The organism is Paludibaculum fermentans, from assembly GCF_051172195.1.
Lineage (GTDB): Bacteria > Acidobacteriota > Terriglobia > Bryobacterales > Bryobacteraceae > Paludibaculum > Paludibaculum fermentans_A.
In genome coordinates, this window is sequence record NZ_JBPJAQ010000001.1 from 4,426,453 (window position 1) to 4,484,123 (window position 57,671).

Consider the following 57,671-nt stretch of genomic DNA (forward strand, 5'->3'; position numbering starts at 1 on the left):
GTCGCCGCGTGAGCGGACAGGCTGAGCGCCAGCCCGAGGAAGGTCAGAATGGAAGCAGTACGAAGCATCTCTCCGGTTCCCAGGACTAGCAGGCGCCCGAGCCCTTGATCACGACGGGCACGGTACGGGCCAACAGGTAGACATCGAGCCATGGTGACCAGTTACGCACATAGTAGGTATCCAGTTCCACACGGCGGCCATAGTCGGTGTCGCTGCGGCCGGAGACCTGCCACAGGCCGGTGAGGCCGGGCAGCACGCGGGTGTACATCGAGAAGTGGCGGCCATACTTGGCCACTTCGTTGTGGACGATGGGACGCGGGCCCACCAGGCTCATGTCGCCCATCAGGACGTTCACCAGTTGGGGCAGTTCGTCCAGGCTGGTCTTGCGCAGGATGCGGCCGACGCGGGTGATGCGCGGATCGTTCTTGAGCTTCTGGTTGGCTTCCCACTCTTCGCGAGCCGCCGGATCGGCGGCGAGGTGCTCGTCCAGCATGCGGCCAGCATCGCGGTGCATGCTGCGGAACTTCCAGATGCTGAACTCCCGGCCGCGCAGGCCCAGGCGCGTCTGGCGGTGGAAAACCGCGCCGCGCGAGTCCAGCCGGATGGCGGCCGCGACCAGCGCCAGTATCGGGCTGAGCGTGAGCAGGATGAACAGGCTGAGGCCCTGGTCCACCAGGCGCTTAGCCAACTGGTAACGGGAGAGCGCCAGGTCCTGGCGGACTTCCAGGCTGAGGCTGTCGCCCAGGTCGCGGGTCTCAACGCCGAAGCTGGACAGGCCGCCGATGCCGGGCACCAGGTACACACGGGAGAAGACTGAGTCTTCAGATTCCAGGAAGCGCAGGATGTCCTGGCGGCCGGCGCCCGGCATGGCCAGGACGGCGCGTTCCACGCCGTAGTGCTTGGCCGATTGCGCCAGCCAGCTTCCGCCATGCGAGTGGTCGAGCTCTTCCAGGGCTTCCGCTTCAAAGGCGGCTACCGGCCGCAGGCCTGCTTCCGGCTTGCGGCGCATGTCTTCCACTACTTTGTCAGTGAGGGCGGCCGGCCCGATGACGAACACCGGGTAGCCCCACCAGTCGCGGCGGCCGAAGACGGCGCGGGCCAGCGCGCGGGTGAGCGGTACGGCGAACAGCGCCAGCAGCCAGGCAATGAAGAACACGGCGCGGGAGTAGTAGACTCCCGTGCGGAACATGAACATCAGCGTGCCCAGCAGCACGAACACCACCGTGGTGGCCAGGGAGAGTTTGCGGATCTCGGTAACGGCGCTGCTGATGATGCCCGGGTACAGCCCGAACAAGGCATACACCAGGGCGAACAGTACCGAAAGCGGCATCAGCCGCAAGTAGTACGAGGGCGAATACTCAGCGCCCAACGCGAAGCGAACGGTCGCGGCAACGGCCAGCGACAGGGCAATGGCGAGCAGGTCGCCGCTGAAAAGGACTGTCGTGCAGAGTCCGGGACGAAAGGTACGTGAGGCAGGAAGGGAGAGAGGGTAAGTGGTAGCCATTTCTATTGACCTCCAAGGGGCACCAGGGCGCGTAGCGCGGAATTGGCCGGCAAAATCTCCTCGTATACGCGGAGAGTCCTGGCAAGCATGCGATCGAACGTGAACATGGACTCGTAGCGGCTTCTGCCGGCTGCGCCGCGTGTTTCGCGGCAGGCCGGGTCGGCCACATACTGCGCCAGCGCCGAGGACAGGGCCTCGACATTGGAGCGGGGAACCACCGTGCCGGTGATTCCATCGACGATCGCCTCCCTCACACCTCCAACATCCGACGCGACGACGGGCAGGCCGGCGCGCATTGCTTCGAGAATGCTGCGCGGAAAGCCCTCCGACATGGTCGGCAGGACGAACAACTGGCCGGCGGCGAGCCGTTCGGCCACTTTGGCGCTGACACCCGCGAAGCGAATCCGCTGCGACAGGCCGCGTGCCTCCACCAACTGGCGGGCCGCTTCTTCGAGCGGGCCTTCGCCGATGAACTCAGCCTCCCAGGGCATATGGCCGATGGTGGCCAGCGACTCGATGAGGGTCGCGTGATCCTTGGGGGCTTCAAAACGGGCTACACACACGATGCGGGCGGGCTGCCGTCCGGGCACCGCGCGCAGGTGCGCGGCGACGTCGGGCATGCCGTTATGAACGACAGCGAGTTGGGCGGCCGGGGCGATGCGTTTGCGCAGCGCCAGGGTGCGTTCCTCCTCGCAGACATTGATGATGCGTTTCGACAGCGGCGCCGCCAGCCGCTCAGCGAGCGTGAAGACCTTGCCCGCCGTGCGCGAGATGCGGTCGCCGACGGTCCAGCCGTGCGGCGTATAAACAGAGGGGACGCCGGCGAGCGAAGCCGCGACACGGCCCACCAGCCCGGCTTTGGACGTATGCAGCGAGACCAGATCGGGCCGCAGGCGGCGCAGGACGCGGGCGACCTCCGCCGTGGCGAGAACGTCGCGCACGGGGTGGATGGGGCGGCTGAGCCAGCGCAGGCTCTCATAGGCGATGCCGCAGCGCTCGAACTCTTCGGTGACAGGCCCTTCTCCGCCCACCAGCACCGTGGCGCGGCAGCCGTGCTGCGCCAGCGCCCGGGCGAGGTCGCGCACATGGATGGTGGCGCCCCCCACGGCATCGGCTCTGGTGATGAGAAAAGCGATGTGCATCGTCGGCTCCACTTACCCGCGCAGCCCGCGCAGGGTGCGCAGGGATTGGAAGAACAGCCGGTCGTGCCAGGTTTCGGGGCGGCGCGCGTTCAGGGACACGACTTCGGGCAGGGTAGAGATGCGGGTCCGGTACTTGAGAACATCGGCGCGGAAGGCGGCAATATCCTTCCGGGTCCAGCCGTTGAAGTGCATGCAGACGGTCCAGGTGCCGCAGGGCACGGGCAGGAACCGGCCGCCCTGCTGGGGTACCCACAATGTCTCGTGCTGGCCGAGGTGCGGCAGCAGCGAATAGCCGTCGCTGATGGTGTGCAGGCCGAACTCCGCCAGCAGCTTCACGGTCACGGTATCGAAGGAGTGGGCGGGGGCGACCCAGACATCGGCACCGACGCCCTGGGCGCGGAAGATACCGAAGGCGGCGGCCAGCTTGCGGCGCTGTTCGGTTTCGGGCAGGCCGGCGAATTCGCTGTAGGGATTGCGGCCGATGATGCCGGCCGCTTTGGTCTCGTACTTGTGCTGGTAGCCGTGCAGGCCGATGGTCCAGCCCCGGGCCTGCCACGCGCGGACATTCGACCAGAACGCCGCGTCGCATTCACCCTTCATCAGGTGTGGATCCTGGTTGTCGGGCACGACGGCGAGAATCGGGCGGATGCCGTTGTCGAGCAGGATGGGCTCGACTTCGCGCCACACCGCCCAGTTCATGGTGGGGCAGATATCGTCGAAGCGCAGCAGGTAACGGGTGGTCCAGCGGCTTTCCATGGTGGTTACTCCTGGCCCCGCAGGCGGTCCAGCGCCTGGCGCGCATAGACGGCCAGCACGCCCTTCATGGTGAGGCCGCGGTCGGAGTTGAAGACACGCACCACCTGGCCGCCGAAGCTCTCCTTGAACTTGTTGATGCGGAGCTTCTCTTCGTCGTCCTGGCCGGCATACCAGCCGCCGAAGTCGTAGATGGCGAAGCCGCTCTCGCGGAAGCGGACCATGTCGCGGTAGTGGAGGAAGCGGTTGGCGCGGGAGATGAGGCGGATCCTCTCCTTGTCTTCGGTGTGGCGGAACAGGGAGGCGGAATGCAGCAGGCGGATGCGGGCCTGGGCTCCATACTGGCAGTGCCAGACCAGCACATTGCCGTCGGCGTCCAACGCGCGGGAGAGGTCCAGGATGCCGGCGTCGCGCATGCCGGTGATGCGGTCGCGATTGGGGGACGGCAGGCCCTTGGCGGCGGCGAACTCCTCGAAGAAGGCGAAGAACTCATTCAGCCATGCATCGCCGGGCTGGGACTGCGCTTCGCAGGTCACGCCCTCGCGCTCAGCGCGCCGCGAGTCGTTCCGCGTGGTGGAGTTCATCTCGGCAAAGATCTCTTCCGGCGTGCGGCAGAGATCGATGTGGATGGTATGGAAGGCCTGGCTGTTGCCGCCGTGGATGGGCTGCGCATAGTTCAGGCAGCGGAGCACATCTGCGCCGGACTGGATGGCCGGTTCGTCGTAGTAGGCTTCGGCGACCCGCAGGCCCTTCTTGGAATAGGTGATCAACGCTTTGCTCCTTGGGGGGCGATGACTTCTTCGTAAACTCGTTCCCACTGCCGCACGATGCCGGAGAACTCGAAGTTCGTTTCGGCGTGGTTGCGGGCGGCCTGCTGCATCGTCTGCAGTTCGGCCTGGGGTTGCTGGCAGAGGCGCAGCATGGAAGCGGCGATCGATGCGGCATTGCCGACTTCGGCCAGGTAGCCGGTGCGGCCATCGACGAGTGCTTCGGGATTGCCGCCGGTGTTGGTGGCGACGGCCGGCAGTTTGCTGGCGGCGGCTTCGAGCAGCACCAGCGGCAGGCCTTCAAACAGCGACGTCAGCAGGAAGCCGTCGGCTGCATTCATCAGCGCGGGGACATCCTTGCGGCGGCCCAGGAAGCGGACTTTGCTGTCGATGCGCAGGTCAGCGGCGAGCTGCTGCAGTTCCTGTTTCATGACTCCGTCGCCGGCGATCAGCAGCAGGCTGTCGGGGCGGACGTCGCAGGCCAGGGCGAAGGCGCGCAGCATGGTGGGGAAGTCCTTCACCTGCTGCAGGCGGCCGGCGGCCAGCCACACGAACTGGCCGGTGAGGCCGAGTTCGCTGCGCATCATCATGCGCATGCCGGCGTCGAAGTTGTACCTCTCGCAGTCGATGCCGTTGTAGACGACGGACATGCGTTTATCCGAGACGGTGCTGGCGGCGGTGTAGTGGGCGGCAGCTTCGCGGCTGACGGCGGTGGTGAGGTCGGCCAGCGGATCTGTGAGGCGGTGAGCCAGTTCGCGCATGGCCCAGCCCTGGCCGCGCGTGTTGTACATGCGGGCGCCGTGCAGTGTGCAGATGAGGCGAGGGATGCGTGTGACGAGGCGCAGCGAGCGGGCCATCAGGCTGGCATGCGCCATATGCGCGTGCAGGATGTGGGGCTTGAACCCGGTGACGATGCGGCGCAGGCGCAGCATGGCGCGCGGGTCGGGCACCGAGGGTTTCATGTTCAGCCCTAAGACCGGGATACCGGCCGAACGCAGGCGGGCTTCGGCGGACTGGGGCCGGAGCATGGAGACCACCATGACCTTCCAGCCGCGGCTGTGCAGTCGGATGGCGAGTTGAACTACCTGCACTTCGGCTCCGCCCTCGTCGTCGAGGCTGGTGAGGAACATCAGGATGCGCCGGTCGCTGCTCATCCGGCGGGATCCTTTCGTTTCCAGTGCCACGCTGGTTGCCATTACGCGGCCCTCCTTGCGTTCGAGATCCGGCCTGCCAGCTCTTCGGCATAGAGGCGCTCGTAGGAGTTCACCATGGCCTGTTCGCCGAAGCGGGCTTCGGCCCGCGCCATGGCCTGTTCGCCGAAACCGCGGCGGAGGGCCGCGCTGCCGGCCAGCGTGCGCAGGGCGGAGGTGAGCGAGTTGGCGTCGCCGGGCTGGCAGAGCAGGCCGCTGCGGCCCTCTTCGACCAGTTCCGGAACGCCGCCCACGGCGGTGACCGCCACCGGGAGGCCGGCGGCCATGGCTTCCATGACTGAGAGCGGGTTGCCTTCCCAGAGGGAGGGCAGCACGAAGATATCGGAAGCGCCGAGGATGGCGGCGACGTCGTCGCGGCGGCCCAGCAGCGTGACGCGATGGCCGAGGCCGAGGTCGGCGATCTGTTGTTCGACCGCGCCGCGCAGGTGGCCGTCACCGGCCAGCAGGAGGCGTGCCTTGGGCAGTTCGTCCTTGAGCTGGGCGAAAGCATCGAGCAGGGTCCTGTGGTTCTTCTGCTCATAGAACCGGGCGACGCAGACGATCAGCAGTTCGCCTTCCTGGAACCCTTCGCGCTGCCGCCAGGCGCCGCGGCCCTGGCGTGCGGCGGCATAGGGCGTCAGGTCGATGCCGTTCGGGATCAGTGCCGGGTGATCCAGGTGATAGACACGCCGCATGGAGGCGGCGACTTCGTCGGCGATGGCCACGGGGCGCACCCAGCGGCGGAAGGCGAGCTGGTGCAGCCATTGCCCGAGACGTTCCACTTCGCGGTCGGCCACATTGTGGATGGTGTGTACGATGGGCGGCATGCCCGCGGCGGCGGCGGCCGGCAGGACATAGCGGAGCACGTAGTTGTGGGTGTGTAGCAGGTTGGGACGCCAGTCGCGCAGGACCGAGGTCATGGAGCCGAACGTGCGCGGATCGAAGCCGCGGCGTTTGCCGAGGTGGAAGACCTTCACACCGCGGCGCTCGAGCTCAGGGCCCATGCTGCCGGGTTCGGCATCGTACATGCTGACGACACCGGGTTCATATTCGCCGCGATCGGCGCGGGTAACAAGCGACCAGACTACCCGCTCCAGGCCATATGGCATGAGATCGGGCACGACATGGAGAATCCGCTTCTTCATCTCAACTCATCCTCCAGACAGGAGTCATTGGCAGGGCCTGCGGCTTGCGCGGAGTTGCCAGCGCCGGTGCGCGGGCCGCGGAATGGGCCAGCAGCAGGCCGAAGATCATCCAGGTGGGTTTGCGATTTTCCCAGGTCAGGGCGGAGACCCCGATGGTCCACGCCAACAGGCAGGCCAGCCACATCCAACGGGACTGTCCCTGCATCCGGGCGGCTGTCCAAAGAAGCATTGCGAAGAATGCCATGAACAGCGAAAAGCCAATAAAGCCTGTCTCCACCAGAAGGGACAGGAAAGTGTTGTGGGCGACAGGGGTCCAGGTTTGGGGCCGGCCGACCACGGAAGCGATGGCGTCGGGATAAGCTCCAGCGCCTACGCCCTGCAGGGGTACGTCGCCCAGGGCGCGTACACCGGCGCCCCACAGCACGGTGCGGCTGTTGAGCGTGCCTTCCTTGACTTCGGAACCGAGGGTAGCGATGCGCATCCAGCTGCTGGCGGGGACGGCGGCGATCATGATGCACGCCATGACGCCGGCGGCGATGGCCGAGAGCATCTTCTGCTTCCTGGGCGCGCCGTGCCAGAGGACGGCGGCGAAGGTGAAGGCGGCGGCCATGGCCACGGTGCCGGAGCGCGACGCGGTGAGAAAGATGGTGGCCACGACGGCGAGCAGTTGCAGGCGGCAGCACCAGGTGAGCAGCGGGCCGCTGCTGACGGCCAGATAGAGAGACATGGGGATGCTGAGGGCGAGGGTCAGCGCGAGATCGTTGGGATCGAAGCCGGCGGTGGCATAGCGCTGGTAGAACGTCTCCTGCGCGGTGAGGTAGCGGCGGAAGGTATCGAGGGCCGGCACGAGCGTACCCAGGACATAGGCGGCCATGAGCAGCCTGGCGTCGGTGAGTTCCAGGCAGAGCTGCCAGATAAGGACGACGATGAGCAGCAGTTGGGCGTAGGTGGCGATGCGTTCTTCGGTAGCAACCGGGGATACGGTCCAGCGGTAGGTGATGGACGACCAGAGCACGACGAGCATCAGGGCGATGTGGGCGGGCGAGGGAATGCGGAACCTGCGTTCCACGAGGACCGCGACGAGCCCGGCGCCCATGGCGAGGGCGCCTGTGAGGCGGCCGAGAGAGCCGAGGCCGGGCAGTTCGATGATCTTCTCGCAGGAGAGCGAGAAGACGAACATCCACATCGTGATGAAGGCGAAGCGTGCAAACAACGAGCGGTTCGGGTTCATAGTTTGCCTCGCAGGGCGATGGCGTTGCCGGCGACCTGGGCGGCGGAGCCGGCTCCGAGGGCGGCGGCGGCGCCGATGAGTCCGAAGGGCGGGATGAGGAAGGCGCAGGCGGCGGCGGTGATGGCCACCGAAGCGAGGAGGATGGGCACCTGCGGGCCGAGGCAGCGGGCGGATGTGAGGATGTAGCCGCTGATGGAAGCCAGCCAGCCGGCTCCGCCTGCCACGGCGGCGGCCACCATGGCGTCGCTGTGACCGGCGTAAACAGGGCCGAAGACCAGGGTGAGGACGAATTTGCCGAAGAGGAGGCAGCCCAGGGTGGAGAGGGCGCCCAGTCCGGCGATCATGGCGCCGAGGCGCAGGCTCAAGCGGAGGAAGCCGGCGCGGTCGCCTTCGGCGTGGAAGCGGGCGAGCTTGGGGGTGGCGGCCTGGCCCAGGGCGTTGACGACCATGTTGCCGGCGGCGGCGAAGGTGAAGACGGCGGCGAAAATGCCGAGGGACGCTTCGCTCATTTCGCGGGCGATGAAGTAGCGGGGCACGTTGGTGGAGAGCGAGCCGAGCATCATGACGGCGCCCAGCGGGGCGGCCATGCGGGTGAGGCTCCACAGGCGGCGGGTGAGCACGTCCTGGCTGTTCTCCGCTTTAATGGCGCAGGCCGCGGCGGCCGGCCGGTCGTAGAAGAAGAGGACGGCGAGGCGGCAGGCGCTGATGGCGAGGAGGGCGGCGGGCAGGCTGCCGGTGGCGATCATCACGGCGGCGAGGGCAGCCAGGGAGAGGAGGCCGCGCACGCTGAGCGAGAACGCCAGTTTGTTCATCTGCTCGGCCTGCTGCAACTGGCCCTGATAGATATCGCTCATGCCTTCGATGGCCTGGGCAACGGCGACCAGGACGATGGTCCAGACCGCTTCCGGAGCGTAGCCGCCGGACAGAGCGACGCCGGCGGAGAGGGCGACCGCGGCCAGGAGGGTGACGGCGCGCAGGAGGGTGTAGTCGGAGAAGCGGTGTTCGCCGCGGACGTCGGTGGCCAGCAGGGCCCGCAGGTTCATCTGGGCGAGCAGCAGGATGGGCGCGGAGACGGCCATGCCGAGCGCGTAGCGGCCGACGAGTTCAGGGGAAGAGGTGCGGGCGAGGACGGCCACCATGCCCCACTGGCAAGCCGAGTAGACGCCATTGCCCGCGGCCGTCCAGGCGAAGTTGAGCCGGAGGGACGGCGCCGGATTGGGCAGGACGTTGGTGTTGGCCGCGGCTTGCATGGGGAGGATCCTTAGGACGCCAGCGTGAGCCCTTCCGGCTCCCAGTCGTTGAGGACGGTGCCGAGGACCTTCACGCCGTCGCTGGAGAGCTGCTGCAGGGCCTTGGAGGCGACTTCGACCGGCACGCGGTTGGCGCGGATGACGAAGGCGACGCCATCGGCCTGACGGGCGAGGCCGCGGGCGTTGGCGGAGCGCAGCACCGGGGGTACGTCGACGATGACGGCGTCGTACTCCGAGCGGAGCAGCATCATGAGTTCGGCGACGCGGAGGTTGTCGACCAGCGTGGTGCCGTGTCCGGAGCGGCCGGCGGGCAGGAAGAGCAGGCCGGGCATCGCGGTGACGTAGATGGAGTCGATGATTTCGCGGGTCCGTTCCTGGGGCGCGGTGCCGACCAGGTCGTAGTAGCCGTAATCGTTGGGGACGCCGAAGATTTCGTGCAGGCGGGGGTTCTCGCTATCGGCATCGACGAGCAGGACATTGCGGCCGGCCTCGGCCAGGGAGAGGGCGAGGTTGCAGGCCAGGTTGGTGCGGCCTTCGCCGGCCTCGGCGCTGGTGATGGCGATGACCTGCGGACGGCGCTCGCATTGCGGCGAGTAGAGCAGGGAAGCGAGGACGCTGCGGTAGGCGTTGGCGACGGCCGGGTTGCGGCGCATCTTGAGCATGGCCTCGAGCTGTTCTCCATGACCCTGCACGGCGGCGGTTTGACCGGAGGTGGGCCGCATGGGCAGGGCGGGCCGGGCGTTGTCGGTGAGGGCCCAGGGCGCGGAAGGAATGGCGCCGAGCATGGGCGAGCGCAGGCTCTGCGCGGCATGGTCGGGGCTCTTGATGCGGCGGTCCTTGCCTTCCACCAGCAGCACGGTGAGCAGGCCCAGGAAGCCGCCGCCGAAGAGGCCGATGGCGCCGTACATGCGCTTGTTCGGTTTGATGGGCAGTTCGGGCTGGGCGGCGGAATCGAGCAACTGCACGGTGTTGGCCTGGGAGGCGGAAGAGATATTGGCTTCGCGGAACTTCTGGCGGGTGGACTCGTAGAGGACGCGGTTGGTGTCGACTTCGTGGCGCAGGGCGTTGTAGCGGACGTCCAGGACGGTCTGGCCGTTGACCAGGCGCGCCTGGCGTTCGAAGTCGGTCTTCAGGGCATCTTCGCGGAGCTGGGCGGATTCGTAGGCGCCGCGCAGCCGCTCGAGGGACAGGCCGCGTTCGCGGTCCATGGCGCTCTGCACTTCGGCGAGTTCGGCCTGGATCTGCTGCACCTTGTAATGACCGGGTTTGAAGACGCGGGCGGCTTCGGCCAGCTTCTGGCGCAGTTCGGTCTGGCGGCCGCGGTAGGCGCGCAGGGTGTCGCTGTCGAGCAGGCCGTTTTCCTGGGCGGCGGCGGTGACGCGGGCCAACTGGTAGCGGGACTGTTCGGCGATGCGGGCGTCCTGGGCGGTGCTGAGGGCGGCCTGCAACTGGCGCAGGCGGGCGTCGGCGACGTCTTCCTTTTCAGGGGTGCTGGTGCGCTGGTTGCGGCGCACAAACTCTTCGAGCTGGGCTTCGGACTTCTCGAGGGTGCTGCGCAGTTCATCGACCTGGCCGGCCAGGCTCTCGGCCGTGTGGCGGGTGCCGCTGACGCGGCGTTCCAGGGACTGTTCGGCGAACTCGGAGGCCAAGGTATTGACGAAGCGGGCGGCGAGGGCAGGGTCCTGCGCCTGGAAGAGAATCTCGAGGATGCGGGTCTGGCCGAAGAGGCGGACGGTGAGCCGGTCGTGGATCTTTTCGAGCAGCTTGTCGCGGGTGGGGACGGGCTTGGCGGCGCCGCCGCGGAACTCGGCGCGATCGGAGAGTTTGGCCTTGGCGGCAACGCGCAGCAGCAGGGAGTCGCTCTGGATGAGGCGGAGCTGCGTCTGGAGGTAGGGCTCGATGAGGATGTCGGCGTTGGAGGTGGGGTCGAGGGTGCGGCTATTCAGGTAGTCGCCATTGGGGCTGCTGATTTCGATGGCGGCCTTGGCTTCGTAGACCTTGGCCTGGGAGAACGCGAGGGCGACGGCGAGAACGGCGCCGGCCACGACGAAGGCGGTCATCAGGATCCAGCGCTGGCGGAGGGCGTTGAAGATGCCGCCCAGACTGGCGAACTCATGGGCTTCGGAGGACTGGGTGAGCTCGGCCAGGACGGGCCGGGCGGGCATGAGCTGCGCGGCGCTGGTGAGCTGGCCGTCGCCCGAGGCCCACGATGGTGAATTCAGTTGCTTCATGGCTATCTCCTCGGTGCTTCCCTACCGCCGCCAGATCACGACACCGGTGCCGATTTGCACGGCGGCTTCCACGGCCCGCAGCGTCGCTGACTTCGGAGCGCTGTTGGGGATGAACAGCACGTCGTCCGGCTGCAGCCCCATGTCATTGGTCTTGCCTGAAAGGATGGAAGCGATGTCCACCGGAATTTCCTTCTTGCCCGGGGCGGCGTCCAGCGAGGGACGCAGGATGCGGGCGTTTTTGCGGCCGGCGGTGGGCATCAGGCCTTCCGAGAGGGCCAGGGCCTGGAGCACGGAGAGGGTCTCCTGTTCGCGCAGCACGAAGCCGCCGGGCTTGCGGACTTCACCCATGACGTAGACCAGGCGGCCGCGCGGGATGCTGATGACGTCGTCGGGCCGGACCAGGAAGTTCTCCGAGGGATTCTTTGCGGACATCAGGTCGGACACGCGGACTTCGCCGACGTAGTATTCGCCGGTCCTGTCGAGCTTGGCGGCGGGCAGCGGCAGGGCGCCCTGGGCGCGGAGGCGAGTGACGCGCACCATACTGCCGGCGTCGTCGCGCAGGCCGCCCGCGCCGGAGATCATTTCGAGCAGCCGCTTCTGGCCGTGCAACTGGTAGACGCCGGGGGTGACCAGGGCGCCGATGACGGAGACGGGATGGCTCTTCATTTCGACCAGTTCGACGGCGACTTCCGGCTCGACCAGGAAGTTGGCCAGGCGCTTGCGCATCTGATCGGAGAGTTCGTTGACCGTGAGGCCGGCGGCTTTGATGCGGCCGATGAGCGGCAACTGGAGAGTGCCGTCGTCGCCGATGCGAATGGGTTTATCGGAAATCTCGGCCACGTGCATGGCGCGGATAATCACCTGATCACCGGCGCCGAGCTGATCGGAGTTGCGGGCCTGATCGATGCCGCTGACGGGCAGGATGGCCGACGCGAGGAAAGCGGCGCAGGCCGCCAGTCTCCGCCACGTTTTGCCTTGCAGTTTCCAGGTCTGGTTAGTCATGATCCCTCTGGTGCTCCGGCGCCCCGAATGACCGGGGAGGGCTGCCGGAATCGCCCCACAAACGAAGTCTGATGGTTTAGTGCGAGACCCGCTATGGATTGGTGGTACCAGCGCGTACCAGGACTAGGGAGTACCCGAGAGTTTGTCGAACCAAAGTTCCAGTACGGGAAGGGAGGGGTACTAGAGCCGTTCTCTCTCACGCCTTAGACTCCGGTTCAGGCCTGATAGAGAGGTGAGTGCCCGGCCTGCGGGCACTTGCGGGCGGCTAAGTTCACCAAGGAGGAACGGGATGTCACTAATGGTCACCGTGTGGCGGACGGAGGAAGCAGCGCGGGCGCAGTATGTCCCATTTCTACGAGAGCAGGCGCCGGGGCCGTTCCAGTGCGCGGGCTGGCTGCATCATTATTGGGACTCCATCCGGCGGCCGCAAGGTGCGCGCGCCTTCTTTATTGGTGTGTTCCGGGCGGGCGAAATGGTGGCCTTTGCGCCGTTCGCGCTGACGAAGCTCGGGGGTGGGGTGACACGGCTTGGATTTGCCACGGACGGGCGGGCAGACCGGCAGGGCATTGCCGGCGAGTGTTCGGCGGAAGTGCTTGCGGCTGTGCGGGATGCGTTGCGGGCAGCGCCGCAGCCGCTGGTGGCGGACTGGCGGGAACTGGCGGACGGCGATCCGCTGTTGACGCTGCTGCCGGGCGCGGAGACGATGACGGTACAGGGTTGTCCTTACCGGGTGCTGACGCCGGGGACGGCCGAAGCGTCGAAATCCAATAAGAAGTTCCAGCAGAGGATTCCCTCCTATGAGAGAAGGTTGAACGCGCTGGGGCCGTATGAGTTCCGGACCATCGATTGCGACACGCAGCGGGCGGAGGCGTTGGAGCTGCTGCCGCGGCTGTTCGAGATCCACGACCTGCGCCATGCGGCGAAGCGGAATGCCTGGAAGAAGGACTCAAACCGCGAGTTTCTACTGTCTCTGCTGAGGGATGAGCTGCCGTCGCACCTGATGGCGTTCGTCAGTTACGTGGACGGAGTGCCTGTGGCCTTCGATTTGGGATTCCGGCACGGTAGTACTTTTACGCTGTACATCCCCGCGTTTCACCCGGCATTTGAAAAGTACCGGCTGGGGCACGTGAACCGGGCGCGATCGTACGAGGCCTGTTTGCGGATGGGACTGGAACTTTATGACTTTTCCAGGGGCCGGTCGTTCGCGAAGCAGGTTTGGGCGCATGGCGAAGTGCTGAGTTACGACTGTATAGCTCCGGTGGGTGGGTCGTGGAGGGCGCGGCTGGCGGCGCGGCTGTTGTCCGGATCGCGGCGGTTGATCGCGTGGAGCCGGGCGCAGGGATATAACCAGAAGCTGGGGGCGTGGCGGGAAAAGCTGGTGAGGCCGGCGGCTCAGAAGCCAGCTCCGGCGGCGGCCCTGGCCTGGGCGGGGGCGCGCCCCTTGCGGTACCGGCTGATCCAGGATTTGCCTGTAGATGTGATGACGAGGCTGGCGGAGTATGTATTCGCGCTGGAGCGGAATGCGGGGCTGGAGCTGGAGTGGACGGATTCGTGTACGCTCCGCGTCTCCAACCAGGAGGCCGAGCCGCTGATGCTGCATCTGCCAGGGGCCACGGGTAATTTACAGGAGACTGCGCTGGCCAGGAGGTAGAATCAGGGATCTGGAGGTTCCTGATGTTTCGCCTCGCAGGGCTCTTTTTTCTTTCCACCGCCCTTGGGTATTCGATCTACGGGCAAGCGAATCCGCCTTTGCTGGCCCAGCAGCCGACGCTGAGCGCCGCGCAGATCGCGTTTGTCTTCGCGGGAGATTTGTGGACGGTGCCGCGCTCCGGCGGAGCGGCGACACGGCTGACCACGAATGTTGGGGTGGAAGCGGATCCTTACTTCTCACCCGATGGGAAGTCGATCGCCTTTACGGGGCAGTACGACGGGAATACGGATGTCTTCGTGGTGGCCGCGGCCGGAGGTGTGCCGCGGAGGCTGACGCATCATCCGGCGGCGGACATTGCCCGGGGGTGGACTCCGGACGGGTCGCGGGTGTTGTTCTCGTCGTCGCGCACGAACTTCAATTTCACGGAACAACTTTTCACTGTGGCGGCGAGCGGAGGGCCGGCGTCGAAGCTGCCTTTGCCGATTGCGTACGAGGCGAGCTATTCGGCGAACCAGGACAGCATTGCCTACGTTCCGCTGGCCCGTGCTTTCCAGGCCTGGAAGCGATACCGCGGCGGGCGGGCGACTCCGATCTGGATCGCGCACCTGGCCAGCAGCAAGGTGGAGAGGGTGCCGCGGGAAGGCTCCAACGACTACTGCCCGATGTGGGTGGGAGACAAAGTCTATTTCCTGAGTGACCGGAATGCGGGCGGCAAGGTGTCGTTGTGGGTGTACGACACGAAGTCGAAGAAGGTCGCGCAGGCGGTACCGAATACGGGGATGGACTTCAAGTCGGCGTCGGCAGGCCCGGGCGGGATCGTGATCGAGCAGTTCGGGCAGGTACAACTGTACGACTTGAAATCGGGGCAACTGAGCCCGGTGCAGATCCAGATTGAAGGGGACGTTTCCGAAGTACGGGCCAAGCTGGTGGATGTGGGGAAGCGGCTGACGAACGCGCACATCTCGCCGACGGGCGCACGGGCGCTTTTCGAGGCCCGGGGTGAGATTCTGACGGTACCGGCGGAGAAGGGCGACGCGCGGAATCTGACGGAGTCGCCGGCGGTGATGGATCGCGATCCCGCCTGGTCGCCGGACGGGCAGTGGATTGCGTACTTCTCGGACGAGTCTGGAGAGTATGAGCTGCAGGTGAAGGATTCGCTGGGCAAGCAGGCACCGAGAAAGTTCCGCCTGGAAGAGAAGCCCACGTTCTATAGTTCGCCGCGGTGGTCTCCGGACAGTAAGAAGATCGCCTACACCGATGCGCATCTGGGGATCTGGTATCTGGACCTGGAGAAGAAGCAGCCGGTGAAGGTGGCGAAGGACCGCTACCTCTTTACCAGCGGAGACCGGCCGCCGGTGTGGTCGCCGGATAGCAAGTGGCTGGCCTATACGCTGCGGCTGCCCAATTACCTGGGTGCGGTATTCCTGTACTCGCTGGACGATGCGAAGGCCACGCAGCTGACCGACGGGTTGAGCGACGCCCAGAACCCGGTCTTCGACAAAGGCGGGAAGTATCTGTACTTCTCGGCGAGTACGGATTCGGGTCCGGGGCTGGAGCCGGATATCCATAGCATTGGCACATCGCAGACGCGCAGTTTGTACCTGGCGGTGCTGTCGAAGACGGATCCGTCGCCGTTTGCTCCGGAGAGTGATGAAGAGAAGGCTCCGGAGAAGAAGGCAGAGGGCGATAAGGCGGCTGCGAAGCCGGACGAAGCCAAGCCGGCGGCCAAGCCTGAACCGCCGAAGCCGGTGGTGGTAAAGGTCGATTTCGAAAAGATCGGGCAGCGGATCCTGGCGATGCCGATGCCGCCGGCGCAGTATTTTCGGCTGCAGGCAGGGAAAGAGGGCAACCTGTTTGCGCAGGCTTCTCCGGCACGCGGAGCCGGCGGACCGCCCGGGTTCGCGGTGCACCGCTATGACCTGAAGCTGCGGAAGTCGGATGTCGTGGCGACCGGAGTGAGGTTCTTTGAGGTCTCGGCCAATGGCGAGAAGACGCTGACGGCGACCGGGGACCGCTGGACGATCCAGGCGCTGAAGCCGATGCCGCCGAGTGGTGCGCCCGCGCCGCCTCCGGCCGCCGGACCGCCGGCGGAGGCGATGAAGACAGAGGGCTTGCAGGTGAAGTCCGATCCGAAGGCGGAGTGGATGCAGATGTACCGGGATGCGTGGCGGATCCAACGGGAGTTCTTCTACGATCCGAACCTGCACGGTGTGAATGTGGCTGACTATTCGAAGAAGTATGAGAAGTATGCGGCGGCGGCGATGTCACGGCGCGATCTCAACTACGTGCTGGCGGACATGATGGGCGAACTGACGGTGGGCCACCTGTTTGTGGCCGGCGGCGAGCAACCGGAAGTGAAGACGGTGCCGACGGGGCTGCTGGGCTGCGATTACAAGGTGGAGAACGGGCGCTACCGGTTCGAACGGATCCTGGATGGTGAGAACTGGAATCCGGACGTGAAGGCTCCGCTGACGCAACCCGGGGTGAACGTGCAGGAGGGCGAATACCTGCTGGCGGTGAACGGTCGGGATGTGGTGGCGGCGGAGGATGTCTACAGCTATTTCGAAGCGACGGCGGGCAAGCAGACGGTGCTGCGCGTCGGGCCGAATCCGAACAATGAAGGCTCGCGGGAAGTAGTGGTGACCCCGGTGCCGAACGAGTCGCGGCTGCGGAACCTGGCGTGGGTGGAATCGAACCGGCGCAAGGTGGAGCAGATGACGAACGGCCGGGTGGCGTATGTCTACATGCCGGACACGGCCAATGGAGGGCTTGCGTACTTCACGCGCTACTTCTACGCGCAGGTGGGCAAGGACGCGGCGATTATCGATGAACGCTTCAACGGCGGCGGGTTGCTGGCGACGGACATTATCGAGGTGTTGAACCGCAAGCGCATGAGTGCGGTGGCGACGCGGGACGGTGAGGACGAGGTGCAGCCGCAGGGCGCGATCTTCGGGCCGAAGGTGATGATCATTAATGAGTATGCGGGGTCGGGCGGCGATGCGATGCCGAACTACTTCCGGCGGGCCAATGCAGGGAAGCTGGTGGGCAAGCGGACGTGGGGCGGACTGGTGGGGCGCGCGGGTGCTCCGCAGTTACTGGATGGAGGGTTTGTCTCTTCGCCCAGTTCGGGCGTGTGGGGCCCCAACTCGCAGTGGGATACGGAGAACATCGGCGTGCCGCCGGACCTGGAAGTAGAGCAGGACCCGGAGCAGGTGCGGCAGGGCAAGGATCCGCAACTGGAGAAGGCCGTGGAAGTGGTGCTGGCCGAGTTGGAGAAGGCTCCGGTGGCGAAGCCGAAGCGGCCGGCATATCCGAATTACCACAAGCCGTGAGCCGGGTGAGTGGGAATATTCCGGGCTCCAGGAAGCATAGACAAGTGGGCGAGGTGTGCCGCCCAGTGGTCTAACTTCTCAAGGAGCTCCCTATTGTCCTTCCCTTACATGAATGCGGGTGATGCCCGCCTGACGCGGGCGTTATCCCTATTGTTATTGATTGCTTGCCCGATGCTGGCCGAACCGCCAGCCGTGGGCCAGGCGGCTCCGGATTTCAGCCTGAAGTCGCTCTCCGGCGAGATGGTGCGGCTTTCGAGCGTGACACAGAAGAGTGGTGTGGTGCTGGTGGTGTTGCGCGGCTATCCCGGTTATCAATGCCCGCTGTGCAACCGGCAGGTTCAGGACTATGTCCATCACGCGCAGGGATTCTCCGATGCGGGCGTGCGGGTGTTGCTGGTGTATCCGGGTCCGGCGGCGGAGGTGGAGCCACGAGCGCGTGAGTTCGCGTCGGATAAGAAGCTGCCCGGGCATTTTGAATTGCTGCTCGATCCCGACTATCAATTCACGCTGGCGTATGATTTGCGATGGGCTGCGAAGGGGGAGACGGCGTACCCGTCGACCTTCATTATCGATAGAATGCGGCAGGTTTCTTTCGCAAAGGTCAGCACAACGCACGGTGGGCGGACGACGGCGGCGGAAATTCTGGAGTTTCTACGCACGCATAAGCACTGAGCGCCCGGTGTTCAGCCCGGCGGGATTGCTCTTCCCTCGTACTACTGGTACCTTTTGGGGGGGAGGCGCGAATCCGCCGAGGCTGATAACATTGGGACTAGCCGTGATTTCAGTGCGATGAAAATCTTAGTGGCCGATGACAGTCTGTTAATGCGCCGGCTCCTGGAATCGACTCTTCAGGGTTGGGGATATGAGGTCGTTACCGCATCAAGTGGAGACGAAGCGTGGGCTTGTCTGCAGCAGGAAGATGCGCCGCAACTGGCAATTCTCGACTGGATGATGCCGGTCCACACCGGGCCCGAGCTTTGCAAGCTGATGCGGACCCTGGCGCGGCCGGTCTACACCTATATCATTCTGCTAACGTCCCGTGCGCTGAGAGAAGACATTGTCGAAGGCCTGGGCGCCGGCGCCGATGATTACGTCATCAAGCCGTTCGACAAGCACGAACTGGAAGTGCGGTTGCGGGCCGGGCGCCGGATTATCGACCTGCAGGCCGAGCTGATGCGGGCGCAGGAAGCCCTGCGGATCCAGGCGACGCGCGATGGACTGACCCGCACGTGGAACCGGGCCGCGATTCTGGAGATTCTCGACCGGGAAGTGATTCGTGCCTCGCGCGAACGGCGGCCGCTGGGGGTGGTGATGCTGGATCTCGATCACTTCAAGCGGATCAACGACGAGTATGGACATCTGTCGGGCGACGCCGCGTTGAGCGAAGCGGCCCGGCGGGTGGGCGGCTGTATCCGAGCCTATGATGCCTTTGGCCGGTATGGGGGCGAAGAATTCCTGGTGGTGGTGCCGGGTGCGGAAGACAGTGGGCTGATCTCGCATGCGGAGCGGTTGAGGGTCGCGATCGAATCCACGCCATTTTCGCTGAATGGCCAGAATGTGAGTATCACGGCCAGCTTTGGCGCCTGCACGATGGTGCCGGCGCATCCTTCCGATGCCGAGTTGTTGATCCGGTCGGCCGACAATGCGTTGTACGAGGCCAAGCACCGCGGGCGCAACAGCGTGGTGTTCCACCCTGTAGTGTCGGCTTCGTCCTAGCGGCTGGCTTCGGTTCGGTTGGAGGGTTCGGCTGAAACGACTGCCTGCGTGCCCTGGCTCAGGCTCTCCGCGTACTGTTGGATTCCCTTGAAAAGTGCTTCTGCCAGTCTCTGGCGCTGATCGGCTTTGCGGAGCAGGGCTTCGTCGCGCGGATTGCTGATGAAACCGATTTCAGCGAGAACCGACGGCATCGAGGCACCGATCAGTACCACGAACGGCGCCTTCTTCACTCCCCGATTCTGGGCGGCTGAATCCATCTTGGACCAGGTGGAGGCGAGGGAGGACTGTACCCGTGTGGCGAACTCGCGTGATTCCTCGAGGCGGTCTTTCAGGGCAATTTTCTGGATGAGCTCGCGCAGTTCGAAGACCGACTTGCCTGCGCCGGCGTTCTCGCGGGCGGCGACTTCCGTGGCTTCCTTGGAGGTGGTGAAGTTGAGGTAGTAGACTTCGGCGCCGGAGATGTTGCGGTAGCTGGTGGCGTTGGCGTGGATGGAAATGAAGAGGTCGGCGCGGTTCTTGTTGGCGAGCACGGCGCGTTCTTCCAGGCCGACATATGTATCGTTGGAGCGGGTGAGGATCACCTGGCTGCCCATGCGCTGTTCGATCAGGGCGCCGAGGCGGAGGGAGACATCGAGGACGAGGTCCTTTTCCGTGAGGCCGGTGGGGCCGGTGGTGCCGTGATCGTGGCCGCCGTGGCCGGGATCGATGACGACGCGTTCCACTTTCAGGCCGAGAGCGCGGGTGAGCGAGCGGCCGCCGGTGGAGTTGGGCCGGGCCGCCTTGGGCGTCTCGTCGGGCGCATTGGAGGATGGCGGGATGACGGGTTCGGGCGGGGCGGGTTCCGGTTCGGCGGGTCTCGCGGGCGGGCCGACGGCCACGGTCACGGGTTTCGAGGGGGTGGTCACCGGCGAGGTGGCCACGGTTCTTACCGGAGCCGGGGGCGGTGTGGAAGATCGACTGGGTTCGGGCCGTTCGACAGCGGTCGGCCTGGCGGCGGCAGTGCGGACGGGTTCCGGTTTCGGCTCGTCCTTCACGGGGACATCGATCTTTTCGACGCCGGTGCGGCTTTGGGAGACGGTGGTCTCAGCGGCTTTCGAACCGGTGGGGCGGACTTCGATGATGATGCGGGTGGGATTGGCGAGGACCGAGATTTCCTGTTCGACGGGTCCTTCGAGGTCGAGGACGATGCGCATGACGCGCGGGTCCTTCTGGGCGACACGGATCTGTTTGACGAGCTTGTCGCCTACCTTGACGGTGTAGAACGCCTTGTCGTTCAACCGCATGCGTGTCTCGCTGAGGTCGACGAACAGGCGATCGGGATTGGTCAGTTTTTCGAACTTGTACTTAACCTCGGAGCTGACTTCTAGGGCGACGCGGGTGGCCTGGCTGAGGGACCAGAAACGGACGGAGGTGACGGCGGCGAGCGGCTTTGTTTCGGCGGTTTCGGCCGGAGCGGCGCTGGTGGAAAAGACGAATCCCAGGGCTCCGAAGAGAGCCAGGCGGGAGAGCGATGCTCGAGATTTCGTCCTGGCCAGAAAGCCTCCTAGCGGGTCTTCAGCACCATGCGGCCCTCGGAATCTGTCGACACCTCAAGGTGGCGGAAGGGTTCCGGCTGCGGCTGCTGGGGGATGGGGGCGACGGCCGCCGCGGTTTCCGGCTGCAGCCGTTTGCGGGCCTCGCCATACGATTTGCCGACGCGATCGACGTACTGTACGGTTTCCCTATAGGGCGGAACGTTGTTGCCGTACTTCTGGACGGCGCCTTCGCCGGCATTGTAGGCGGCGAGGGCCAGGCGGTCGTCCTTGAACATTTCCTGCAGATACTTCAGGTATTTGACCCCGGCCGTGATGTTTTCCTCGGCGTCGAAGCTGTTGAGGGCCCCGAAGCGGCGGGCGGTCGCCGGGATGAGCTGCATGAGGCCTTCGGCGCCTTTGGGTGAGACGGCGGTGGGGTTGTAGTTGCTTTCGGCGCGAATGACGGAGTGCACCAGCAGGGGATCGACGGCATGCGCTTTGGCGGCGCGTTCGACAATTTCGCCGACATTGATATCCGCGCTGGCGGCGGCGGTCCTAATGGTTTTCGGTGTAACTTCTTTGCTGGCCGTGGGATGAGAGACGACAGTGGTGCTGCGCACGAGGCGTCCGGTGCGGGCGTCGGGGCGCACGGTGGTGACCACGCGCGACGCGGGTTCAGCCGCTGCCGCCGTGGCCGCCAAGGCCAAGGTGAAACAGAACGCCATTAATTTGTTGTACTGATTATAGCGAGACATGCGCTGCAAACAAATGGAGTTTCGCCTGAGCCCGGACCCGGATTGGGCACGAGCCACTGCTAAGATTGTCTCATGAGCGTCGCCGGCTTCGTGCTGACGGGGGGCCACAGCAGCCGGATGGGCCGCGACAAGGCCCTGTTGCCGTATGGGAATGGGACCCTGGTGGAGTGGGTGGCGGGTATCGCCCGCGAGGCGGCCGGGGTGGTTTATCTTGTTGGCGCGCCAGAACGTTATGTCCATCTGGGTCTCTCCTGCCTGACCGAAAGATATGCCGGGTGCGGACCGATGAGCGGAGTGGAAGCTGCGCTGCGGCAAGGGTATGACTGGAACCTGATTGTGGGCTGCGACATGCCCCGTCTCCCCAGCGAGTGGCTGCGGCGGATGGTGGGTGCTGCGCTGGGCGGTGAGCAGGCAGCCGTCGCGGCGGCGCACGGTGACGGACGGGTGGAACCGCTGTGCGCGATCTACCACTCGCGGCTCCATCCGATGTTTGCGGCGGCGCTCGAAGAGGGGCGGTATTCGATCCGGAAGTTATTGGATACAATCGACTTTGCGCGATTTCCGGTGGATGATGAGGAATACGTGGCGAACCTGAATACGTCGGACGAATGGGCGCGGTGGGGCCAATGATCGACAAGTTTCCGCATTACATCGAGTTCCAGCACGTTCATAAGACGTTCGATCACCCCGTTTTAGTCGATTGCAGCTTCTATATTGATCCCGGCGAGACGCTGGCGATCATCGGACGCAGCGGCGTGGGCAAGAGCGTGAGCCTGTTCCACATCATGGGCTTCCTGAAACCGGATTCGGGGCGGGTGATTGTCGCGCACCAGGACATCACAAACCTGACCGAGGCGGAACTGCGGACGATCCGGCGCAAGGTGACGATGGTCTTCCAGAACGGCGCGCTGTTCGATTCGCTGACCGTCGGCGAGAACATCCTCTTCTCGCTGGAGTTGCGGGAAGACTACGACGCGTCGAACAAGCTGGACGTCGTGCGGGGCCTGCTGGAGATGGTGGACCTGGCGGACTTCGAGAATGCGTATCCGGCGGACCTGTCGACGGGTTACCGGCGGGCGGTGGCGATTGCGCGAGCCCTCGCGGCGCAGCCGGAGTGTGTCCTCTATGACGAGCCGACCACGATGGTGGACCCGATCATGTCCGACCAGATGGCCTCACTGATGCTGCGGCTGAAGCGGCAACTGGGGTTGACCTCGCTGGTGGTGACGCACGACCTGGACCTGATGCGGCGAGTGGCCGACCGGGTGGTGTTCCTGTATGAAGGCAAAGTGATCTACTTCGGAACGGTCTCTGAGATGGAAAAGTGCGATCACCCTCACGTCAGGGAGTTTCTGGCGATGGACCGGGTCGATTTCAGCGCTTGATGCGCTTTTTGACGTCTTCGTACAGGCCCTTGGCGGTATCCTTCCAGGACTTTTCGGGCGCTTTCACCGGCTTGGCGCCGGTGGCGGATTTCGTCACGGTATTCCACTGGGCGGGCAGTTCGGCCTCGTGGCGGGCCACGACTCGCGCGCGGAAGTTGTTGATGCTGTACTCGCGTTCCACGAGTTTGCCGTCCTTTTCCTCGACGATGACGCGGAAGCTGGAGGCCGGCGAACCGTTGAGGGCGATGGGCAGGTAGCCTTTCATTCCGCGTTCGATGAACGAGGTCTCATAGCGATGGCGGCGGATGTTCCAGATGAAGATACGGAGTGAGTCGAACTCGAAGGGCACGCCGCGCTGGGCGAGGGAAGCCCACATCCAGACGGGCTTGTCGACGCCGTGGTCGTTTACTTTGCCGATGTTGAAATAGGCGGTGATGCGGGCCCGTTCGGCATACTGTGCCACTTCGTCAGGGATCGCCATCAACAACATGCGGGCCAGCACCCAGCCGGCCTGACCTTCCTTGGAACGGATGAGAGTCCAGTCGTCCATGGGGATGGCGGGCGGTTGCGGCTTGGGTTCGTCCTTATCGATCTTCTCGCCCTGTTCCGGGACGAAGCCATCGGGGTTGCCGGAGAGGTCGAGCCAGTTGGCGGGTACGGCGGGCGGGCGGCCAGCGGGGGGTGGTGCGACGGCAGGCTGGACCTTCTTGCGGGATTTCTTCGTAACTGCCGGCAGGGCTTCGGTTTTGAGGAAGTCGGGTGCGACGAAGGGCACGCGGGGCGCCCGCTCATGGGCGACGACTTCCACCTGCTGGTCGTGGCGGATCTGAAAGAAACTGGGCGACTGGCGGTTGGGCAGGTTGTGAACGTTGAGAGCTTCAAAGACTGAGGCGCGGCCCTGGGATGGGGAACTGGCTGCGCGTTCCGCCAGGTTCTTGAGATCGGTCATGTTTTCGGGCGCGAGGAGCTGGCGGCCATCGACCCAACCTTCGGCGTCGCCAGAGGTGCGGACGCGGTAGAAGCCGCGGCGACGGCCGATGAGCGCCAGGCGGTCGCCGTGTTTAGCGGTGGCGACGAGCGCGGCGCGGGCGGTGAGTTCCTGGCGAATCTGTAGGGTGGCGGGCCCAACGAAGGCCTCCCCGAGAACGGGATCCCGCGGAGGACCGGAGGAGCAGCCCGCCAGGAGGGCGAGCGCGAAAGCAGGAAGTAGAAGTCGGCGACGCATGCCGCAGTGGCGGTGACGAACTATCAGGATAGCAGCGTCACCGCCAGCGGAACGAAGTTGTAACAGCAAACTAGGCAGAGTGCTTCTTGACGAAGCTTTCCAGGCGATCCAACCCCTTTTGAATGTTCTCCATGGAGGTGGCGTAGGAGATGCGGACGTGCCGCTCGGTACCGAAGGCTTCGCCGGGGACGGCGGCCACGTGGGCTTCGGCCAGCAGTTTCTCGGCGAATTCCATGGGGGTGCGCAGGCCGTTGGGACTGAGCGCTCCACTGATGTTGGGGTAAGCGTAGAAGGCGCCGCGGGGCTCGGCGCAGGTGATGCCGGGGATGGCGCGCAGGCGGCCGATGACGTAGTCGCGGCGTTTGCGGTACTCGGCGAGCATGACGTCGACGGAATCCTGGGGTCCGTTGAGGGCCTCGATGGCGCCCTTCTGGGCGATGGAGGTCGGATTGGACGTGGAGTGGGACTGCAGCTTGATGATGGCGGTGCAGACTTCGGCCGGAGCGAGAGTGAAGCCGATGCGCCAGCCGGTCATGGCATAGGTCTTGGAGAGTGAGCCGGCGACGATGACGGTGTCCTTCATGCCGGGCACGGAGGCGACGGAGTAAGGATCGCTGTCGTAGAGGAAGCGGCAGTAGCACTCGTCGGTCATCAGCCAGATGCCGCGCTTTTTGGCGAGGTGGGCGATCTTCTCGAACTCAGCCTGTTCAACCAGGGCGCCGGAAGGGTTGCAGGGCGAATTGACGATGATCAGGCGGGTCTTGGAGGTGATGGCCTTCTCGACCTGCGCCGCAGTGAGGGCAAAGCCTTCGGCTTCGCTGGTCTCGACGAGCACGGGCTTGCCGCCGGCATAGTTGACGACGTCGTAGTAGGTAACCCAGTAAGGAATGGGGATGATGACCTCGTCACCATCGCCGACGAGCGCCTGCGTCATGTTGAAGATCGCATGCTTCCCGCCGACGGAAACGACGCACTCGGGGACCGAGTAGCTGGTGCCGTAATCCGCCTTGTGGCGATCGACCACAGCCTGGCGCAGTTCCTGCACGCCGGGCATGGCGGTGTAGCGCGTGAAGTTCTGGTCCAGGGCGGCGATGGCGGCGCGTTTGATGTTATCCGGGGTGGGGAAGTCCGGCTCGCCAACGCCGAAGTCGACAACATCCACGCCGGCGCGGCGGAGTTTCTCGGCCTCGGCCGAAACACGGGCCGTGGACGAGACGCTGATAAGAGAGATTCGATCTGCGAGGTGGGATGACGCTTGTTGCATACTGGTAAGCTGCTCTGACTGGATGTAGATTATTCCCGCCCCAGGAAACGCTGCTTGAGCTTTTCTTCGACGGAAGGTGGCACGAGACCGCTGATATTGCCGCCCAGCCCAATGACCTCTTTCACCAGTTTGGAACTGATGAAGGAATAAGCCTCTCCTGCCATCATAAACATTGTTTCGATCTCAGGCGCGAGGCGGCGGTTCATCAGGGCCATCTGCAACTCGTATTCATAGTCGGAGATGGCGCGGATGCCGCGCAGAAGCAACTTGGCCTGCTTCTGGCGGGCATAATCGACCAACAACCCATCGAAGCAGTCCACTTCCACATTGGGAAAGGGACTGGCGACCGACCGCAGCATGGCTACACGCTCCTCCAGGGTAAAGAGGGGATGCTTGTGGGCGTTGCGGAGCACGGATACGACCAGTTTGTCGACTAGTGGAGCACAGCGCTGGATGAGGTCCAGGTGGCCGTTCGTAATCGGGTCAAAACTGCCGGGATAAACCGCGACGAGGGGGTTGTGACTGGGCAAGACAGGAGACTCCAGAACCGGGGCGGGTCCTTACGGTTGATTATAACGCCTTCTTCTGAAAGCGAAGCATACTATCAGTTTTGCTTGAAATAGCATCAGCCGGGCCGAACTACGAGAGTAGCCCTTTCAAGACGCGATCCCAGGGTTTGCGATAGGGACGTTCCAGCATGGCAGAGGCTTCGGGGTCGTTGAGGATCTCCTCTTTCTCCGGATCCCAGCGGATTTTGCGGCCGGTGCGCAGGCTGATATTGGCAAGGTGGCAGGCGACGGCGGTCTGGTGGCCATCCTCGACATCGGCGACGGTGCGTTCGCGGGATTTGATGCAATCGAGGAAATTGCGGACGTGGGCGCGGAACTGGTCGTCGGAGGAACCGGGGACTTTCATGGCCTGGACCCAGGGTTCGGGGGTGACGGTTTCGCGTTTGGGTCCGCCTTGCGGTTGACCTTTGAAGACGGGGATGGCGTTGCCGGGGGGCATCTTTGTATCCGGCAGGACCTCGAAGCCGGCGCGATTGATGAGGAGGGCTCCCTTGGTGCCGGCGTATTCGCTGCCGCCGGGCGGGCGGCGGCCCATGCTGGCCTCGCGATGGGACCAGATGGCGGTGAACTTGTCGTATTCGAAGAGGGCGTCCTGGGTATCGGCGGTTTCGCCGTCGTCTTCGAGGGCGAAGCGGCCGCCGGAAGACGAGACGGCGCGAGGCCCTTTCTGGCCGGTGGTCCATTGGACGATGTCGAGTTCGTGGGCGGCGAGGTTGGTCATCTGGCCGCCGGAGAAGTCCCAGAACCAGCGGAAGTGGTAGAGGCCGCGGTGGGGCTGGTAGGGGCGGGCCGGAGCAGGGCCGAGCCACATGTCGTAGTCGAAATTCTCGGGCTGCGGTTCGGCGGGCCGGCCGAAGCCTGGCATGATGTTGCGGAAGGCGGCCATGCGGACGGACAGGAGTTTGCCGAAGTATTGTTCCTGAATGAGCTTGCGGGCGGCCTGGTAGTGGACTCCGCTGCGCTGCTGGGTACCGACCTGGACGACGCGTTTGTGGCGGCGGGCGACCTGGGTCATCCAGCGGCCTTCGCGGACGAACAGGGTCATGGGTTTTTCGACATAGACGTCCTTGCCGGCGGCGCAGGCCATCATGGTGAGCAGGGCGTGCCAGTGATCGGGCGTGGAGACGACGACGGCGTCGATGTCCTTTTCATCAAGCAGGCGGCGGAAATCGCGATAGCCGCGGGTTTTGGTGCCGGGGCGGGCTTCGCAGGCGGCGATGCCTTCGCGCAGGCGCGGCTCATAGGTTTCGGCGAGACCAACGAGGTCGGCATCGTCCTGGCTTTTGAAGTCGAAGACGTGCTGGGCGCCGATGAGGCCGTAGCCGATGAACCCGACGCCGATGCGGTTGTTGGCGCCCGCGACCCTGGAATAGGAAGCAGCGGTGAGGGCTCCGATGGCCGCGCGTCGAGTAACTGGTCCAGCCTCTGACATGCGGGCGATTCTATCATTGAGAAGAACCAACTGCCATGCCAGCAATCACGCAAGTTCCCAGTCTCGCCTCGATTCTCGATTCGGGCGACCAGACGTTATTCGCCCCGCCGACGAAGACGCGCGGTCCGCAGGGGCAGTTGCCCTTCACGGACGAGATGCTGCGCAACGCGCCGAGCGGCGATCTGTTCGGGTGGACGATGAACGCCGGCATGGGCTGGGATCCGTCGAAGCTGGGCGGCAAGGAAGTGTTGATTCTCAGCACGCATGGCGGATTGCGGGCGGCGGATGGGACGCCGATCGCGCTGGGCTATCACAGCGGCCACTGGGAAGTGAACCTGCTGGTGGAGGCGGCGGCGCGGGAGTTGAAGGGGTTGGACGCGGTGCCGTTCGCGGGGTATTGTTCGGATCCGTGCGACGGGCGGTCGCAGGGGACGACGGGCATGTTCGATTCGCTGCCCTACCGGAACGACGCGGCGCAGATCTTCCGGCGGCTGATCCGGTCGCTGCCACGGCGTAGTGGGGTGCTGGGGGTGGCGACCTGTGACAAGGGGCTGCCGGCGATGATGATGGCGCTGGCGGCGCAGCATACCTTGCCCTGTATTCTGGTGCCGGGCGGGGTGACGCTGCTGGCGGAAGAGGGCGAGGACGCGGCGGCGATCCAGACGATTGGGGCGCGGTTTGCCCATGGCAAGATTACGCGGGAGTACGCGGCGGAGATGGGGTGCCGGGCGTGCGCGTCTCCAGGCGGAGGGTGCCAGTTTCTGGGTACGGCGGCGACGGCGCAGGTGGTGGGTGAAGCGCTGGGCATGTCGCTGACGCATTCGGCGCTGGCGCCTTCGGGACAGCCGGTGTGGCTGGATATGGCGCGGCGGTCGGCGCGGGCGGTGTTGTCGATGGAGTCGCGCGGATTGGGCATGCGCGACATCCTGACTACGGCGGCGCTGGAGAATGCGATGGCCGTGCACGCGGCGTTTGGCGGGTCTACGAACCTGATCCTGCATTTGACGGCGATCGCGTATCACGCGGGGCTGCGGCGGCCCACGGTGGACGATTGGGCCCGGGTGAACCGCAGCGTGCCGCGCATTGTGGACGCACTGCCGAACGGCCCGAAGCATTTTGCGACGGTGCAGGTGTTCCTGGCGGGCGGTGTGCCGGAGGTGATGCTGCACCTGAGAAAGGCGGGGCTGCTGGACACGCAAGCGCTGGTGGCGTCGGGCCAGACGCTGAGCGACGCGCTGGACTGGTGGGCGCAGAGTGAGCGGCGGGCCGTGCTGCGCAAGACGCTGCTGGAGCGGGACGGAATCGATCCGGACAACGTGATCATGTCGCCGGATGAGGCGCGGCACCGCGGCTTGACGGCGACGGTGTGCTTCCCGGTGGGGAACCTGGCTCCGGAGGGGGCGGTGATCAAGAGTACGTCGATCGACCCGAGTGTGGTGGGCGCGGACGGGGTGTACCGGAAGGTGGGGCCGGCCAGGGTATTTGTGACGGAGCCGGCGGCGATTGAAGCGATCAAGGCGGGGCAGGTGAAAGAGGGCGACATCCTGGTGCTGGCCTGCCGGGGTCCGCTGGGCGCGGGCATGGAGGAGACGTACCAGCTGACCAGCGCGCTGAAGTTCCTGCCATTCGGCAAACACGTCGCGCTGCTGACGGATGCGCGGTTCAGCGGCGTGTCGACGGGCGCCTGTATCGGGCATATTTCGCCGGAGGCGCTGGCGGGCGGACCGATTGGGAAATTGCGGGAAGGGGACGTGATCGAGATTGTGGTGGACCGCAACCGGCTGGAAGGGACGGTGAACCTGGTGGGTGCGGACGGGGTGGTATTTGGAGCGGAGGAGGGGGCGAGGGTGCTGGCGGAGCGGGCTCCGCGGCCGGACCTGGCTCCGGACAAGGATCTGCCGGCGGATACGAAGCTGTGGGCGGCGCTGCAGGATGCCAGCGGCGGGACGTGGGGCGGAGCAGTGTACGACGTGGAGAGAATCGTCCGACTGTTGGCGGCGGGGCGGCGGGCGCTGGGGGAGTAGGGAGCCCCCGGCCTGGCGCTAATTCACTGTCGGCGGATTGTCGCCGTGGATGCGGAGGTCGAGATCCATGAAGAGGCGGCCCCAGAGGATGGAGTCGGCCCGGCCGGATTTGCTGCAGAGAAGGTAGAGGCGGCCGACGAGGTCGACTGCTTCTTCGGATTCGAAGCCTCGCATGAACTCGGCGCTGGGCCAGGCATGGCCGGCGGTGACAGGACTGGCGGTGTACATTTCGTCGAGCAGGCTGAAGACCTGGAGGCGGGCTTCGTGGGCTTCTTCCTCCTGGCCGGTGACCTCCAGCGAGGCTGAAACCTTCACCCAGGTGAGGACACACAGGAACTGCAGAGCGCGGACGTCTTCCTCTTCGATAGCCGGAAAAGTATCGACAACCTCGAAGGCGTGGCCAAAAGCACGATTGGCCGCATCGGTGTCGCCGCGTTGCAGGGCGACCTCGCTTTCCTGCCAGCAAGTCCGGATCTCTTCCGCGCACCGGCCCATGTCCTGTGTCATCGCGCCTCCGTCCCTTCGATTGGAGCCTTCAATATATGCTGAAGTCGTGCGTTTGTGAAGGCGCACTTTGAGAAGGAATTTTCACCGTGAACCGAACCTGGATGAAATGGAGCGTCTGTCTGACCCTGACAGCCGCGTTGGGCATGGCCGAAGAAGGCAAGTGGACTCCGCAGCAGGTGCTGCAACTGGATCCGCTGTGGTTGAAGAAACAAGGTCTGCAATTGCCGGTTACGCGGCTGTGGGACCAGAAGAGGGGCACCGGCCTGTTGGCGGCGGCCGTAAATATTGGTGGATGCTCCGCCGGGTTTGTTTCGGCGACCGGCCTGATCCTGACGAACCACCATTGTCTCTTTGGCATATTGCAGGAGCATTCGAAACCCGGACGCGACCTGATCACCAACGGATTTCTTGCCAAGAGTCCGGAAGAGGAGTTGCCGGGGAGAACCACGCGAGTGACGGTCCCGCGCAAGTTTACGGACGTCACGAAGGAGATGGAGGCCGCGGTGCCGGCGGGTGCGGACGACCTGGCGCGGAATGCGGCGATTGAGGCAAAGCAGAAGGCGCTGGTGAGCGAATGCGAGCGAACGCCCGGCGCGCGTTGCAAGGTGGCGGTGTTCGACGGCGGGGTTCAATACATCCTGATCGACAGCTTCGAGCTCTCGGACATCCGGCTGGTGTATGCTCCGCCGAGGGCGATTGGGGAGTATGGCGGCGAGATCGACAACTGGATGTGGCCGCGGCACACAGGCGATTTTGCGATGGCCCGGGCTTACAAGGACGGGAAGCCCTACACGCCGGAGTTCTTCTTTCCGCTGTCGAAGACGGGCGTCAAGACGGGCGACTTCGTCATGGTGCTGGGGTATCCGGGACGGACCGTGCGATCGCTGACATCAGACGAGATGGCGGGGCAGCGCGACTACTGGTTCAAGCTGCGCTCGGAGATTTTCGGCGGTTGGTTGAATCTGCTGGAGCAGACGACCAAAGGCAATCCGGAAGGGCAGATCGCGGTGGCGGCGACGCAGAAGGGGTTGGCCAACGTTTCGAAGAACGCGGATGGGCAATTGGCCGGACTGAAGCGCGGCCGGACTATCGAGAAACAGGCCAAGGCGGAAGAGGCTGTTATGGCGTGGATCGGCTCTCATCCCGCGTATGCCAAAGCCGCGGCGGCGAAGCAGGGGTTGGACACTTTAGCGGCCGAGAAAAGAAAGACCGGGACGCATGACTTTCTGCTGGGCACGCTGTTGGGCAACCCGCTGGCGCTGAAGTTCGCTACGCATCTGGTGCGGCTGGCGGCGGAGCGAGAGAAGCCGGACATGGAGCGCGAAGGCGACTACATGGAGCGCGAGTGGACGCGGATGCGGGCCACAATGGAGCGCGACCAGAAGAGCTACTACCGGCCGGCCGACCAGGCGCTGTTCGCATCCCTGGTGGGTCATGCCTTGAAGCTGGGTCCGGAGGAGCGCATCGAGGCGTTCGACAAGATCTTCGGCGACGGCAAGGTGGACGAGACGCTGGAGTTCCTGTACGGCCGGACGAAGGTTCTGGATCTGAGTGAGCGCCTGAAGATGTTCAACGAGTCGACAGAACAGTTGAAGGCGCGCAAGGATCCGATGCTGGGCCTGGCGTTCGCGCTGGAGCCTGAGTTGAGGGCGTGGCAGAAGCGGGCGCGGGCACAGGATGGAGCGGTGGCGCGGCTGAGGCCGGAGTGGCGCAAGGCCGTGATCGCGCATGCCGGCAAACCGGTGGCGCCGGATGCGAACTCGACCTTACGGGTGAGCTTCGCGCACGTGAAGGGCTACGCCCCGCGGGATGGGGTGATCTACACGCCGCAGACGACGCTGGCCGGCATGCTGGAAAAAGAGACGGGCGAGGAGCCTTTCAAGCTGCCGGAGAACGTGAAGGCCGCAGCGGCGAAGGTGGATGCCTCGAAGGTGCCTTTGGATTTCCTGGCGGATGCTGATACGACGGGCGGCAACTCGGGCAGCCCGACGGTGAACGGGCGCGGCGAGTTGGTCGGTTTGAACTTCGACAGAGTATGGGAGAACGTGTCGAATGATTTTGGCTACAACCCGGACGTGGCGCGCAACGTGAACGTGGACATCCGCTTCTTCCTCTGGCTGCTGAAGGACGTGGACCACGCGGACGGGATCCTGAAGGAACTGGGCGTGGCGGCGCAGTAAAGCGCGATCAGCCCTGGTCAGTGGCCGCAGGGTAAAAGTTCTCTAGGTTGTCGGCGTGCAGGACGACGTGGTCCGTGTAGACGGCGGGCGTCACCTGCTCGCCATCGACGATGGAACAGGCGAGACGGATCAGCCGGTCGCCATAGCGTTCGGGGAAGAAAGCAACCGAAGCGAGCAGGCAGTTGCCGCGGCGGCGAATGGCTCCGCGGCCTTCGCGGGCGGCATTGTGTCCGACGATGACGACGTCGCGGTCGCGAGCGGCATCGCGGACGGCCTCCATGGCTCCGATGGCGCTGAGGTCGTTAAAGCCGGAGACCAGGAGGCGTGTGCCGGGCTTGAGCTGGCGTAGGAGCTTGGCCATGGAGTGTTTGCTGGAATCCTGGTGGGCGTCGCCTTCCAGGTGGATGACCGAGGACTCCGAGATGGAACCCAGGACGTCCTGGAGGCCCACTAATACGCCGGCGAGCCGGGCCTGGACGTTGGTCTTGGTCTTGGGTCCTTCGACGAGCACGATGCGGTCGAAGCGGCCGCGCCACTTCTCCCGCGCGTAATGGCCCAAAGCTTGGCCGGCGAGCTTTCCGGCCTGGTAGTTGTTGGCCCCGAAATAGATGCCGCCCTGGATGGGACGTTCGACGGTGATGAAGGGGATGCCGGCGCCGAAGAAGAGGTCGGCCACCATGTAGCCGAGGCGCTCCACCGGTTGGAAGAGCATGGCCACGTCGACGCGCGCGTCGACCATCTCCTGGGCATGGCGGAGGGCGGTGGCGCTGTCTTCCTCGTCGTTGTGGCGCAGCATGACGTAGCTGCCGGCGCGGGCGGCGGCGCGCTCGATGGACTCTTTCACGTCGACGCGGAACTGGTTGCCTTCGAGGGGCGCCAGGTAGCCGACCAGCAAACGGCGGCGGCGTGTGGTGGAGCGGTAGCGTTTGTCCTGCGAGCGATGGATGTAGCCGCGCTCTTCGAGGGTCGTCAGCAGGCGATAGACGGCCAGGCGCTGCAGGCCGGTGATGGCGGCAATTTCCTGTATGGTGACGGGGTGGTCGGCCTTCTCAACGGCTTCGAGAACGGTGAGCCCTTTGTCGAGCATGGTGGGCCCGGCGGACTTCACAACTTCTTTGCTCACCAAATCTCTTGACATCTTCATGAATCTGCCATAAAACTACAGTGCTTCAGATGCACGTTAGTGTTCAATATTTGAACATCCTCTGGTTGGTAGGGTCAAGCACCCTGGCCGTGGCGGGCTCGTCCGACCGCGACTGGGCCTCGCTGGTGGGCCAGCGGTTCACGGCTCAGCGCGATGTGGTCTACCGGCGGGTGGGCAGCCGCGAGCTGAAGCTGGACTTCTACATTCCCTATGACCGCAAGCCGGGGCCGACGGTCCTGTATATACACGGCGGTGGTTGGGAGACAGGCAGCAAGGAACAGTATGTGCTGTGGTACCTGCCGTATCTGCAGCTGGGATTGCGGGTGGTGGCGGTGCAATACCGGCTGTCTGGCGAGGCAGCGGCTCCGGCTGGTGTCGAGGATTGCCGCTGTGCGTTCCGGTGGGTGGTGAAGAACGGCGCGAAGTACGGGGTGGATCCGGAGCGCATCGTGGTGAGCGGCGGATCGGCGGGCGGGCACCTGGCTCTATTGACGGCGATGGGCTCGGGTGGGATTGAATGTCCGGAACAGGATGGCCCGGAGCCGCATGCGGCGGCGGTGATCAACTACTACGGCGCCACCGATCTGAACGCTCTGCTGGCCGGCAGCCTGCCCTCAGTCCGCAAGTGGCTGCGCGAGGCGGCCGATGTCCGTGCGTTGGCGCGGCAGTTGTCGCCGATGACCTGGGTGAAGCCCGGGCTGCCGCCGGTCCTGAGCATCCATGGGGACGCGGACAAGACGATTTCCTACCAACAGTCCGTTGAGCTACACAGGGCCCTCAGTAGCGCCCGGGTGTCCAACGAACTGATCACGGTCCACGGCGGAACACACGGACGGCACACGTGGACCGACGCCGACACACTGCGGGTGCAGCGCGCGATTGAGCGCTTTCTGCGCCGGAACAAGCTGACTGGCGCGGTGCGCCGATAACCGCCGCGCAGAACCGAAACCAACCGTTCCCTGGAAAGGAAGAGCAATGTATTTTCGACTCAGACGACTGGCAGCCGCGCTCCTGCTGCTGGTCGCAAGCGCCCTCCTGTGCATGGCGCAGACGATCACTGGATCTATTGTCGGCTCGGTAGTGGACCCCAGTGGACTGTCTGTCGTTGATGCAGATATATCGATAGTCCATGTCGCGACCGGCGTGGCCCGGCAGATGAAATCGGACGAACGCGGCGACTTCACGTTTGGCAGCCTGCAGCCGGGGCAATACACGCTGACGGTGACGGCGGCGGGGTTCAAGAGCCTGGTGAAGCAGCAGATCATGTTGTCGGCGGCGGAGACGCTGCCGGTGGGGCGCCTGGCACTGGAGGTCGGCGCGATTGCGGACAAGGTGACGGTGACGGCGGAGGGCGTGGCGGTGCAGGTGGCGAGTTCGGAACGGGCGTCCGTCATCGCGACTTCGCAACTGGAAGGCCTGCTGACGAAGAGCCGCAATGCGATGAGCCTGTTGTCGCTGATGCCGGGCGTGGTGGATGGCGGCAGCATCGGCGATACGGAGCGGATGGATCGCAACTTCGACATCTATGTGCAGGGCAACCGGCGCAGTACGAACACGGTGACGATGGACGGCATGGTGACGAATCCGATGGGCAACAACTTCAACTCATCGGTGACGTTGGGCCAGGACTCGATTGCCGAGGTGAAGGTGCTGTTGACGAACTATCCGGCGGAGTACGGCCGCAGTTCAGGCGCGACCATCAACCTGGTGACGAAATCTGGCGCGAAGGACTTCCATGGCCTGGGCTCGTACTTCAAACGGCACGAGCAGTTCAACGCGAACAACTTCTTCAATAACCGGTTGGGGACGCCGAAGCAGCGGTATCGCTACAACACCTGGAACTACAACATCGGCGGACCGGTGGTGCTGCCGGGCGGATTCAACAAGAACAAGGACAAGTTGTTCTTCTTCTGGTCGCAGGAGTTCTGGCCGTTGAAGGTGAGCCAGGCGGTGCGGCAGTTGACGGTGCCGACCGCGTTGGAGCGCACGGGCGATTTCTCGCAGTCAGTGGATTTGAACAACAAGGTCATCAGCGTGATCGACCCGAATACGAAGGCGCAGTTTCCGGGCAATGTGATTCCCGCGAACCGGCTGGATGCCAGCGGCCTGGCGTTGATGAAGGTGTTCCCGATGCCCAATTTCCTGGACCGCGGGATCTCGGCCGGGCGGTACAACTATGTGGAGCAGAGCGTCAACGACACGCCGCTGCGCATGGAGAACCTGCGCATGGACTACAATCTGACGCCGAAGCATACTCTGGCGTTCACGTTTGCGTCGTTCCTCGACCGGCAGACGGGCGGATACGGAGTACTGACGAATACGGGCGCGAACTGGTCGCAGATTGTGAAGACCTACCAGTTGCGCGGGCAAGGCTACGTGCTGCGCTATACGGGGATCCTGAGTCCGACGCTGATCAACGAGATGAGCCTGGGCTTCACGCGGCGTCCTGAGGGCAACAGCGCCACGGATGACGAGGTGAAGAGGAATACGCGCGCGGCGGCCGGCTATACGGCGGCCCAGTTCAGTCCGGCGGCGAATCCCCTCAACTTCATTCCCAACGCGACGTTTGGCGGTGTGACGGGCGCGGCCTCGCTCTTCATGGAGGGGCGCTTCCCGTTCCAGCAGAACCTGCAGGCCTTCAACCTGACGAACAACCTCACCAAGACCCTGGGGGCGCATACACTGAAGGCCGGCATTATGATCGAGCGGAACTATCAGGGCTCGAACGGCGACGGCAATTTCGCCGGCGCCTTCAGCTTTGCGAACGACACGAACAATCCGTTGAACACGGGCTATGCGTATTCGAATGCGGCGCTGGGCGTCTTCAGTACGTACACTGAGCCCTCGAGCCGTGTGTATCTGCACTTCCGGCAGCATGCGGTGGAGTGGTTCGCGCAGGACTCGTGGAGGGCGACGCGCCGGCTGACGCTGGAGCTGGGTGTGCGGTTCCACTACCTGGTGCCCATCTATATGTCGACGGACAAGCTGTCGTCGTTCTCGTCGTCGCTGTACGACCCGGCGAAGGCGGTGCAATTGATCCAGCCCACGCGGGTGAATGGAGCGCGTGTGGGCGTTCATCCGGTGACGGGCGTGACGTATCCGGCGGCGCTGATCGGGGCCATTGCTCCGGGCACCGGGGATGCGGCGGACGGCATGGCGGTCTCGGCGCAGAACGGTTATCCGAGGTCGCTCATCGATACTTACGGCCTGCGGGTGGGGCCGCGTTTGGGCTTCGCCTACGACGTCTTCGGCAATGCCAGGACAGCCGTCCGCGGCGGTATCGGCTTGTTCTACAATCGGCCCAACATGTCGGACAACTACACTCTGTTCTCCTCGCAGTTGCCGATCGTCAGCAATCCGACCGTCTACTATTCGACGATCGGGTCGCTGCTCTCGTCGTCGGGGGCGACCTTCCCGCAGAGTGTGAACGGCCTGGACCGCACGGACAAACTGCCGAAGGTGGTGAACTACAGCTTCAGCGTGCAACAGGACATCGGGTTCAAGACCGTGGTGGATGTCGGCTACATCGGGTCGCTGGGGCGCAATCTGCTGTGGCGGCGCAACCTGAATCCCATCCCGCTGGGCGCCAACTTCCAGGCGGCCAACGCCGATCCTTCGAATCCCTCCACCCCGCTCGCTTCGGCGTTCCTGCGGCCGTTGAAGGGTTACAACGACGTGCTGCTGAGCGAGCCGGCCGGTTCGTCGAACTATCACTCGATGCAGGTGACGGCGCGCCGCCGCCTCACACAGAGCGTGCAGTTCGGGCTGTCGTGGACGTGGTCGAAGGCGATGGACTACGCGGACTTCGACACCACGGGCGTCAGCGTCCAGGTGCCGGTGCGGGTTTGGAACTACGGGCTGGCGAGCTTCGACCGCACGCACATCTTCAAGCTGGACTGGGTGTGGAACCTGCCCAAGGTTCCGGTGCAATCGCGTATCGCCAAGTATGCGCTGCACGACTGGCAGCTCTCGGGCATCACCAGTTTCATCAGCGGATCTCCGCTGGGCATCGGGTATGCCACGACCAACTCGCTGGACATCACGGGCTCGGCCACACAGGGGGCGCGCGTCGTTGTGCTGGGTAATGCGGTGCTGCCCAAGAGCGAGAGGACGTTCGCGAAGAACTTCAAGACGGAGATGTTCGCGCGGCCGGTGGTGGGCACAGTGGGCAACGCGGCTACGACGCAGATCCGCGGACCGGGCGTCAACAACTTCGACATGTCGCTGTTTAAGGACTTCCCCATCCGGGAGTCGATGAAGCTGCAGTTCCGCGCCGAGGCGTACAACCTCTTCAACCACACGCAATTCAGCGGCCTGGATACGACGGCGCGCTTCGACGCATCCGGCAACCAGGTGAATACGAACTTTGGAGCCTTCACAGCGGCACGCGGCCCGCGCATCATGCAGTTTGCCCTGAGGTTCTACTTCTGAAACCCATGACCCCAGCCCGAGCCTGGCTTCTTTGCGGGCTCCTGTTCTGCGCCACCGCGCTGAGCTTCCTGGACCGGCAGGTGCTCAGCGTCCTGGCGCCGAAACTGATGGCGGATTTCCGCATGTCGAATACCGAGTATTCGCGCGTGGTGTTCGCCTTTGTCCTCAGCTACACGGTGATGTTTTCCCTGGGCGGACGGTTGATGGACCGCCTGGGGACCAAGGTCGGTCTCGCCCTGTCGGTGGGTCTCTGGTCGCTGGCCAGCGCGGCACACTCGCTGGCCGCCGGAGCCTGGACATTGGGTGCGTCGCGGTTTCTCCTTGGTGTCGGCGAAGGAGCTTGCTTCCCCGCCGTCACCAAGGGGGCCGTGGAGTGGACCGCGCCGGAGCAGCGCGCCCTGGCGGTCGGATTTGCGAATGGCGGATCCGCGTTCGGGGCAGTCATCGCTCCTCCGCTCACGGCCTGGGCCGCGGGTACACTGGGTTGGCGCGGGGCGTTCCTGGGTACCGCGCTGATCGGCCTGCTGTGGCTGGCCGCGTGGCTGTTCGCGTTTCGCGGTGTCGAGCTGCCAAGGCCGGTGGGACTGGCTGCGGAAAGGGTGAGCTTCACTTCACTGCTGGCGCGGCCCGAGGTGCGCCGCCTGCTGCTGGCGCGCTTCTTCTTCGATCCCGTCTTCTACTTCTACATGTTCTGGATTCCGCAATATCTATCCCGTGAGCGCGGCCTGTCGCTGCAGGAGATCGGCTCGCTCACCTGGATTCCATTCTTTGCCCTGGGCATCACGAACATCGCCGCGGGCCGGGTGTCAGACCTCCTGGTGACGCGGGGGTGGACACCGCGACGCGCGCGCATGACCATGATGCTGATCGCCGCCATAGTCACGCCGGCCTCGTGGCTGGCTTCGTCCGCGCCAACGGCGCCCATCGCCATCGGCCTGATGTCATTGCTGATGATGGCGCACGGCGTGTGGATCGCCAACTTCATTACCCTGATCGGCGACACGGTGGCACCCCGCGAAGTCGGCACCGCCGTGGGGTTGACGGGCACTTGCGGCGGCATCGCCGCCATGCTGTCCAATCTCGTGACTGGTCCTGTCATCGACCACTACTCGTTCGCCCCTGTCTTTCTGGTGTCCGCCATTTTGTACCCCATCGCATGGGTTGTTTTGGCCGCCGGACACCGCCCGCGGCCCCACGCCGCACTAGGAGAAATCGCATGAGAGTCCCTCGCCGCAAGCCGCGCACCGCGCGGGTCGGCCTCTTCGGAGTCGGTTACCACGTCTATTGGAATCAGTTTCCGGGCCTGCTGGATGAGCTGCACAACAAGTTGAATGTGCTGGATAGCAAGATCCAGGCCAATCGGGTGGAGGTCGTCAATTTCGGCATCGTGGATAAGGCGCAGGATGCTTACGCGCTGGCCGCCCGGCTGAAAGCCGCCGACCTCGACCTGGTGTTCTGTGACATGGTCACCTACGCGACTTCGGCCACGTTCGGCATCATCGTGCGCAGCCTGGACGTGCCCATCGTACTGGTGGCGCTCCAGCCTCTCGCCGCGCTCGACTATGCGAACGCGACCACCTACATGCAACTGGTGAACGATGACTTCTGTTCGGTGCCCGAGTTTACCGGCGTCGCCATTCGCATGGGTAAGCCCGCCCCCGAGGTGATCCTCGGCACGCTGGAGAACGACTCCGCGGCCGACGCTGAAATCGCCGACTGGTGTGATGTGGCCAAGGCGTTGAACTCCGTGCGCCGTGCTCGTATTGGCCACTTCGGTCATCCCATCGAGCACATGCTGGACATGCAGACCGACCAGACCGCGCTGACCGCGGCCTTCGGCTGCCACATCGTACAGACGGAAGCCGACGACCTGCTGCGGCTGCAGCGCGAGGTCACCGGCGAGGAGATCGATGAGAAACGGCAGGAGATCCTGGATCTCTTCGATACGCCTGATCCAGGTTCCGATCCCTTGACGCGCCGCCTGTCGGACGAGCACCTGACGACGGCCGCGCGGGTGGCTGTCACCCTGGACAAATTTGTCGAACTCCACGAACTCGACGGCCTGGCGTACTACTACGAGGGTGAGCCCGGCAGCGAACTGCGCACCATCGTGACGAACCTGATCGTAGGCAACTCGCTGCTGACGGCCGCCGGTTTCCCCATGTGCGGCGAGTCCGATCTGAAGACGTGCCTGGCCATGCTGCTGATGGACCGTATCGGCATCGGTGGCAGCTTCGCTGAGTTCCATCCCATCGACTTCAAGGAAGGCTTCGTGCTGGTGGGCCACGACGGCCCGCATCACATCAACATCGCCGAGGGGAAACCGGTGCTGCGCAGCCTGACGAAGTACCACGGCAAGCCCGGCAATGGCGCCAGCGTGGAGTTCCGCATCAAGGACGGTCCCATCACGATGCTGAGCATCGGGATCAATGCGCAGGGCCGCTTCAAGTTTGTACTGGCGGAGGGGCAGAGCGTACACGGCCCCATTCCCGCCACCGGCAATACGAATACGCGCGGGTTCTTCCAGCCCGACGTGCGTACCTTCCTCAAGCGCTGGGTGGCCGCCGGCCCGACGCATCATTTCGCCTTGGGCATCGGGCACCGCGCTGAGACATTGGCGCGCATTGCCACGGCCCTTGGTATTGAACACGTCACGGTGTAGCCGTGTCCCTGTTGGCTAGCAGACGTTCCCGGGAGAACCACGTATGAAATCTCCGATCTTCCTGATGGGCGCCCTTTCCGCCGCGGCGATGTGGGCGCAGACACAGCCGGCTCCCTCCCTGGAGCAAGGCTTCCGCAACCCACCCACCATGGCCCGGCCCGACGTCTACTGGCTGTGGATGAACGGCTTCGTCGACCCGCCGTCCGCGCAGAAAGACCTGCAGGCCATGAAGGACATGGGCTTCGGCGGGCTGCTGTTGTTCGACATGGGCGCAGGCGGCGACAAAGCTGCTAGACCTCCGGCGGGCCCGGCGTTCCTGAGCCCGCAGTGGATGGCGCAGATGAAGAAGTCGGTGGACCAGGCTCGCTCCCTCGGCCTGACGGTCGACTTTTCCGTCATCAGCAGTTGGGACCTGGGCGGCCATTGGATTGAGCCGCGCCACGCCAGCATGGGGCTCTATCCCACCGAGACGGCTGTGGAAGGCGGCAAGGCGATCGATGTTCTGTTGCCGTTCCCCCTCGCGACGCCGGCCGCCCCCAAGGGCCCTGACGGCAAACCGGCGTTCTGGAAGGATGTCGCGGTTTTGGCCGTACGCGACGCCAAGCGGAGCCCGGGTCATGAACTGGTGCTGCGTCTGGAGCCGAACCGCATCCACACCCTGAAGGAAGCTGTGTTGGATAACGGTGATGCCAAGGCTCCGGCCGATCTCGCCGCCACCATGACGCCGACGAAGGAGTTCAGCCTGGCGGTCTCCACCACCGGCTCGCGGGAAGAGGATTTTCAGGAGGTGTTGCGCGGCACTCTGGAGCCAGGTCCGGGACCGAAGAAGTTCGCCCTGCCTGCCGGCACACGGGCGCAGTACATCCGCCTGCGGCTGTTGAGTGGATTCGACGCGGCCCGGCCGCGCTGGACACTCGGCGAGTTCTCTCTGTTCAATGACGACGGACTGAATGTTGCGGCGGCCCGCGCCGCAAACCGCTATAGCAACGGCGCCCTGGTGTTGCGCGGTCCCACGCCGCTGGGCTACGACGGCGCCTGGAATGTCGACAACATCAACGACGCCAGTACGACCGGGCCGGGCGGAGTGTTCGCCTCCGCGGGTCTGCCGCCATTTCTATTCCACTCCGCGACGGAACTGGTGAATGTCACGGCGCACGTCGACGCGCGAGGTCATTTGAAGTGGACCGCGCCGCCCGGCCATTGGACCATCCTCCGCTTTGTCTGCATGAACACCGGAGAGCGGCTGAAGGTGCCGAGCCCCAACTCCGACGGCTGGGCCACTGACCATCTCAGCGCTGAAGCGACACGCGCCCACATGGACTACGTGATCGCCCGCCTGCGCGAGACGTTCGGTGATCTCAGCAAGAGCGGCCTCGGCAACCTGTATCTCGCCAGCTATGAGGTGCGAGGGCCGGTGTGGTCGCCTACCTTCACGCAGGAATTTCAGCGCCGCCGGGGCTACGCCATGGAGCCCTATCTGCCGGCGGTCTTCGGCGCCCGTGTCGGGACAGAAGACCAGACCGAACGCTTCCTCTTCGATTACCGCAAGACGCTGAGCGAAGTATTGATCGATGCATACTACGTAGCTGCGCGCGAGGCCGCCCACAAGGCCGGGCTCACCATCAAATCGGAAGCCGGCGGGCCGGGTCCGCCGATTCACAATGTACCCGTCGACTCGCTGGCCGCCAACAACGCGGTGGATGACATCCAAGGTGAGTTCTGGCCGTGGTGGCCGGATGTGAGCGGCCTGTGGGTGGTGAAAGAGACCGCGTCCGCCGGCCATCTCTACAACAAGCCGCGCGTCAACCTGGAGTCGTTCACGTCTTTTGAGGAATGGCGCGAAGGTCCGCAGGACATCAAGTGGAGCGCCGACCGCGTCTTTGTCGAAGGCGGCAATCACTTCGTCTGGCACACCTGGGCGCACAACGCTCCGCCGGCCGGCAAGCCCGGCTGGGCCTATGTCGCGGGCACGCATATCAATCGCAATGTCACGTGGTGGCCGAAGGCACGGCCCTTCATCGACTACCTGGCGCGATCGTCGTTTCTGCTACAGCGCGGCGACTTCGTGGCCGACATTCTCTATTACTATGGCGACGGCGGCTACAAGTTCATTCCACCGCGGCAGTTGGATCCGGCCGGGTATGATTACGACGTCACGAACTCCGATGTGATCCTGAACCGCCTCAGTGTGAAGGACGGCCGGCTGACGGTGCCGAACGGCCCCAGTTACGCTCTGCTGGTGCTGCCGGATACCGTCGAGGCGCACCCTGCCGTATTGGCGAAGCTGGAGCAGTTGGTCGCCGCTGGCGCGACCGTGCTGGGGCCGAAGCCGAGCCACGCCCTGGGCCTGGAAGGGTATCCCCAGAACGACGCGAAGGTCCGCGCGTTGGCCGATCAGCTTTGGGGCTCCGGCACGATTCCGGCGTCCGGAGAACGTGCCCATGGGAAGGGCCGAGTGATCTGGGGCAAGTCCGTCCAGGATGTCCTGTCCGCGATGAAGATAACGCCGGACTTCATCGCTCCCTCGACGCTCGACTTCACGCACCGCCGGACGGCCGATGCCGAGATCTACTTCGTCCGCAACACCACCACTGCGCCCGTCAAGGCCACGGCGAAGTTCCGTGTCCCGCAGCGCGTACCGGAGTTGTGGGATCCCGTCTCCTCCTCCATCACTGACGCGTCCAGCTACACGGCTGGTGCGCAGGCGGTGGAAGTACCCCTGGAACTCGACCGCAACGGCTCCACCTTTGTCATCTTCCGGCGGCCCGCGAAGGCCGGAGTCACGGCTGTCCCCACTGCCGGGACTCGAGAGTTGATGGCTCTGCGCGGACCCTGGACCGTGGAGTTCGACAAGGATCTCGGTGCACCGGCTTCGCTCCAGATGACCAGCCTCGACTCGTGGACGGGCAGCGCCGATCCCGGCGTGAAGTTCTTCTCCGGCTCCGCCCGCTACCGCCAAACCTTCCAGGTGCCCGCGGGTACGGCCGGCAAGCCAGGCAAGGTCCTGCTCGACCTGGGCGATCTCTGGACCATCGGCGAAGCATGGCTCAACGGAAAGCCGCTCGGCGTGATGTGGACCGCACCATTCCAGGCCGACTGCACTTCCGCTTTGAAAGACGGTGCGAACGAGTTGGTCGTGGAGGTGACGAACACCTGGTACAACCGCCTGGTGGGCGACTCGCACCTGCCGGCGGGCAAACGCATCACCAGTACGAACATCACCACGTCCGGCCAACGGCCCTGGGCGGAACTGGAGCCGCTACGCTCTGGACTCTTCGGGCCCGTACGGCTGCTGGCCCGCGATCATTGATCGAGCAGTTCCAGCTTCACGGTGGACGAGCACACGGCCGATTCACCCGGATTGCGATACATCGCGTCGGCGGTGATCGTGAAATTGCCGTTGATAGCCCCGGGCGCGTCCACTGCATAGGAACTGGAGCCATAGCCATTGGCGCCGGCACGCTGCTGGCCTGCATAGAGTCCCGTGGGGAAGAAGCAGTGGCTGTCGCCCGAATTGGTAGCCGTGATGCGGACGCGCTGGGTGCCGCGGCGGTTCTCCGGATTCTCGAAGAAGACGGTGAGCTGCGATGACGCCTGGTGGGGATCCTGGCCTCCGCCCGAATTGGGGATGGAGACCATGCTGGCCGTGATCGTGCCTTCCCAGGTTGTGTTCGAGGTCTGGTGGAAATCAATCGAGGCGCTGGCAAGGCCGTCCGAGGCCGATTGCGTGTACGGGGCGCCCACCCGCGCCATCGGCGTCATGCCCTGGTTGGTGTGGGTGGCAAAGGGTTCGACAATCGCGTTCCCAATGTAGACCTGCACCAGGCGGCCGCGCACGCCCACTGAAAGGTCGTCGGAGTAGACAGGGCCGGGTGCCGGCTCACCTGCTCCGCGCGGACCATTCAGGCCCGCCGCGAACGGGCAGGCTGATTTCAGCAGGCTGCCCTTCGACATCTCGGCCGCTTCGTGGAAAAGGAAGTTCAGGACGTAAGGTGCGATACACAGCGTTTCCGGTCCCGGCTTGATGCCCATCAGGTAGTAGTCGTCCTGGCCGAACGGCTGGCTGGTGGCGAACTGCAGGCGGCTGTAGCCGGGCACCACCCCGGCATTCGGGTTGGTGGCGGTCCCGGGGCCATTGCGCTTCGGATAGACCAACTGCAGGTCGCACTGCCCCACTTGCACCGAGTCGTTCGGCTTGATCTGGGCCACGGCTTCGGCGGCTTTCGCCAACTGCACATCCAGGCCGTAGTTCTCCAGCTTCAGAAAGGCCTGGATCAGCTTCTGGGCCGTGGCGGCAGGGACTCCCTTCAGCTTGAGTTGATCCGCCAACGCCTTGGCTTCCTGTTTCTCCAGGTAGTCGGCGATGCCGTCGGCGGTCGTCTCCGGCGTCATTTGCGCTTTCAGGGCGACTTTGGTGGCTTCCGAATCGACGCGGGCCGAGGCGATGAATGTGGGCTCCGCTACGAACCGATCCAGGCGAATGGGGGACAACAGGCAGAGTGTCTCCAGCGGTGTCAGCCACGTCTGGATCTTCTTCAGGGCTACGCCAACGGCCTTCTTCGCGAGCTGTTTCTTGACCCACGCCTGAATCTCGGCATCGGTGCCGCTGGGGGCACCCTGCGAGGTCAGGAAGTCCGACAGCATCTCGGACGCCGCGGCCTCGGACTTCTTCTTGATCGAGACGGTTTTGCAGATGGGTACCAGGGGCCGAGTCAATCGGAGGCAGGAGCCTGCGTCGCGTTCAGAATCCGCGGCTCGTCCCATACTGTTGACCTTCACCGTACCCTGCACAGTGCCCAGTTGCAGCAGCGGCTGCGCCGTGTTGAATTGCAGGGAGGCCAGCTCGACGAAATCCTGGCGGGTGACGGAGACGCTCACGGCGTCGGCTGTGGTGGTGGTCGGGGCGCCCCAGTACAGCGTGCCCGTGCCGCCGGCTGCCACCGCGTCGACCGCCTGGCGCAGGGCCGCTTCCTGGGCGGCCATGGTGGGTTGAATGGCGTCGACGAAGGCGCCCTGGTCGCCGGTCCGGAGGGTTGCATAGGACTCCTGTACGGAGGCAGCCAGCGCAGCGAGCGAGCGGCGGAACTCGGCGATGGGGTCGCCCGAGTACTGCAAAGCCGTGATGGTCAGCGGTACGCTGCCGGTCGACGTGCCATCGGCGAGCCGGGCGCTCAGTTGGAACGTGCCGGTGCGGTAGCCGCTATCCACATTGACGTCCAGCCAATAGGGGGCCAGGGCGTAGAGCGTGCCATCCGCCGTGGAATTGTAGACCTGGATAGCCCGCTTCTCCCCGTCGGGTGCCGTCAGCACCAGCACGTCGACCAGGGCCGGGTTCGCCAGGTTGTCGAACTTCGCGGCCAGCAGTTGGCCCGGGCTCAGCGAGGAAGGTCCGACAGAGGATTCGCGGCCGGCACCTGTCAGCATAGGCGGGCCAACCGCAACGGTCAGGGCTGCTGACTGCTCGCCGCAGGCATTCAAGGCAATCAGCCGGAGTTCGCGGCTTGAAGTGAGTTCGATCTCCTGGCTACCCTGCGCAGGCAGGTCTTTGTCTCCGCTGGTCAGTGAGATCGACTCGGCTCCCTCGACATCCCAGCGCACACTGGCCGTGCCTGTCGCCGCCAACGTCTGGGGAGAAGCCGCGAAGACGTGGATGACAGGTGGGGTGCAGGCCGGCCCGGTCTGCGCCGCCAGAAATCCGCCAAAGGCAAAGACACAATACAAGCCCCACGTCGCCCAGCGCATAACGCATTCTAGCCATGGAGCGCGGAAATCACCAAGCGAATTATGGGTGGACGGCTGCGGATTGCCCGCAACCGCCGTCCACCCAGAAACCTAACCAGGATCACGGTTTCGTGAACGCTGGATCCTGCTCGGCGCCGGGACGCGGCTTCCATTCCAGCGTGTAGTACGCCCCGCGATCGCGATTCCAAGGATCGAAGGCGTTTACCACACTGCCGAGCTCCGGAGTGAGTTCCGGTACCGTGCGTAGCAGGACGCGCTTGAACGGCGACACCGGTTGCTTGTGCCCATTCGGCTCGCCTTTTTCCATTACTTCGCCACCCGGTCCGTTGTCATTCACCCAATCGACACCCAGCGTTGTGTAAAACTCGGGCCGGAACCCGGAGGTAAAGAAGCGGTCGCTGAAGAGCCGGCGCGAAGCGTTCAGGATGAACACGACGAACTGTGTTTCGGAGATAGCGTAGCCGTGCGGGCGGGTGTACTCCGCCAGCCAGCCCACCACTGTGTCCACATCCTCGATGTTGTCCACCGTGCTGCCGGTCGGTTTGCCCAGGCAGTCGTTGATCGGCGTACCGTCGTCGTTCTTCTGGGCATCGGTGATCACCTTCGAGGCATCGCAGACGTGCTGGCCGTAGACCTCCCGCAGCAGCGCGGTCATCTTGAGCTGCTCCGCCTTTTCCGGCGAATCGGCCGGCAGGTGCGGATCAGCGAAGTCGTCGAAACTGGTGAGCTGCCGCAGGCCATACTGGCGGCGGAATTCGTTGAAGCGCGGTACGCCGTGCTCGCGGTCGCGGATGAGGTCGAGCGCGGCCAGGTCCAGTTTCTTGGTCGGGCTGTCCAGGCGGCTCAACGTGATGTTCTGCAGGAATTGCGGGTGGTTCTGGAGCGTCAGCAAGCCTAGCCGCTGGCGGCCCAGGCTCAGCCCCCAGTTGGCGGCGCCCCTGTCGTCCATCATCGGCGTGGCTTTGGCTTCGAACGTCTCGATGATCGGGATCTTGCCGGCGATCTTGTTGGGGTCCTTGTCCAACTCGCGGTACTCGATCAGGTCCGGCAGCAGCGGATGCAGGCGGTAAACGGTGACGAACTCCTCCGGGAAATTGAACGGGGATCCAAAGTGGTTCACTCCTCCGTTCAGATACTCCGGCTTCGTGATGTCGTAGCCCCGGGCCTTGCTGCCGAGCCCGAAAATGCCGGGGCCGCTGGCAAAGACCGAATACCAGGAAGTGGCCTTCTTGACGTTCTCTGACTTGCCGAAGTTCTTCGTCACGATCTCGTTGAGCACCTTGGAGACGTCGCCGCCGCCGCTGCCCAGCAGGCCGCTCCAGTTGGCGTTCATCGCGGCGTAGAGCGGCTCGTCGTAGAGCAGTTGGGGCGTCCACTCGGTGGTATGGATCTTGGCGATTTCCGCCGACACCACCAGCCGCGCGCATTCGAACAGCTCATCCGGAGTGACGTCTTTGTAAGCAATCTTCTTTTTCGGATCGGCCGGATTGCGCAAGCCGGAATCGTCGTTGGGCTTCTTCGCCGCCAGCTTGCGGAACTCGTCGACAAAGGCATTGTGCTCGCGCGTGAAGACGGTGTGGAGGAAGCTGAGGCCGATGGTCCAGTTGTCGGGGAAAGCGGCTGCCTCCTGGCCGGTCCACTGCGGGCTGATCGGATCGTTGGCATCGAATACCGGCAGGTAGCCGGGCTTGCCGCCGGCGTTCACCAGCAGGAGCTTGGCGCGGTCGGCCGGGTCGCGCTTGACGCGCTTCTGTGAGCGTTCGTCATAACCGTAGATCTGCGATGCATCCCACCAGGCCGTGTTGTTGTTCGCCATCACCTTCGGCGCGCGGGTCATGTACTCGCGGCCGCCGCTGGTGAACTTCTCCGGAGCGGTGTCGTTGGCCACGAACCCCTTGTCCACACGATCGTCCGGACGGCAGCCCAGGCGGCGCGCATCTTCCTCGGTGAGCGGTGTTTCAATACCGTTTACCTTCTGTGACTCGCAGCCGACCTTCATGTACTCGCTCGCGTTGTGGCCCTCTTCCATGTGCGAGAACCAGTCGTGCGTCATGAACTGGATCCAATACGCGGCCAGGACATTGAAGAACGGCGCCTTCTTGTAATCACAATTGGCGTCCACCGGCATCCCGGGCATGCCCATGCCCTCTCGGCAGGCGTCCGGATTGGGCTGGGGCCGCGTGAAGAGCTTGCGGCTGATCACCTGTGGATCCGGTTTCAACAGGCCGAGGCGGTCGCCGTGGCGGTTCCGTGCCAGTTGGTCGGAGCCGAGGTCCGGAAAGGTCGCCTCGAATTCCACATTGCGGGCAAAGAGCTGGCCCGATGAGCCCATGGCCGGGTTCACGACGTCGTTGCAGATCCCGGTCAGGGTACGCCCCCGGATCAGGTCGCCCTTGCAGACCTGCTGGCCCTCGCCGCCGACGGCCGCAAAGAAGGGGTTGGCGGCAGGCAGGCGCATGGCATCCCAGCGCTTCAGCGCGGGTCCGCCGACTCCATCGCGACCCAGAACGTATTCCTTATAGGTTCCGCTGTTCTCGAAGAGGTTGAACTTGATCAGTTCGATGCGCTGGAACTCCAGGTCGAGCAGCGCGCCGCGCACACCGCGCTTGGAGGGGGCGTCCTTGAAGATCAGCCCGGGCAGCTTGGTGGACATGTCACCGGTTCCCCAGTAGTTCGACCAGTCCACCCAGGGCGTATTCCGGAATTGCAGGGCCTTCTGGCCGCCCCGGCAAAGCGCCGTCTCCTCCCGGACTTTGCCGAGAAAGCGGACATCGCGGACGTCAGCCACCTTCCGCATGCCGGAAAGCACCACCTGCGCGCAGGCTTTCAGGGCTTCTTTCTCTTCCTTCTTTTCCTTCTCCGAAGCAGCCTGAACGGGCGCCCTCAGGCAGAGCAGGCCCAGGCAGGTGAAGATGCAAGGCAATCGTTTCATGGATTTGTCTTTCTGTTGTTGTCGATCCAGTATCGAGTAGATGAGATTATGCTGCCTCAATCTTTTGTTTTCAAGCTGCAATTCGACCCCGCGGCCAGACCCTCTGCCCTCGGCCCACTCGTGCGAAAATGAGGAGCTTCATGCGAACATCACAGGCTCCAGCAGGATCCGGCGCCACGCTGCTCCTTAAGGAATCGGAAAGCGATTCCCGGCGGTGATCCGGCTTTCCGTCGTCGTGGCGGTGGTGGGGGATGACTTTACGCTCAACCGCTGTCTGTCCGCGCTCGTCCCACAGACCCTCGGCAAGCCCGTCGAGGTTATTCTGCCCTTCGACGATTCGATGCAGGATATGGACGGGATACGGGCGCGCTTTCCGGAAGTCCGCTTCCTCGACCTGGGACGCGCCTACACGCAATCGCCAGCCGGCACGGTCACGGCGAAGCACGAGCTGTTCGACCGGCGGGCCTCACAGGGCCTGAAGGCCGCGCGGGGTGAAGTCATTTCCCTTGTTCAGGATTGGGGCGCTCCGGCGCCCGACTGGTGCGACCAGGTGCTGGCGGCGCATCAGTTGCCCCACGCCGCAATTGGCGGGGCCGTCGAAAACCGGCACAACAGCATCTTCAACTGGGCGGTCTACTTCCTGGATTTCGGGCGTTACCAGCTGCCGCTGCCCGAGGGACCGTCGGACTACCTCACCGACGTCAATATCGGGTACAAGCGCGCCGCCCTGGAAGAGGTAGCCCACCTTTGGGCCGACCGCTATAACGAAGTGACGGTGAATTGGGAACTTCTACGGCGGGGCCATACGCTTTGGCAGTGTCCGCGCATCGTGGTCTACCAGGACCGCGGAGCGATCAAACTGAAGGCGATGCTGGTGGAGCGCTTCGCCTGGGGCCGGATCTTCGGAGCGGCTCGCGCACGGTGGGTATCTGCCCCAATGCGCTGGGTTTACATCCTGGCCGTCCCCTTGATCCCCCTCCTCCTGGTTGCGCGGCCCGGACTCCGTGCCCTGCGAGTCGGACAGGGCTTCTATGCCTGGCTGCGCTGTGTGCCGGTCATGCTCCTGTTTGCTACCCCTTGGAGCCTCGGCGAGGCCTGGGGTTTGCTGACCCGCCAGTCACACCCCCACGACGCCGGGATGGAGTCGTGAATCGCCGTGGCCTCACGATCGGGTTAGTCCTGCTGTTGGCGGCGGTAGTCACTCCGTCCTCCTCACTGGAGGCTTGGTTCGGCCGCGCCCCGGGCTCGCTCACCTCCGGGCCGGCTATCTTCAAGATCCTGCTTGGCTTTCATGCCGCCCTGTTGATTCTGTGGAGCAAGCGCAGGCCCCTGCTGCAGCAGCGTACAGTTGTAGGGCAGCCAGTACCGTGGCTGCCGCTGGCCGCGCTCACCGTGCTGGCCTTGGTCTTGCGGCTCATCCATCTGAATTCCTGCCTGTGGATGGACGAGATCTTCGCGGTAATGGACAACATCAGCCCGCCGTTGAATGTGATCCTGACGAGCTTCGCCTCGCAAAACCAACACATGTTGTTTTCCGTCCTGGCCAGGATTTGCGTGGTGGTCTTTGGGCTGAATGAGTGGGCGGTGCGGCTGCCGGCGGTGTTCTTTGGCGTGGCCAGCCTGTGGGCGCTCTTCCTGCTGGGCCGGCGGGTCACCGGCGATCGCGAGGCACTGCTGGCAACTGCTTTGCTCACAGTGAGTTATCACCACATCTGGTTCTCGCAGAATGCGCGCGGCTACTCCGGCCTGCTCTTCTTTACCCTGGCCGGCACCTGGCTGTGGCTGGAGGCGGAACGGCGCGGCAGCCTGCGGTTCTGGCTGCTCTACAGCCTTTGCGGAGCGCTGGGACTTTGGACTCATCTCACCATGGCCTTCGTGCTGGCCAGCCACGCGCTGATCTCATTGGCTCAGCTCGGCCTGCGCCGTGGGTGGCGCCAGGAAGGCTGGTGGATCCCCTTTGCTTCCATGTTCTTAGCCGGGACCCTCGCGCTGCAGTTGCACGCCCTGGCGTTGCCTGAGTTCCTGCGCACCGGACTTGGCGAAGTGTCGCTGCCCTCGGAGTGGACAGATCCGCTGTGGGTGGTGCGGGAAGCCTTGCGCAGTCTGAAATTGGGCTTTTCCTCGGTGGCCGTACTCATTGTGGGCGGAGTTGTCATGGCGCTGGGCTGGTTGGACATCCACCGCCGGAATGCCGCGGCCGCCTGGTCGTTCGTGCTGCCCGGGGTGATCAGCGGGGGACTAATGCTCGCCATGGGCCACAACCTCTGGCCCCGGTTCTTCTTCTTCTGCATGGGCTTCGCGCTGCTCATCGCGATGCACGGCGCCCTGAAGTCAGTTGAGTTGGTGCGCCTGCCTCCGAAGGCGGGACTAGCCGTCGCAGGGCTCATCATCCTGGCTTCGGCCCTGACAGTGCCGCGCGTCTATCGCTATCCGAAACAGGACTTTACGGGGGCCCGCGACTATGTCGAGCAGTTCCATCAGCCAGTGGCGGCTGTCGGTTTGGCGGCCAATGCCTATGCCTGGTACGCGCCGCAGTGGCAGCGGCCGGTGAACGACCGGCAATTCCTGGATTTATACCAGGGGCAACAGGCGGAGTGGCTGGTTTATACATTGCCGGTCCATCTGAAGGCCTGGGATCCGCAGACCTGGCAGATTGTGAACCGGGACTACCGCATAGTCCGGGAATTCCCCGGTACGTTGGGGGACGGCACGGTGTATGTCTGCCGCCGCGGAGTCCAGCCGTGAGGATCGCAGTGGAGGCGGCGTGCTGGCAGAATGGCCGCGGTTATGGCCGCCATTTGCGGTCACTTTTGCGGGCGTTGGTGCAGGAAGACCGCACCAATCAGTACACTCTCTGCTTCGATTACCAACCGGAGCCTGGCACCGTGCCCGACGGCTGCGAAGTACGGGTAGCGGGCGCCAAAGTACCGGCGGCCATTGCGGCCTCCGCCGCGGGCCGGCGATCGCTAGGCGACATGTGTCGTTTAAGCCGTTTGCTGTCTGATCCGCAGTACGACCTGATCCTGTTTCCAACGGTTTACAGCTTTGTGCCGGTGACGGGCCGGGCGACCCGCCTGGTCATGATCCACGACGTCATCGCCGAAACGTACCCGGAACTCACGGTGCCATCGCCGACAGCCCGGCTGTTCTGGAATCTGAAAGTGGCCTGGGCGCGGCGCCAGGCGGACGCCATTGTGACGGTCTCCGAGTACTCGAAACGCGGCATTCTGGAGCGGTTTCACCTGCCGGCGGACCGTGTCTTCCTGGCCGGAGAAGCCGGCGATGCGGTGTTCCACCGGTTGGACCGGCCGGAACTCACATCGCTCCTGTCTGGCCTGGGGCTGACGAAGGACCAGCGGTTTGTGGTCTATGTCGGCGGGTTCAGCCCACACAAGAACCTGGATGCCTTAGTACGGGCCTTTGCGTGTATTCAGGATGAGAGCGTAAGGCTGGTGCTGGTAGGCGACTACCAGCGCGAGGTGTTCCACAGCTACTACTCCACCGTGCGCGCCCTTGTTGATTCCAAAGGGCTGGCTGGCCGCGTGACTTTCGCCGGATTCGTTCCGGACGAGGATCTGGCGGTGTTGTTGAATCTGGCGGAGGTTCTCGTGCTGCCCTCGTTGATGGAAGGCTTTGGACTGCCCGCGGTCGAGGCGGCCGCCTGCGGCTGTCCGGTGATCGCGACAACGGCCAGCCCATTGCCCGACCTCCTGCCTGGCGCGGGCTTATTCGTCGAACCAAACGAAGCCGAACTGAGGCGGGCGCTTGCCATGGTGCTCGGATCCACTGAATTGCGGCAAAGCATGAGCTCCGCCGGGATTGCTGCGGCTGGCCGCCTCACCTGGGCTGCCGCCGCCCGCCAGATGCTCGAGATCTTCGAAACCGTTCAATCCCGGAAGAACCGGGTCTGATTCGCGGGTCCCAGACTATAATGAGTGTTGCCCGGGTTTTGTCTGGCGTGAATCGGACACGCCCTCTTGCCCGCCTGCGGGCTGCGCCGGAAGTTTGGAGGAGGAGTTGGTCGCCATCGCACAGAGCGCCGCGTGTATTGACGGCCGCCGGACCCCGCGAGCCGGGGGTGCCCGGCCGTGAATCTGCTTTCCCGTCTCCACCGGCATACGCGCATCACGCTCCAGAACTACAGCCGTAGGCCGAGCCCTCCGTTCCTGATCCTCTTCATCAACTCCATCTGCAACCAGAAGTGCGAGCACTGCTTCTACTGGCGCAACCTGAACCGCAAGGATGACCTGACCCGCGACGAGATGTTCGCCCTGTCCCGGTCCCTGGGCCGAGTGGAGAATCTGAACCTCTCCGGTGGCGAACCGTTTCTGCGGGCGGAATTCGGCGAAATCTGCCGGCAGTTCATCCAACACAACGGGGTGCGGCAGATTTACGTGCCCACCAACGGCTACTTCACCGCGCGGACGGTGGAGCAGGTGAAGGAAACGCTGAAAGAACCTTCACTCGACCTGTTTGTGGCCGAACTCTCGCTGGACGGCATGGCCGAGTTCCACGACAAGTTCCGGGGCTCTCCGCACGCCTTCGAGAAGGCGATGCAGACCTACGACGCACTGGCCGAGATGCAGAAGTCGGACTCGCGCCTGCGCATCCACGCCATCTCCACGGCGACAGGTACGAATGTCGACGAAATCCGCCGATTGACCACGTATCTCTACGAGCGCTGCCCGAAGATGGACCACCACAACCTGGCCATGATTCGAGGCGACCGCAAGAACCCGGCGCTACAGGGGCCGGAGCTGGTGGAGTATCAGAAGCTCTACGAGTATGTCCGGGAACTGTGGAAGCCGCGCGAGACCGGGCGCTATGGTGCCATTGTCGAACCGATGCTGCAGCATGCCAAGGTGCGCACGGCCGAAGCGGCGAACCAGGTGATCCCCTGCCGGGCCGGCACGCTGACGGCGGTGGTCTATTCGAACGGGGACGTGAGCGTTTGCGAGACGCACGCTCCGTTGGGCAACCTGCGCGACAAGAGCTTTCCCGAGATCTGGCATTCGCCCGAGGCCGAACAGTTGCGAGCCTCCATTGCGCGCAAGGACTGCTACTGCACGAACGAAGTGTTCCTCTGGCCGAGCATCGTCTACCAGCCATGGCACCTGCTGAGCACCATGCTGGGCGTGGCTCGCAAGGGTCAGCCGAAGCCGGCCGCCGCCGTGGCGCGTCCTGCCGCCGGTCCGGCCCTCGTCCAGATTGAAGTTCCGGAGCACAAGACCGAATGAGCGCGGCCACGCTCGTTCCGGCCCGGCGCCTGGCAGGCAATTTGCTTTCCCTCGGCGCCGGAGAAGTCGCGGCCAAACTCCTATCGATTCTCGCGTTCACCTACCTGGGCCGGACGCTGGGCCCGCAAGCCTACGGGCGGATGGAGTTCGCGATGGCGGCGCTGGTGTTCTTCCACCTGCCGGCGGACTTGGGCCTGGGGCTCTACGGCGCCCGTGAGATCGCCCGGAACCGGCACGAGGCGTCGAACCTGATGGCCAGCATCTCCGCCATCCGGCTGGGCCTGGCTGTCCTGAGCTATGCCGCGCTGCTGCTGTTTGCCCTGACATTGCGTGACGATCCCCAGACGCAGATCCTGCTGTGCACGATGGGCCTGAGCCTGTTCGCGGCGCCTGGACTGCTGCAGTGGGTCTTCCAGGGGTTGGACCAGATGAGCTGGGCGGCCTGGGCCGTCACCGTACGGCAAGGCACGTTCGCCGTGGTCGCCTTGCTGCTGGTGCGCTCGCGCGAGCAGTTGATCTGGGCCGCTATCGCGGAGTGCGCCGCTGCTGCGTGCACCGCCGTGTTCTGTATCTGGCTGGCCCGGCATAGCCTGGGGCTCCGGTTGAGCTTCCGTGGACTGGACATCAGCCACCTGCGGCACCACCTGCGGACCGCGGCGCCCATCGGGTTCAGCGAATTCGCCTGGGCACTGCTATGGCATTTGCCCACGGTGATTCTCGGCTTCCTGACGACAGGCGAGGCGCTGGGTTGGTATGGTGCTTCGCACCGCTGCCTGACGGCGATCCACTCCTTCGTCTATCTCTACTTCTTCAACCTGATCCCGTCCATGGCGCGCGCCGCCGTGCCCGGTGGTGGACTCTCGCAACTGCTGAGCCGGTCGCTGTCCGTGGCCGCCTGGTGCGGCTTGCTGGCTGGCCTGGGCGGAGCACTGCTGGCCGGCCAGTTTCTTTCGACCCTCTACGGACCGCGCTTTGCGGAAGGCGGGCGGCTGCTGTCGATCCTGGTCTGGGTGATTCCCGTGGCCCTGGTGAGCGGCCACTTCCGTTACGGCCTGGTGGCCTGCGGCCTGGAGAAGCAGTTGTTCCGCTCTACCGTGATTGCGGCAGCAGGTTCGATTGTCTTCTCGGTCGTATTGGGCTACTGGTTCGGGGCGGAAGGCGTGGCTGCCGCGCTCGTGCTCGCCAACGGGCTCCACCTGCTGGTGCCCTACCTTCTGTTCCGGCACAGACTAGCGGACGTGCCGGTCTGGCGGACCCTGCTCTGGCCGGTGTTGGCGGCGGGGTTGGCCTTCAGCGTTTATTGGATGGCCGTTGTTTCAGTCGGACCCTGGCCCGCGATCGCCCTGGCCCTGAGCCTGTTTGCCGCGGCCGGTCTGTGGGCGCAGCACCGGAATCTGGCGGAACTCTGGCATGGAGTGCGAGAGGCGGCTGCGCGATGAACACGACACAGCCCGCTCCGTGGCGCTTCTCCCCGCGCGGTATCGCCGTCCGGCTATTCCTGACGTGCTGGCTGATCTACTCCCTGCACCTGGCCACAAACACGGTGCGCGAGATCTACCTGGCGCTTTCCATCGGCGACCATCTGTCGTTCCGCGTGGACGATTACGCCCGCATGCACCCCGATCTGTTCGAGAAACCCGGCTACGGCTGGCACATCGGGGCGAATCCCGGCGGGTCGATGCTGGGCGCGATTCCCTATGCCCTGTTCCGGCCTGTCATCGACCGGATCGTGGAGCGGACCAACCTGGCGCGGCGCGCACAGGGTCTGCAGCCGCCGGAGTACAACTCGCCGTGGCCGATGGCCCGTGAGTTCTATCGCGAGTCGTGGCGGCGCGGGTACGACATCAAGTTCGGACTGGCGGCCATCGTGATGCAGGTCTTCTGCATGGCTCCGATCTCCGCGCTTACGGCCGTGGCCATGTTCTTCCTGATGCGCAGGCTGCTGCTGTCGGACCTGGCGGGGCTGGGCTTCGCCGTGCTCTATGCGTTTGGCACTCCGGCTTTCTTCCGCACCGGCTATCTGAACCACAACCTGATGCTGGGCTGCTTCGCGTTCATGGGATTTCTCGCCATGTGGAACCCCGCGGGCGGTTCGCGCTGGAGGGCGGAACGGCGTTGGTTTCTCGGAGGAATGACGGGCGGCGCCGCGCTGCTGTTCGACTACTCGGGCGTGGTGCTGCTGCTCACCCTGTTTGGTTATGGGCTGGCTAAGAGCTATGTAGAGCGCGGTAGGGCAGCCGCGGTTCGGGAAGGGCTCTGGTATATCGGCGGTTCGGTCCCGCCGGTCCTGCTGCTGTGGTTCTACCAGTGGGCCAGCTTCGGGAATGCGTTCCTGCCGGGCCAGAACTGGATGCCTCCGGTGGAGTGGATCGAACGTGGATACCAGGGCTTCGGCCCGCCGCAACTCGAGCTATTCGTAAGCCTGGCCTTCGACTACCGCTACGGCCTGTTCACGACGTGCCCTCTGTTCCTGCTGTCGTTTGGCGCGCTTTGGGTGAACCGCGGCGGGCGCGGAGTGCTGCCCAGGCTGGAGCTGTGGTTTCTCACACTGAGCGTGCTGGGCTTCTGGCTGTTCTGCAGCGGGATCAACTATACACGGCTGCAGTTCAACACGGGCATCCGGTATATGGCTCCGACGTTCCCGTTTGTGTTTGTGCTGGCGGCTACCGTGCTGGCGCGCGTGCCTCGGGCGTGGATGGGCGGTGTGAGTGTTGTTGCGATTGCCCAGGCGTGGTGCCTGGCGATGTATCGCGATGTGGAACGGGGTTTGGGTGTGCTGGAGCCCGTCGTCCGCGTGGCCTTGGGTGGCTTCCAGTTGCCTGTACTGACCGTGCTGTCGCGCATGGGCGGGCAGTATGGAGAGTACTTTGCCTACGGGCCTTCGCCGTTGTTCCTATTCACGGTAGCGGGGGGATTGATCTATTGCCTGTGGATGACGGGGCAGTCGAAGGAAGCCACAGACAAGTAAGCCGCGAGGGTGGGGGTGGGATCCTCTTCCAGGGTATCCACTCGCTCAGGCTCGCGGCTCCGTTACGCGGATTTGTTATTGGATATCGACGTTCTTGCGGTGGCCCATGCCGGTGTTGTCCGCCAGCCACGACATCATCTTCCGGCCATCCAACTTCATCTGGATGATGGTGCCTTCTTCCCGCTCGCTGGTGGCGATGAGCATCTCGCAGGTTGAGTTGGAGAGGCGCACGTAGGCCGTCACCGCTTCACCCTCGCGTTTCGATCGCACCTGCAGGAACGGCTTCCAGTCCGAGCCCAGTTCCGACCGCACCACGCGCTGGAACTCCTCTGAGCCGACTCCTCGCAGGCCGCTCTCCTCATCGAAAATCGCCATCTTCATCGAACCCGCGCCGGCCGGCTTCTTCGCGAACATCACCGTGTTCACCAGGAAGCCCATGCCCGGCATGCGCATGCGGCGGATGCCGAGCCGCGATTCCACCCGGCCCACCACTGAGTCGAAGCTCTGTGCCTGTGCTTGCGGAGCGGGCAGGGCCAGCCAGCACAGCGCGGCGATTGCCAGACCTTGCATGCGGTTCATGGCCTACTCCTCTTCGTCCTTGCCGTCTTTCTTGGCGCCTTTGCCCGGCGTGGCGTTCACCTTCGGGATGCCGAACTGGCCACTGAGATTGGTCAGGTCGCTGGGGTCGATATTGCCCATGATGTTCACGATGGTGAGTTCCTTGGGCTCGGCTGCGATGATCAGCAGCCCGCCGTCGCGGTGGAGGTAGATCTCAGAAATCTCCCT

Annotated in this window: 42 protein-coding genes (2 of these 42 only partly in view); 19 read left to right on the forward strand and 23 right to left on the reverse strand. The window is 64.5% G+C overall.

Annotation, left to right across the window (positions count from 1 at the left end; all coding sequences use genetic code 11):
* The 11 genes in view from ACR9Y2_RS17815 to ACR9Y2_RS17865 are tightly spaced (at most 21 nt apart) and all read right to left on the reverse strand, a layout consistent with a single transcriptional unit that may run on beyond the window.
* Window positions 1-68, reverse strand: partial view of a right-handed parallel beta-helix repeat-containing protein gene (locus ACR9Y2_RS17815; protein ID WP_435042864.1) — the start only. 1,183 nt of this gene lie to the left of the window's left edge; 68 of the gene's 1,251 nt are visible here — the first part of the coding sequence; the start codon lies at window positions 66-68; the stop codon falls past the left edge of the window.
* 17 nt (window positions 69-85) lie between these two features.
* A complete protein-coding gene (gene wbaP, locus ACR9Y2_RS17820; RefSeq protein WP_435042865.1) occupies window positions 86-1,504 on the reverse strand; it encodes an undecaprenyl-phosphate galactose phosphotransferase WbaP in 1,419 nt (472 codons plus the stop codon).
* 2 nt (window positions 1,505-1,506) lie between these two features.
* On the reverse strand, window positions 1,507-2,646 hold the full coding sequence (locus ACR9Y2_RS17825; protein WP_435042866.1) for a glycosyltransferase family 4 protein: 1,140 nt from the start codon (window positions 2,644-2,646) through the stop codon (window positions 1,507-1,509).
* 12 nt (window positions 2,647-2,658) lie between these two features.
* Window positions 2,659-3,402 carry a DUF2334 domain-containing protein gene (locus ACR9Y2_RS17830; RefSeq protein ID WP_435042867.1) on the reverse strand — a complete coding sequence of 248 codons (744 nt, stop codon included), beginning with the start codon at window positions 3,400-3,402 and terminating at the stop codon, window positions 2,659-2,661.
* Between the two features lie 5 nt (window positions 3,403-3,407).
* Complete coding sequence (locus ACR9Y2_RS17835) at window positions 3,408-4,169, reverse strand: hypothetical protein (protein WP_435042868.1); 762 nt, start codon at window positions 4,167-4,169, stop codon at window positions 3,408-3,410.
* Complete coding sequence (locus ACR9Y2_RS17840) at window positions 4,166-5,362, reverse strand: glycosyltransferase (RefSeq protein WP_435042869.1); 1,197 nt, start codon at window positions 5,360-5,362, stop codon at window positions 4,166-4,168. The genes ACR9Y2_RS17835 and ACR9Y2_RS17840 overlap by 4 nt, the downstream gene beginning before the upstream one ends.
* Window positions 5,362-6,501: a glycosyltransferase gene (locus ACR9Y2_RS17845; RefSeq protein ID WP_435042870.1), complete on the reverse strand. Its 1,140-nt coding sequence runs from the start codon at window positions 6,499-6,501 to the stop codon at window positions 5,362-5,364. Before ACR9Y2_RS17845 ends, ACR9Y2_RS17840 begins: the two co-directional genes overlap by 1 nt.
* A 1-nt stretch (window position 6,502) precedes the next feature.
* Window positions 6,503-7,732 carry an O-antigen ligase family protein gene (locus ACR9Y2_RS17850; protein ID WP_435042871.1) on the reverse strand — a complete coding sequence of 410 codons (1,230 nt, stop codon included), beginning with the start codon at window positions 7,730-7,732 and terminating at the stop codon, window positions 6,503-6,505.
* Window positions 7,729-8,982: a lipopolysaccharide biosynthesis protein gene (locus ACR9Y2_RS17855; RefSeq protein WP_435042872.1), complete on the reverse strand. Its 1,254-nt coding sequence runs from the start codon at window positions 8,980-8,982 to the stop codon at window positions 7,729-7,731. The genes ACR9Y2_RS17850 and ACR9Y2_RS17855 overlap by 4 nt, the downstream gene beginning before the upstream one ends.
* Before the next feature lie 11 nt (window positions 8,983-8,993).
* Window positions 8,994-11,213, reverse strand: coding sequence for a GumC family protein (locus ACR9Y2_RS17860; protein WP_435042873.1), 2,220 nt, complete (start codon window positions 11,211-11,213; stop codon window positions 8,994-8,996).
* Between the two features lie 21 nt (window positions 11,214-11,234).
* Window positions 11,235-12,215 (reverse strand): polysaccharide biosynthesis/export family protein, encoded by a 981-nt coding sequence (locus ACR9Y2_RS17865; protein ID WP_435042874.1) that lies wholly within the window; start codon window positions 12,213-12,215, stop codon window positions 11,235-11,237.
* A 289-nt stretch (window positions 12,216-12,504) separates the two neighbouring features.
* Here ACR9Y2_RS17865 and ACR9Y2_RS17870 point away from each other — a divergent pair, with 289 nt between their 5' ends.
* From ACR9Y2_RS17870 to ACR9Y2_RS17885, 4 genes are all read left to right on the forward strand, one after another.
* Complete coding sequence (locus ACR9Y2_RS17870) at window positions 12,505-13,866, forward strand: GNAT family N-acetyltransferase (RefSeq protein WP_435042875.1); 1,362 nt, start codon at window positions 12,505-12,507, stop codon at window positions 13,864-13,866.
* A gap of 23 nt (window positions 13,867-13,889) precedes the next feature.
* Window positions 13,890-17,198, forward strand: coding sequence for a S41 family peptidase (locus ACR9Y2_RS17875; RefSeq protein WP_435042876.1), 3,309 nt, complete (start codon window positions 13,890-13,892; stop codon window positions 17,196-17,198).
* A gap of 93 nt (window positions 17,199-17,291) precedes the next feature.
* On the forward strand, window positions 17,292-17,870 hold the full coding sequence (locus ACR9Y2_RS17880) for a peroxiredoxin family protein (RefSeq protein ID WP_435042877.1): 579 nt from the start codon (window positions 17,292-17,294) through the stop codon (window positions 17,868-17,870).
* 117 nt (window positions 17,871-17,987) lie between these two features.
* Entirely contained in the window at window positions 17,988-18,914 is a 927-nt protein-coding gene (locus tag ACR9Y2_RS17885) for a GGDEF domain-containing response regulator (protein ID WP_435042878.1), read from the forward strand.
* Here the strand turns inward: ACR9Y2_RS17885 and ACR9Y2_RS17890 are convergent.
* Both ACR9Y2_RS17890 and ACR9Y2_RS17895 read right to left on the reverse strand, forming a co-directional pair.
* Window positions 18,911-20,449 (reverse strand): N-acetylmuramoyl-L-alanine amidase, encoded by a 1,539-nt coding sequence (locus ACR9Y2_RS17890; RefSeq protein WP_435044880.1) that lies wholly within the window; start codon window positions 20,447-20,449, stop codon window positions 18,911-18,913. The genes ACR9Y2_RS17885 and ACR9Y2_RS17890 overlap by 4 nt on opposite strands.
* 8 nt (window positions 20,450-20,457) lie before the next feature.
* Window positions 20,458-21,183 carry a lytic transglycosylase domain-containing protein gene (locus ACR9Y2_RS17895; RefSeq protein ID WP_435042879.1) on the reverse strand — a complete coding sequence of 242 codons (726 nt, stop codon included), beginning with the start codon at window positions 21,181-21,183 and terminating at the stop codon, window positions 20,458-20,460.
* Window positions 21,184-21,255: 72 nt separating this feature from the next.
* On the opposite strand from ACR9Y2_RS17895, the gene mobA reads away from it, so the two are divergent.
* Together mobA and ACR9Y2_RS17905 are read left to right on the forward strand one after the other, a co-directional pair.
* Window positions 21,256-21,813, forward strand: coding sequence for a molybdenum cofactor guanylyltransferase (gene mobA, locus ACR9Y2_RS17900; RefSeq protein WP_435042881.1), 558 nt, complete (start codon window positions 21,256-21,258; stop codon window positions 21,811-21,813).
* The gene (locus ACR9Y2_RS17905; protein ID WP_435042882.1) at window positions 21,810-22,568 is read left to right on the forward strand and encodes an ABC transporter ATP-binding protein; all 759 of its coding nucleotides are present in this window, start codon (window positions 21,810-21,812) and stop codon (window positions 22,566-22,568) included. Before mobA ends, ACR9Y2_RS17905 begins: the two co-directional genes overlap by 4 nt.
* Here ACR9Y2_RS17905 and ACR9Y2_RS17910 read toward each other — a convergent pair.
* The 4 genes from ACR9Y2_RS17910 to ACR9Y2_RS17925 all read right to left on the reverse strand — a co-directional run bounded on the left by ACR9Y2_RS17910 (window position 22,558) and on the right by ACR9Y2_RS17925 (window position 27,058).
* Window positions 22,558-23,793 (reverse strand): SH3 domain-containing protein, encoded by a 1,236-nt coding sequence (locus ACR9Y2_RS17910; RefSeq protein WP_435042884.1) that lies wholly within the window; start codon window positions 23,791-23,793, stop codon window positions 22,558-22,560. The two genes, ACR9Y2_RS17905 and ACR9Y2_RS17910, sit on opposite strands and share 11 nt — an antisense overlap.
* 70 nt (window positions 23,794-23,863) lie before the next feature.
* On the reverse strand, window positions 23,864-25,057 hold the full coding sequence (locus tag ACR9Y2_RS17915; protein WP_435042886.1) for a pyridoxal phosphate-dependent aminotransferase: 1,194 nt from the start codon (window positions 25,055-25,057) through the stop codon (window positions 23,864-23,866).
* Between the two features lie 29 nt (window positions 25,058-25,086).
* The gene (gene coaD, locus ACR9Y2_RS17920; protein ID WP_435042888.1) at window positions 25,087-25,587 is read right to left on the reverse strand and encodes a pantetheine-phosphate adenylyltransferase; all 501 of its coding nucleotides are present in this window, start codon (window positions 25,585-25,587) and stop codon (window positions 25,087-25,089) included.
* A gap of 109 nt (window positions 25,588-25,696) precedes the next feature.
* Complete coding sequence (locus ACR9Y2_RS17925) at window positions 25,697-27,058, reverse strand: Gfo/Idh/MocA family protein (RefSeq protein ID WP_435042890.1); 1,362 nt, start codon at window positions 27,056-27,058, stop codon at window positions 25,697-25,699.
* A gap of 35 nt (window positions 27,059-27,093) precedes the next feature.
* Between ACR9Y2_RS17925 and ACR9Y2_RS17930 the strand changes: the two genes are divergently transcribed.
* Entirely contained in the window at window positions 27,094-29,082 is a 1,989-nt protein-coding gene (locus ACR9Y2_RS17930; RefSeq protein ID WP_435042891.1) for a YjhG/YagF family D-xylonate dehydratase, read from the forward strand.
* Window positions 29,083-29,100: 18 nt separating this feature from the next.
* On the opposite strand, the gene ACR9Y2_RS17935 is transcribed toward ACR9Y2_RS17930, so the two are convergent.
* Window positions 29,101-29,589: a hypothetical protein gene (locus tag ACR9Y2_RS17935; protein WP_435042892.1), complete on the reverse strand. Its 489-nt coding sequence runs from the start codon at window positions 29,587-29,589 to the stop codon at window positions 29,101-29,103.
* A gap of 86 nt (window positions 29,590-29,675) precedes the next feature.
* Between ACR9Y2_RS17935 and ACR9Y2_RS17940 the strand changes: the two genes are divergently transcribed.
* The gene (locus ACR9Y2_RS17940; protein ID WP_435042893.1) at window positions 29,676-31,769 is read left to right on the forward strand and encodes a S46 family peptidase; all 2,094 of its coding nucleotides are present in this window, start codon (window positions 29,676-29,678) and stop codon (window positions 31,767-31,769) included.
* Between the two features lie 7 nt (window positions 31,770-31,776).
* Here the strand turns inward: ACR9Y2_RS17940 and ACR9Y2_RS17945 are convergent, their stop codons facing one another.
* The gene (locus tag ACR9Y2_RS17945; protein ID WP_435042895.1) at window positions 31,777-32,892 is read right to left on the reverse strand and encodes a substrate-binding domain-containing protein; all 1,116 of its coding nucleotides are present in this window, start codon (window positions 32,890-32,892) and stop codon (window positions 31,777-31,779) included.
* Between the two features lie 71 nt (window positions 32,893-32,963).
* Between ACR9Y2_RS17945 and ACR9Y2_RS17950 the strand changes: the two genes are divergently transcribed.
* From ACR9Y2_RS17950 to ACR9Y2_RS17970, 5 genes are read left to right on the forward strand one after another with little or no spacing between them, the layout of a single operon-like run.
* The gene (locus ACR9Y2_RS17950; protein ID WP_435042896.1) at window positions 32,964-33,842 is read left to right on the forward strand and encodes an alpha/beta hydrolase fold domain-containing protein; all 879 of its coding nucleotides are present in this window, start codon (window positions 32,964-32,966) and stop codon (window positions 33,840-33,842) included.
* Between the two features lie 46 nt (window positions 33,843-33,888).
* On the forward strand, window positions 33,889-37,344 hold the full coding sequence (locus tag ACR9Y2_RS17955) for a carboxypeptidase regulatory-like domain-containing protein (RefSeq protein WP_435042897.1): 3,456 nt from the start codon (window positions 33,889-33,891) through the stop codon (window positions 37,342-37,344).
* Between the two features lie 5 nt (window positions 37,345-37,349).
* Window positions 37,350-38,564, forward strand: a complete 1,215-nt coding sequence (locus ACR9Y2_RS17960; RefSeq protein WP_435042898.1) for an MFS transporter — start codon at window positions 37,350-37,352, stop codon at window positions 38,562-38,564.
* A complete protein-coding gene (locus ACR9Y2_RS17965) occupies window positions 38,561-40,006 on the forward strand; it encodes an L-fucose/L-arabinose isomerase family protein (protein WP_435042899.1) in 1,446 nt (481 codons plus the stop codon). The genes ACR9Y2_RS17960 and ACR9Y2_RS17965 overlap by 4 nt, the downstream gene beginning before the upstream one ends.
* Window positions 40,007-40,049: 43 nt before the next feature.
* Entirely contained in the window at window positions 40,050-43,316 is a 3,267-nt protein-coding gene (locus tag ACR9Y2_RS17970; RefSeq protein WP_435042900.1) for a glycosyl hydrolase, read from the forward strand.
* On the opposite strand, the gene ACR9Y2_RS17975 is transcribed toward ACR9Y2_RS17970, so the two are convergent.
* Together ACR9Y2_RS17975 and ACR9Y2_RS17980 are read right to left on the reverse strand one after the other, a co-directional pair.
* The gene (locus tag ACR9Y2_RS17975; protein ID WP_435042901.1) at window positions 43,310-45,748 is read right to left on the reverse strand and encodes a hypothetical protein; all 2,439 of its coding nucleotides are present in this window, start codon (window positions 45,746-45,748) and stop codon (window positions 43,310-43,312) included. The genes ACR9Y2_RS17970 and ACR9Y2_RS17975 overlap by 7 nt on opposite strands.
* 100 nt (window positions 45,749-45,848) lie before the next feature.
* Complete coding sequence (locus ACR9Y2_RS17980; protein ID WP_435042902.1) at window positions 45,849-48,680, reverse strand: peroxidase family protein; 2,832 nt, start codon at window positions 48,678-48,680, stop codon at window positions 45,849-45,851.
* Window positions 48,681-48,894: 214 nt separating this feature from the next.
* Here ACR9Y2_RS17980 and ACR9Y2_RS17985 point away from each other — a divergent pair, with 214 nt between their 5' ends.
* The 6 genes from ACR9Y2_RS17985 to ACR9Y2_RS18010 all read left to right on the forward strand — a co-directional run bounded on the left by ACR9Y2_RS17985 (window position 48,895) and on the right by ACR9Y2_RS18010 (window position 56,885).
* Window positions 48,895-49,830, forward strand: coding sequence for a glycosyltransferase (locus ACR9Y2_RS17985; RefSeq protein WP_435042903.1), 936 nt, complete (start codon window positions 48,895-48,897; stop codon window positions 49,828-49,830).
* Window positions 49,827-51,425 carry a glycosyltransferase family 39 protein gene (locus ACR9Y2_RS17990; protein ID WP_435042905.1) on the forward strand — a complete coding sequence of 533 codons (1,599 nt, stop codon included), beginning with the start codon at window positions 49,827-49,829 and terminating at the stop codon, window positions 51,423-51,425. Before ACR9Y2_RS17985 ends, ACR9Y2_RS17990 begins: the two co-directional genes overlap by 4 nt.
* Window positions 51,422-52,591: a glycosyltransferase family 4 protein gene (locus tag ACR9Y2_RS17995; RefSeq protein WP_435042907.1), complete on the forward strand. Its 1,170-nt coding sequence runs from the start codon at window positions 51,422-51,424 to the stop codon at window positions 52,589-52,591. Before ACR9Y2_RS17990 ends, ACR9Y2_RS17995 begins: the two co-directional genes overlap by 4 nt.
* Before the next feature lie 177 nt (window positions 52,592-52,768).
* Window positions 52,769-53,917, forward strand: a complete 1,149-nt coding sequence (locus ACR9Y2_RS18000; RefSeq protein WP_435042909.1) for a radical SAM protein — start codon at window positions 52,769-52,771, stop codon at window positions 53,915-53,917.
* A complete protein-coding gene (locus ACR9Y2_RS18005) occupies window positions 53,914-55,356 on the forward strand; it encodes an oligosaccharide flippase family protein (RefSeq protein WP_435042910.1) in 1,443 nt (480 codons plus the stop codon). Before ACR9Y2_RS18000 ends, ACR9Y2_RS18005 begins: the two co-directional genes overlap by 4 nt.
* Complete coding sequence (locus tag ACR9Y2_RS18010; protein ID WP_435042911.1) at window positions 55,353-56,885, forward strand: hypothetical protein; 1,533 nt, start codon at window positions 55,353-55,355, stop codon at window positions 56,883-56,885. Before ACR9Y2_RS18005 ends, ACR9Y2_RS18010 begins: the two co-directional genes overlap by 4 nt.
* A gap of 75 nt (window positions 56,886-56,960) precedes the next feature.
* On the opposite strand, the gene ACR9Y2_RS18015 is transcribed toward ACR9Y2_RS18010, so the two are convergent.
* Both ACR9Y2_RS18015 and ACR9Y2_RS18020 read right to left on the reverse strand, forming a co-directional pair.
* Window positions 56,961-57,464 carry a hypothetical protein gene (locus ACR9Y2_RS18015; RefSeq protein WP_435042912.1) on the reverse strand — a complete coding sequence of 168 codons (504 nt, stop codon included), beginning with the start codon at window positions 57,462-57,464 and terminating at the stop codon, window positions 56,961-56,963.
* A 3-nt stretch (window positions 57,465-57,467) separates the two neighbouring features.
* Window positions 57,468-57,671, reverse strand: the 3' end of a protein-coding gene (locus ACR9Y2_RS18020) for a DUF4252 domain-containing protein (protein ID WP_435042914.1). Its footprint extends 342 nt past the window's final position; only the last 204 of its 546 coding nucleotides appear in the window; the start codon falls outside the window, past its right edge — the gene reads right to left on this strand; its stop codon occupies window positions 57,468-57,470.

Coding starts and splice junctions, on each gene's coding strand:
- wbaP (WP_435042865.1), bottom strand. CDS start 1,504: ATGGCTACCACTTACCCTCTCTCCCTTCCTGCCTCACGTACCTTTCGT.
- ACR9Y2_RS17825 (WP_435042866.1), bottom strand. CDS start 2,646: ATGCACATCGCTTTTCTCATCACCAGAGCCGATGCCGTGGGGGGCGCC.
- ACR9Y2_RS17830 (WP_435042867.1), bottom strand. CDS start 3,402: ATGGAAAGCCGCTGGACCACCCGTTACCTGCTGCGCTTCGACGATATC.
- ACR9Y2_RS17840 (WP_435042869.1), bottom strand. CDS start 5,362: ATGGCAACCAGCGTGGCACTGGAAACGAAAGGATCCCGCCGGATGAGC.
- ACR9Y2_RS17845 (WP_435042870.1), bottom strand. CDS start 6,501: ATGAAGAAGCGGATTCTCCATGTCGTGCCCGATCTCATGCCATATGGC.
- ACR9Y2_RS17850 (WP_435042871.1), bottom strand. CDS start 7,732: ATGAACCCGAACCGCTCGTTGTTTGCACGCTTCGCCTTCATCACGATG.
- ACR9Y2_RS17855 (WP_435042872.1), bottom strand. CDS start 8,982: ATGCAAGCCGCGGCCAACACCAACGTCCTGCCCAATCCGGCGCCGTCC.
- ACR9Y2_RS17860 (WP_435042873.1), bottom strand. CDS start 11,213: ATGAAGCAACTGAATTCACCATCGTGGGCCTCGGGCGACGGCCAGCTC.
- ACR9Y2_RS17865 (WP_435042874.1), bottom strand. CDS start 12,215: ATGACTAACCAGACCTGGAAACTGCAAGGCAAAACGTGGCGGAGACTG.
- ACR9Y2_RS17870 (WP_435042875.1), top strand. CDS start 12,505: ATGTCACTAATGGTCACCGTGTGGCGGACGGAGGAAGCAGCGCGGGCG.
- ACR9Y2_RS17875 (WP_435042876.1), top strand. CDS start 13,890: ATGTTTCGCCTCGCAGGGCTCTTTTTTCTTTCCACCGCCCTTGGGTAT.
- ACR9Y2_RS17885 (WP_435042878.1), top strand. CDS start 17,988: ATGAAAATCTTAGTGGCCGATGACAGTCTGTTAATGCGCCGGCTCCTG.
- ACR9Y2_RS17895 (WP_435042879.1), bottom strand. CDS start 21,183: ATGTCTCGCTATAATCAGTACAACAAATTAATGGCGTTCTGTTTCACC.
- mobA (WP_435042881.1), top strand. CDS start 21,256: ATGAGCGTCGCCGGCTTCGTGCTGACGGGGGGCCACAGCAGCCGGATG.
- ACR9Y2_RS17905 (WP_435042882.1), top strand. CDS start 21,810: ATGATCGACAAGTTTCCGCATTACATCGAGTTCCAGCACGTTCATAAG.
- ACR9Y2_RS17910 (WP_435042884.1), bottom strand. CDS start 23,793: ATGCGTCGCCGACTTCTACTTCCTGCTTTCGCGCTCGCCCTCCTGGCG.
- ACR9Y2_RS17915 (WP_435042886.1), bottom strand. CDS start 25,057: ATGCAACAAGCGTCATCCCACCTCGCAGATCGAATCTCTCTTATCAGC.
- ACR9Y2_RS17925 (WP_435042890.1), bottom strand. CDS start 27,058: ATGTCAGAGGCTGGACCAGTTACTCGACGCGCGGCCATCGGAGCCCTC.
- ACR9Y2_RS17930 (WP_435042891.1), top strand. CDS start 27,094: ATGCCAGCAATCACGCAAGTTCCCAGTCTCGCCTCGATTCTCGATTCG.
- ACR9Y2_RS17935 (WP_435042892.1), bottom strand. CDS start 29,589: ATGACACAGGACATGGGCCGGTGCGCGGAAGAGATCCGGACTTGCTGG.
- ACR9Y2_RS17955 (WP_435042897.1), top strand. CDS start 33,889: ATGTATTTTCGACTCAGACGACTGGCAGCCGCGCTCCTGCTGCTGGTC.
- ACR9Y2_RS17960 (WP_435042898.1), top strand. CDS start 37,350: ATGACCCCAGCCCGAGCCTGGCTTCTTTGCGGGCTCCTGTTCTGCGCC.
- ACR9Y2_RS17965 (WP_435042899.1), top strand. CDS start 38,561: ATGAGAGTCCCTCGCCGCAAGCCGCGCACCGCGCGGGTCGGCCTCTTC.
- ACR9Y2_RS17970 (WP_435042900.1), top strand. CDS start 40,050: ATGAAATCTCCGATCTTCCTGATGGGCGCCCTTTCCGCCGCGGCGATG.
- ACR9Y2_RS17975 (WP_435042901.1), bottom strand. CDS start 45,748: ATGCGCTGGGCGACGTGGGGCTTGTATTGTGTCTTTGCCTTTGGCGGA.
- ACR9Y2_RS17980 (WP_435042902.1), bottom strand. CDS start 48,680: ATGAAACGATTGCCTTGCATCTTCACCTGCCTGGGCCTGCTCTGCCTG.
- ACR9Y2_RS18005 (WP_435042910.1), top strand. CDS start 53,914: ATGAGCGCGGCCACGCTCGTTCCGGCCCGGCGCCTGGCAGGCAATTTG.
- ACR9Y2_RS18010 (WP_435042911.1), top strand. CDS start 55,353: ATGAACACGACACAGCCCGCTCCGTGGCGCTTCTCCCCGCGCGGTATC.
- ACR9Y2_RS18015 (WP_435042912.1), bottom strand. CDS start 57,464: ATGAACCGCATGCAAGGTCTGGCAATCGCCGCGCTGTGCTGGCTGGCC.